We start from the raw sequence: 55,368 nt of genomic DNA, 5'->3' as shown, positions 1-55,368 counted from the left end.
GATCGACGGGCGGTTGGCGCCCCAGGTCGGCAGGCCGGCGCTGCGCAGGGCGGCGTCGGTCGCGACCGGGTCGAAGTCGACCTGCAGCGCCGGCGGTTGGCCGGCGTCGAAGCCGAATTGGCTGATGATCTGTTTAGGGTCTGCGCGCACGCCGGCCAGGCCCGCGCTGGCGAACGCCTTGGGGTCGCCGGTCAGGCGCAGCACCAGGGTTTCGAGGGCGCGCTGGGTGGCCTGGTCACGCTCTTCGGGGGCTTGGCTGGCGGCCGGCTCGCGCACCTGGTAGAGGTTGTTGACGGTCTCGGCGTGGGCGCCAAGGCTGGCCAGCGTGGCGCAGGTCGCAAGCAGGAGGGTGTGCAGACGCATGAAGGATTCCCGAGGGGCAAAAGCGGTTCGTGCAGTGTGACCACACTTTCCCGTAAAACACTCAGCGTGCCAATAAAAGAATTGTTCAAAATGCGCGGCCCGTCTCGCGAGGATGGTCCCTCCCGGCCAACCCTGCTAGAATCGCGCGCCTTCGCAGACCTAGCGTCAAAGGCTGCCTGGCGGTCGCGCGCCAGGGCGGCGCGCGCGGCGTCTTTTTTTCGAAAAGCCCCTATCTATAGGCCAAATCATGAGCAAGCAACCTTCCCTGAGCTACAAGGACGCCGGTGTAGACATCGACGCCGGCGAAGCACTGGTCGAACGCATCAAGGGCGTGGCCAAGCGCACCGCGCGCCCTGAAGTCATGGGCGGCCTGGGGGGCTTCGGCGCCCTGTGTGAAATCCCCGCCGGCTACAAGCAACCGGTACTGGTCAGCGGCACCGACGGCGTCGGCACCAAGCTGCGCCTGGCGCTGAACCTGAACAAACACGACAGCATCGGCCAGGACCTGGTCGCCATGTGCGTGAACGACCTCGTGGTCTGCGGCGCCGAGCCGCTGTTCTTCCTCGACTACTACGCCACCGGCAAGCTCAACGTCGACACCGCCGCCACCGTGGTCACCGGCATCGGCGCCGGCTGCGAACTGGCCGGCTGCTCGCTGGTGGGCGGCGAAACCGCTGAAATGCCCGGCATGTACGAAGGCGAAGACTACGACCTGGCCGGCTTCTGCGTGGGCGTGGTGGAAAAGGCCGAGATCATCGACGGCTCCAAGGTAGTGGCCGGCGACGCGCTGATCGCCCTGCCCTCCTCCGGCCCGCACTCCAATGGCTACTCGCTGATCCGCAAAATCATCGAAGTGTCTGGCGCGGTGATCGAAGACACCCAGCTCGGCGGCAAGCCCCTGGCCGACCTGCTGATGGCGCCCACGCGCATCTACGTCAAGCCGCTGCTGCAACTGATCAAGCAAACCGGCGCGGTCAAGGCCATGGCCCACATCACCGGCGGCGGCCTGCTCGACAACATCCCGCGCGTGCTGCCGGCCGGCGCCCAAGCGGTGATCGACGTGGCCAGCTGGGCGCGCCCGGCGGTGTTCGACTGGCTGCAACAGCAGGGCAACGTCGACGAGCACGAGATGCACCGCGTGCTCAACTGCGGTGTGGGCATGGTCATCTGCGTGGCACAGGCCGACGTCGAGCGTTCGCTCGAGGTGCTGCGCCAGGCCGGTGAACAACCTTGGGTGATCGGCCAGATCGCCACCGCCGCCGAAGGCGCCGCCCAGGTCGAGCTGAACAACCTCAAGGCACACTGATGCCGCGCACCTGCAATGTGGTGGTGTTGCTGTCGGGTACCGGCAGCAACCTGCAAGCCCTGCTCGACAGCAGCCAGGCCCCGGGCAACCCGGCGCAAATCAGCGCGGTGGTCTCCAACCGCGCCGACGCCTACGGCCTGCAACGCGCCGAGGCCGCCGGCGTACCCACCGCCGTGCTCAGCCACACCGACTACGATGGCCGCGACGCCTTCGACGCGGCGCTGATCAGCGCCATCGACGGCTACAGCCCCGACCTGGTGGTGCTGGCCGGCTTCATGCGCATCCTCACCCCCGGCTTCGTGCGCCACTACCAAGGCCGCCTGCTGAATATCCACCCCTCGTTGCTGCCCCAGTACAAGGGCTTGCACACCCACCGCCGGGTGCTCGAGGCGGGGGATGCCGAGCATGGCTGCACCGTGCACTTCGTCACCGAGGAACTCGATGGGGGACCACTGGTCGTACAGGCGGTCGTACCGGTAGACTCGGGCGACACGCCAGACACCCTGGCACACCGGGTTCACGCCCAGGAACACCAGATCTACCCGCTGGCGGTACGCTGGTTCGCCGAAGGCCGTTTGACGCTGGCCGGCAGCGGCCAGGTCCATCTGGACGGCCAACCCCTGCCCGCCACCGGCCATGTGATTCGCCATTAGGAGACACTATGCGTCGCGCCCTGCTTCTAGCCTTCGCCCTGCTTGCCCCGCTGGCCCAAGCCGCCGACCTCAAGCCGTTCAGCGCCAGCTACACCGCCGACTGGAAACAACTGCCCATGAGCGGCACCGCCGAGCGTAGCCTCAGCGCCAACGCCAATGGCCAGTGGTCGCTGAGCTTCAAGGCCTCGATGATGATCGCCAGCCTCAGCGAAAGCAGTGAGTTCAAGTACGACAAAGGCAGCTTCCTGCCCCAGAGCTACAGCTACGAGCGTGGCGGCCTGGGCAAAAGCAAAACGGTGAACCTCGACTTCGACTGGTCGGCCAAGAAAATCACCGGCAGCGACCGCGGCGACGCGGTCAACCTGCCGCTGAACAACGGCGTGCTCGACAAATCCACTTACCAACTGGCCCTGCAACACGACGTGGCCGCCGGCAAGAAGAGCATGAGCTACCAGGTGGTAGACGGCGACGACCTCGACACCTACGACTTCCGCGCACTGGGTGAAGAGAAGGTCAACACCAAGGCCGGCAGCATCGACGCGATCAAGGTCGAACGCGTGCGCGACCCCACCCAGAGCAAGCGCACCACCGTGCTGTGGTTCGCCAAAAACTGGGACTACCTGCTGGTGCAACTGCAGCAAACTGAAACCGACGGCAAGGAATACACCATCATGCTGCAAGACGGCACGGTGGACGGTAAGGCGGTAAAAGGTAACTAAACGGCTGCAAAGCCTTTGCCCGGCAGCGCCGGGCGAAGGCCTTCAACCCCCTCCCCCGGGTTCCATGAACGATTATTCACACAAGCGAACCGGGTGCGACAATTCGCCACAGCGCCCAGCCTCAGCGGTCTCCACGATTATTACCCTTTTTGCAAAACACCCTTGCAAAAATCGCCGGTTTACTTAGCTTCCTAACAAACCCTATAACGAAGGCCTGCACCACGTCTTGATGCAGGCCCGTTTTCGGAGGAGTTGCAGAATGACCGTACGAGTAACTGAACGTGACGATTCGCATAAATCCCATGAAGCCGTAGCCTCGGGCGTGCGCATCTGGGATGTGTACCAACAGGATTTGCTGGTAGGCATGTTCCATGATGAAAGCGCCGCTCAGACCTACAAGCTCGAGCTTGAGGTCTTGGAGCAGGCGCGCACAGCCAACGCTGAGCACGCCCAGGCCTGACGGCCTTTTCGCCAGCCATGAAAAAGCCCGCTCACGCGGGCTTTTTCATTATGGGTAGGGCTGGCAGGCCCTACCGCCTTACCACATCAGATCATCCGGGATCTTGTAGGCGGCGTACGGATCGTCTGCGTCGGTTTCTTCGACCATCTCGTTGAGCATCACGATGCGCTGCGGGTCACGCTGCTGGATCTTCAGCGCCGCCTCGCGCGGGACCACCTCGTAGCCGCCACCATGGTGCACGATGGCCAGCGCGCCATTGCTCAGCTTGCTGCGCATCAGGCTGTTGACCGACAGGCGCTTGACCTTCTTGTCGTCAACGAAGTTGTAGTAATCCTCGGTGGTCAGCTTGGGCAGGCGGGTGGCCTCGATCAACTGCTTGACCTGCGCGGCGCGGGCCTTGGCCTCGGCTTTTTCCTGCTGCTGGCGGTTCAGCTCGAGGTCGCGCTTGGCTTTTTCGGCCATGGCTTCCTGGGCAATCCGCTGCTGGGTGTCGTCTACGTCGACCTGGCCCTTGTGCTCCAGGCGCTTTTGTTTCTTCTGGTCCTTGGTGACCTGCTTGACCTGCTTCTGGTTGACCAGGCCGGCTTTCAGCAATTGATCTCGGAGGGAGAGGCTCATTTCGCGTTACCTTCGAATAAACGAACTGCGCCGCCAACGCGGCGCACCTAACTGATGCTTACCCGCCGCAGGCCGGCGGGTGTGTTTCCTGTTTCTTGGCTTCGCCCCACAACGCATCGAGCGCCTCGAGGCTGCAATCTTCAATGGGCCGGCCCTGGGCGCGCAAGGCCTGCTCGATAAACCGGAAGCGCCGCTCGAACTTGCCGTTGGCCGCGCGCAGGGCGTTTTCCGGGTCAACCTTGAGGTGCCGCGCCAGGTTGGCTACGCTGAACAGCAGGTCGCCCAGCTCCTCGGCCAGCGCGCCCTCGTAAGCCGGCGCGGCCATGGCGGCGAGCACTTCATCCAGTTCTTCGCGCACCTTGTCGACCACCGGCAACGCCTCGGGCCAGTCGAAGCCGACGGTGGCGGCGCGCTTTTGCAGCTTGGCGGCACGGGCCAGCGCCGGCAACGCGGCGGGCACGTCGTCGAGCAGCGACAATTGCTCCGGCGCCTGGGCGCGCTCGGCGCGCTCCTCGGCCTTGATCTCTTCCCAGCGCCGCTTCACCTGGGTGTCATCCAGCCGTGGCGTACCGAGCGGGGCGTAGAGGTCGCCGGTGGGGAACACGTGGGGGTGGCGGCGCACCAACTTGGCGGTGATCGCGTGCACCACCGTGTTGAAGTCGAAGCGGCCTTCTTCCTGGCCCAGTTGGGCGTAATACACCACCTGGAACAGCAAATCGCCCAGCTCGCCGGGCAGGTGCTCGAAGTCGCCCTGCTCGATGGCGTCGGCCACCTCGTAGGCTTCTTCGAGGGTGAACGGCACGATACTGGCCCAGGTTTGCTTCACATCCCACGGGCAGCCGTGTTGAGGGTCACGCAGGCGCGCCATCAGGTGCAGCAGGTCGTCGAGGCGGTACACGGCCTTCTCCAATCAGGACGCTCGCTGGCGCCGTGCTTCGATGATGTTCGGCAACTGCGAAATCCGCCCCAGCAAGCGCCCGAGGGCCTCCAGGCCAGGGATTTCGATGGTCAGCGACATCACCGCGGTGTTGTCTTCCTTGTTCGAGCGGGTGTTCACCGCCAGCACGTTGAGCTTCTCGTTCAGCAGCATTTGCGACACGTCACGCAGCAGGCCGGAGCGGTCGTAGGCGCGGATGAGGATGTCTACCGGGTAGGTAAGCACCGGCACCGGCCCCCAGCTGACCTGGATGATCCGCTCGGGCTCGCGCCCACCCAGTTGCAGCACCGAGGCGCAGTCCTGGCGGTGGATGCTCACGCCGCGGCCCTGGGTGATGTAGCCGACGATCGGGTCGCCCGGCAGCGGCTGGCAGCAGCCGGCGATCTGGGTCATCAGGTTGCCCACGCCCTGGATTTGAATGTCTCCGCGCTTGCCGTGGCGCGGCGCGTTGCTCGGCCGGCGCGGCAGCAGGTCGAGCTGGGCGTCGTCGCGGTCCGGCTCGGCCAGTTGCTGGGCGTGGCCGAGCACATGGGCCTGGCGCAGGTCACCGGCGCCCAAGGCGGCGAACATGTCTTCGGCGGTGCGCATGTTGACCCGCTCGGCCAGGCGCTCGTAGTCGACCTGCGGCAGGTCGAGCCGGCCCAGTTCGCGCTCAAGCAGCGAGCGCCCGGCGGCGACGTTCTGGTCGCGCGCCTGCAGCTTGAACCAGTGGACGATCTTGGCCCGGGCGCGCGAGGTGGTGACGTAGCCCAGGTTGGGGTTGAGCCAGTCGCGGCTGGGGTTGCCATGCTTGCTGGTGATGATCTCGACCTGCTCGCCGGTCTGCAGGCTGTAGTTCAGCGGCACGATGCGGCCGTTGATTTTCGCGCCGCGGCAGTTGTGGCCGATCTCGGTGTGCACCCGGTAGGCGAAATCCAGCGGGGTGGCGCCCTTGGGCAGGTCGATGGCGTGGCCATCGGGGGTGAACACGTACACCCGGTCGGGTTCGATGTCGACCCGCAACTGCTCGGCCAGGCCGCCGATGTCGCCCAATTCCTCGTGCCATTCGAGCACCTGGCGCAACCAGGAGATTTTCTCCTCGTAGTGGCTGGAGCCAGATTTGACGTCGGTGCCCTTGTAGCGCCAGTGCGCGCACACGCCCAGCTCGGCTTCCTCGTGCATGGCGTGGGTGCGGATCTGCACCTCGAGCACCTTGCCCTCCGGGCCGATCACCGCGGTGTGCAACGAGCGGTAGCCGTTTTCCTTGGGGTTGGCGATGTAGTCGTCGAACTCCCGCGGGATGTGCCGCCAGAGGGTGTGCACGATACCCAGCGCGGTGTAGCAATCGCGCACCTCGGGCACCAGCACGCGAACGGCGCGAACGTCGTAGATCTGGCTGAATTCCAGGCCTTTGCGCTGCATTTTGCGCCAGATCGAGTAAATGTGCTTGGCCCGGCCGCTGATGTCGGCCTGCACCCCGGTGGCTTGCAGCTCTTCGCGCAACTGGCCCATCACCTCGGTGATGAAGCGCTCGCGGTCAAGCCGCCGCTCGTGCAGCAGCTTGGCGATCTGTTTGTACTGGTCCGGCTCGAGGTAGCGGAACGACAGGTCTTCGAGTTCCCACTTGATGTGGCCGATGCCCAGGCGGTGCGCCAAGGGCGCGTAGATGTCGAACACCTCGCGGGCGACCCGCTGGCGTTTTTCCTCGGAGGCGCTTTTGACCGCGCGGATCGCGCAGGTGCGTTCGGCCAGCTTGATCAGCGCCACGCGCACGTCGTCGACCATCGCCACGAGCATTTTGCGCAGGTTCTCGACCTGCACCTGGGTGCCGAGCACCGCCGACACCCGCGGGCTGAGGCTGGCGCTGATGGCAGCCATACGCAGCACGCCGTCGACCAGCTTGGCGACCACCGCGCCGAAGCGCTCGCCGACCTGGGCCAGGGTGACTTTGTCTTCACGCACCGCGCGGTACAGCAGCGCGGCGAGCAGCGAATCCTGATCGAGCTTCAGGTCTGCGAGGATCTCGGCCATTTCCAGGCCGGCCTGGAAGCTCGAGGTGCCATCTGCCCAGGATTGCTTGGCGGTCGGGTCTTCCCGGTCGAGCGTGCGGCTGAACTCGCAGGCCTCCTTGAGGGCCTGGCGGTCCAGCGCCGGGTCGACGCTGAGAATATGATCGAGCCATGCATCGAGGTTGATGCTGCCGTCGGTATTGATCGGCTGCTGTGCTCTCACCTGTACCATGTTGCTTACCTTCCCTATGGCCTTGCCAATGGCGGGCCAATCACGCTGGCTTGGACCTTCGCGGGCCGCTAGGGTCGCCAGTCACATCGCACGTGCGTCCGTGCTCTTTTCGAATAACGCCATGGCCTCGACATGCGATGTTTGCGGAAACATGTCGAGCACCCCAGCACACTTTAAACGATAACCCTGTTGCAGTAATTCCACCGTGTCACGGGCGAGCGTGGCGGGGTTGCACGACACATACACTACTCGCCTGGCGCCCAACGATGATAGGCCTCGAACTGTTTCAAAAGCCCCATCGCGGGGCGGGTCGAGCAGCACCGCGTCGAAGCCGCCGGCGGCCCAGGGCGCGCCGTGCAACGGTTCGAACAGGTCGGCGCGGTGCACCTGAACGTTACCCAGGCCGTTCGTCTCGGCGTTGCCCTGGGCACGCTCGACCATCGCCTGCACGCCTTCGACCGCGACCACCTCACGGGCCAGCCGCGCCAGCGGCAGGCTGAAGTTGCCCAGCCCGCAGAAGAGGTCGAGCACCCGCTCGCCGGGTTGCGGCGCCAGCCATTCCAGGGCCTGGGCGACCATCGCGGTGTTCACCTGCTCGTTCACCTGAACGAAATCGCCGGGGCGATAATTCAGCGAAAGGTTCCACGGCGCCAGGGTAAAGCCCAGTTGGGCGCCCGCCTCATGGGGCTGCGCCGGGCCCTCGCCCTGCAACCACAGCTGCGCCGGCAGGGCCGCGCACCACTGCGCCAGGGCGGCGAGGTCGGCCTCGGGCAACGGCCCGACGTGCCGCACCAACACCGCGCTGGCGCTGCCATGGAACAGTTCGACGTGGCCGATGGCCTGGGGTTTGCTCATGCCCGACAACACTCTGGGTAACTCGAGCAAAATTGTTTGCAAGGGTTGTACCAGTACCGGGCATTGGCTCAGCGCCACGATCGCCTGGCTGCCGGCGGCCCGAAAGCCCACCTCCAGCCGCTGCTGGCGGGCGTCCCAGCGCACTGCCACGCGGGCGCGGCGGCGGTAGCCGAACTCCGGGCTGACCAGCGGCGCCGCCCAGCGCTCCGGCTCGGCCCCGGCGACCCGGCGCAATTGCTCGGCCAACTGGCCCTGCTTGAGCCCCAATTGCTCGCCATGGGGCAAGTGCTGCACGCTGCAGCCACCGCAAGTGCCGGCATGCGCGCAGGGCGCCGGGCGGCGCAGCGGGCTGGGCTGGGCGATGCGCTCGGCGCGGGCCTCGACCACCTTGCCATGGCTGCCCAGCACCCGCGCCTCGACCTGCTCGCCGGCCAGGGCGCCATGCACGAACCAGGTGCGCCCTTCGAAAAAGGCGATGCCGCGGCCGTCGCCGGCCAGCCGCTCGATGCTCAGGGCCTGCTTTTTGCCAACCGGCAAGGCGCTGGCGCGGCTACCGCCGCTGGGCTGGAAACGCAGCCCGGTGGTGCGCTTGGCCATCAGCGTGGCGCGTCGAACAGGCCGCTAGACAAGTAGCGGTCGCCGCGGTCGCAGATGATCGCGACGATCACCGCGTGCTCCACCTCCTGGCTCAGGCGCAGCATGCCGGCCACCGCACCACCGGAGGACACACCACAGAAAATGCCCTCTTCGCGGGCCAGCCGGCGGGTGGTGTCTTCGGCTTCGGCCTGGGCCATGTCGATGATGCGATCGACCCGCTCGGCCTGGTAGATGCGCGGCAGGTATTGCTCTGGCCAGCGGCGGATGCCCGGGATCGCCGCGCCTTCCTGGGGCTGCAGGCCGATGATCTGGATCGCCGGGTTTTGTTCCTTGAGGTAACGCGAGGTGCCCATAATGGTACCGGTGGTGCCCATGGAGCTGACGAAATGGCTGATCGCGCCGTGGGTTTGCCGCCAGATCTCAGGGCCCGTGCCGTGGTAGTGGGCATCGGGGTTGTCGCCGTTGGCGAACTGGTCGAGCACCTTGCCGCGGCCTTCGGCCTGCATGCGGTCGGCCAGGTCGCGGGCGCCTTCCATGCCCTCTTCCTTGCTGACCAGGATCAGCTCGGCGCCGTAGGCGGTCATCGCCGCCTTGCGCTCGGCGGTGGAGTTGTCGGGCATGATCAGCACCATCCGGTAGCCCTTGATCGCCGCCGCCATGGCCAAAGCGATGCCGGTGTTGCCGGAGGTGGCCTCGATCAGCGTGTCGCCAGGGGTGATCTGCCCACGCAGCTCGGCCTGGGTGATCATCGACAGCGCGGGGCGGTCTTTCACCGAGCCGGCCGGGTTGTTGCCCTCGAGCTTGAGCAGCAACGTGTTGCTGGTGGCCCCGCCCAAGCGCTGCAGGCGCACCAGCGGGGTATTGCCGATGCAATCGGCGATAGTGGGGTAGTGCACGGTCATGGCGAATTCGCGATCGGGATTTCGAAGGGCGCCTATCATACCGGCAAACGGCGCCCGGCCATATCACGCAATGTGCAAGGCTTATTCCCAGGAGGAATAAGCCTGGGTTTTCAGGCCCATTGCGCCAGCAACGCCAGGTGCGCGGCGCGGGCCCGTTCGGCCAGCACCGGGCGCAGGCGCAAGCGCTCGCCGGGCATCGCCTGGGCCAGCCGGGCGCTGGCGGCGGGGGTCAGCGCGCCGAGGCGTGGGTAGCCGCCGATGGTCTGGCGGTCGTTGCCGAGCACGATCGGCTGGCCGTCGGGCGGCACCTGAATGGCGCCCAGCGCGATGCCTTCGGAAATCATCGCCGGGCCCTGGTAGGCCAGCACCGGGCCACACAGCCGCACGCCCATGCGGTCGGCGCGGGCATCGACTACCCAGGGTTGGTTAAACGCATCGAACAGGCTTTGCCCACTGAAATACGCGGTTTGCGCGCCCAGCACCACCTCCAGCGGCTCGCCGAGGCTGATGTCGGGCGTGCGCGCCACGGCGATTTCCCGCGGCTCGCGGGCCGGGCCGAGGTAGCTCAAGCGCTCGCCGGCGGCCAGTGCGGCGCCCTGCCCGCCCAAGCCGCCGAGGCGGTCGCGGGCCACCGTGGCGCAACTGCCCAACACTGGCGTGGCCAGCCAGCCGCCGGGGGCCGCCAGGTAGGCACGGGTGCCGGCGCGCGGGCCCTTGAAGCGCAGGGTTTGCCCGGCGCGCAGGCGGAAGCTGCGCCACGGCAGCAGGTGGCTGCCGTCGATCGTGGCTTCGAGGTCTGCCCCGGCCAGGGCCAGGTGGCAGTCGGCCTCGGCGCGCAGGCTGAACTGCCCGAGGGTGACCTCCACCACCGCTGCCTGCAGGGGGTTGCCCAACAGCCAGTTGGCCCAGCCCATCGAGCGCCAATCCGCGGCGCCGCCCTGGGTGAAGCCGAGGTGGCGCACACCGAAGCGGCCGGCGTCTTGCAGGGTGCACAGCGGGGTGCTGTGCTCGATGATCAATGCCGTCATGGGCGGGCCTCCAGCGGGCGGCTATCGCCACCCAGGGCGATGAAACGTTCACGGCTCACGGCCTCGAAGCGCACTCGGTCGCCGGGGCTGAACAGGCATTCGCCGCCTTCGCCGAGCAGCGCCTGGGGGGTGCGGCCGAGGAGGTTCCAGCCACCGGGCGACACCGACGGGTAGATCGCCGTTTGTCGTTCGCCGATGCCCACGCTGCCGGCCGGCACACGCTGGCGTGGGGTGCTCAGGCGCGGCGCCGCCAGGGCTGGCTCGACCAGCCCCATAAAGGCAAAGCCGGGGGTAAAGCCCAGGGCGAACACGGTGTAGGCGCGCGCGCAGTGGGCGGCGATAAAACCCTCTAAGCCCAGCCCGCTGCGCTCGGCCAGCAGCGGCAGCTCCGGGCCGACGCTGGCGTGGTACCACACCGGCACCACGTGCTCGCGGCCGCTGGCGGCGCTGGCTGGCACAAGCTCGCGCAGCGCTTCGGCGAGCAAGGCGTGAGCCTGCTCGGCGCCCAATTGCAGCAGGTCATAGTGCACATAAAGGGTGGTGTAGGCCGGTACCAGGTCGACCAACGCGGCGCCGAACACCTCCCGTACCCGGTTGCAGGCGGCCATCAGCCAGGGCACGTTGTCTTCGTCGATCACCTCGAACAGGCGCAGCATCAGGCCGTCGAGCGCAACGACCTCAACCTCGGCCTGGCGCCCCGGGGCAAAGCGGATGGGCTTCATGCCAGGGCCTGCAAGGCAGTGCGGATGCGCTGCACGGCGGCCACCGAGGCGGCGTTGTCTCCGTGCACGCAAAGGGTGTCGGCCTGCAGCCGCAGGGCGCTGCCATCGCGGGCCTGCAGCGGTTCGCCCTGGGCCAGCTTCAGCGCCTGGGCGACCACCGCGTCGGCTTCGTGATGCACCGCGCCAGGCAGCCGCCGCGAAACCAACGCGCCGTCGGCCTCGTAGGCGCGGTCGGCGAAGGCTTCGAACCACAGCGGCACGCCGTATTCGGCGGCCAGCGCCTCGGCGCCGCTGTTGTCGCGCATGGCCAGCAGCACCAGCGGCAAGCCGGGCTGGTAGCGGGCCATGGCCTGCAGCACCGCACGCAGTTGCTCAGGCTTGGCCATCATGTCGTTGTACAGCGCGCCGTGGGGTTTGACGTATTCCACCTTGGCCCCCTGGGCAGTGCACAGGCCCTGCAGGGCACCGACTTGGTAATGCAGGAGGTCTTGCACTTCCTCGGCCGAGCAGGCCATCGAGCGGCGGCCGAAGCCGGCCAGGTCCGGGTAAGCCGGGTGCGCGCCGATGCGCACGCCGTGGCGCAGCGCCAGTGCCACGGTTTTACGCATGGTGCCGGGGTCGCCGGCGTGGAAGCCGCAGGCAATGTTGGCGCAGTCGATCAGCGGCATCACCGCGTCGTCCAGGCCCATGCTCCAGGCGCCGAAGCTTTCACCGATATCGCAGTTGAGGAGGATCATGCTGCCTGCCCGTTTCGTGTCAAAGGTTTACCGGGTTCAAGGTAGGGGGCGGGCGGTGGGCGGTCAATGGAGAAAAAACCGGGCGCGGTGATAAGCAAAAGTGTTCAGCGTTGGGGATTGCCAGGCCGTGGGGGGCTGCTGGCGGATCCAGTGCAGGCGCTTAAGGGCCTATCGCCCGGCATAGCCGGCCTCCCACGGGGGCTGTGTTGCCTAGTAAATCAAGCACTTACAAAAATCCAGGGGAGGCCGTGGGTGCCGGGCGATAGGCCCTAAAACCCTGAAGCGTCATTCAATCTCCCACCAACGGTTGAACCCCCGCGGCTCGAGCATATCCACGCGCTCGCCCATCACCGGCGTGGTCACCGGCACCTGGGCGGCCTGGGCCAGGGCACTGATGCGTTCGAAGGGTTCGTGCCAAGGGTGGCTGGACAGGTCGAAGGTGCCGTTGTGGATCGGCAGCAGCCAGCGCCCGCGCACGTCGAGGTGGGCCTGCAGGCTTTCTTCCGGCTGCATGTGCACCACCGGCCAGGCCACGTTGTAGGCGCCGGTTTCCATCAGCGTGAGGTCAAACGGGCCATAGCGCTCGCCAATCTGCTTGAAGCCGGCGAAGTACCCCGAGTCGCCGCTGAAGAACAGCTTCCAGTCGGGCTCGATCACCACCCACGAGGCCCACAGCGTGGCGTTGCTGTCGAACAGCCCTCGCCCGGAAAAATGCTGCGTGGGCGTGGCGGCAAAGCGCGTGCCGTCGATTTCGGTTTCCTGCCACCAGTCGAGCTGGCGCACCTTGGCCGCGGGGATGCCCCACTGCACCAGGGTGTCGCCCACGCCCAGCGGCGCGAGGAACCATTCGGCGCGTTCGGCCAGGCGCTTGACCGCGTCCTGGTCGAGGTGGTCGTAGTGGTTGTGGGAGATGATCACCGCCTTGATCGGCGGCAAGTCTTCAAGGGCGAGCGGCGGCTGGTGAAAGCGCAGCGGCCCGGCCCATTGCACCGGCGAGGCGCGCTGGCCAAACACCGGGTCGGTGATGAAGAACGCCCCACGGCTTTTGATCAGCACCGTGGAATGCCCCAGCCGCCAGAGGCTGTTGTCTGGCGCTGCCAGCAGCGCTTGGCGGGTGAGCGCCTGCACCGGGATCGGCGCCTGCGGGCGGGTGTACGCCGGCTTGCGCCGGAGCAGGTACTTGAAGCCGATCCTGAGCTTCTTGAGCACGCCGTCCTTGTTCGGCCGGACCACGATATTGCGGTAGCGGCCGTCCTCGAACGGCGCCGGGGCCGGTGCGTCGAGGGTGGGTTCAACAGCATGGGCGGGGGTTTGCAACATAAGCAGTACCACTCCAGCGAGCCAGGTCGTGTTCATCAGTGCCTCCCGGATGGGCAGCCTGTGCAGCGATCATGGGTGCCGCCCTGGGCCTTTTCAAGGGCAGGGCCGCTCTGGCAGGGGTTTTCCGGCCCGGCGGGCGGCTAGCACGCTGGTTTCGCGGACGGGCGGCGGTTGCCTTGGGGAACCTAATGGCTTACGCCCGCTCAAGATAGCCATCGGCGTTCTGTGCGCACATTCCACTTCATGCGAAGGATGACACCCCGGCCCAGGCAGTGAACCGGCTCATTCGGGCAGCACTGCACGCGCCGGGCCAGACAGGGAACCCGCACGCCTATGCAGACCATCGCTCGCTTCCCCGCGCCGCACTGGCAGCGTACGCGGCGTTTTCTCATTCTGATCGGCACGCTGTTCGGCGCCGCGTTCGTGATTGCCGGGCTGGCGGTGGTCGGCATCGCCCACGGGCTGGACCGCGACGAACTCGGGCAAAGCCGCTTCTACGCGCAAAAGGCGCTGGACATCCGCGCCGCCAGCGACCGCACCAGCACCCTCAGCTACGCCATCTGGGACAGCGCCTACGAGCACCTCGGCAGCGCCGGGGTCGACCGCGACTGGGCCTTGGAGCAACACAACCTGGGCGACACGCTGTTTACCCAGGAAGGCTTCGAAGCGGTGTTCGTGCTCAACGACCAAGGCCCGCAGTACGCCCTGTACAAGGGCCAGCCCACCACCGGCGCGCTCAGCACCATGCTCGACCTGCCGCTGGCCAGCCTGCTGCAACAGGCCCGCGCGCTGGCCGCGCGCAAAGAGGCGTTCAGCCACGTCGGGCTGCTGTACGGCTGGCCGGCGCTGATCAGCGCGGCGGTGATCCAGCCCGACGGCGACAGCGCCCCGCCGGCCAGCGCCAACAGCGCGGTGCTGGTGCTGGTCGACCAGCTCACCCCGGCCAAGCTGCTGCAGATGGGCCTGAGCTACAAGCTCGCCGACCTGCGCCTGGAGCCAGCCGGCAACAAGGCCGCCGCCACCCCGCACCTGACCCTCCCCGGCACCGAGTTCCGCCTGGCCTGGACCGCCCAGGCGCCGGGCGCGCGGCTGTTGTGGATCGTGCTGCCAAGCCTGTTGCTGGTGGCCGCGGTGCTGGCGCTGCTGCTGGGTTACTGCTTCCGCTTCGCCCTGCGCGCCTCGCGCCAGATCGACGCCAGCTTCGCCTCGTTGCGCCAAAGCACCGATGCCCTCGAAGCCAGCGAAGAGCGCTTTCGCGCAGTCGCCGAGGCCGCCTCGGACTGGATCTGGGAAACCGACGCCCGCGGGCGCATCACCTACCTCTCCAACCGCTTCGCCGCGGTCACCGGCTTTGCCAGCGAGGCCTGGCTTGGCCAGCCGATCGAGCAACTGCTCAGCTGCGACACCACCCCTATCGGCCCCTGGCTGGCCACCCTTCCCGAAGACCCGGCCAACGTCAGCAACCTGCGCTGCGCCTACCGCGACCAGGGCGGGCAATTGCGCTACTGCCGGGTGTCGGCGCGGCCGATCCACCAGCACGGCGGGGTGCAGGGGTTTCGTGGCACCGCCAGCGACATCACCGATGAAGTGGCCGCCCACGCGCGCATCCAGCACCTCTCACTGCACGACGCGCTCACCGGCCTGCCCAACCGCAACCTGCTGGCGCGCTACCTCGAAGACGCCCTGGCGGCCCGCGAAGACGGCCCAGCGCTGACCCTGCTGTTGGTCGACCTCGACCACTTCAAGCCGATCAACGACAGCCTTGGCCATGCCGCCGGCGACGCGGTGCTGGTGGAAATCGGCCAACGCCTGAAGGGCTGCACCCGCGACCTCGACCTGGTCGCGCGGCTCGGCGGCGATGAGTTCGTGGCGATCCTCTGCGGGCTGGAGCAACGCTATGAGGTCGACCGCTTCTGCCAGCGCCTGCTCGACAGCCTGCAGCAGCCGGTGGAGCACAACGGCCACGCGCTGCAGGTGGGCGCCAGCATCGGCATCGCCCAAAGCCGCCTGCAAGGCTACGACGGCGCCGAGTTGATTCGCTGCGCCGACATCGCCCTGTACCAGGTCAAGGCCGCTGGCCAGGGCGGCTGGCGCTATTACGCCGAGCAGATGAGCGAGCAGATCCAGCACCGCCGGCAACTTGAAAGCGAGCTGCGCCTGGCGGTGAAAAACCAGGAGTTCGTGCTGCACTACCAGCCGCGCTACCAGATCGACCACTTGCGCATCGTGTCGGTCGAGGCGCTGGTGCGCTGGGACCACCCGGTCGACGGGCTGATCGGCCCCGATGTGTTCATTCCGCTGGCCGAGCAAACCGACCTGATCGTGCCGCTGGGGCGCTGGGTGCTGCGCGAAGCCTGCGAAACCGCGCGGCACTGGCCCGAGGCGCTGCTGGTGTCGGTCAACCTGTCGCCGGCGCAGTTCGTGCGCAGCGACGTGGTCAGCGACATCCACGACATCCTCGTCGAAACCGGCTTCCCCGCGCACCGGCTGGAGCTGGAGATCACCGAGAACATGATGCTCGGCGACATCGACAACGCCCTCGGCACCCTGCAGTCACTCAAGGAACTGGGCGTGCGGCTGAACATGGACGACTTCGGCACCGGCTACTCCTCCCTTGGCTACCTGCGCACCTACCCCTTCGACAGCATCAAGATCGACAAGCGCTTCATCGCCGCCATGGACGGCAGCGCCGCCGGCGGCGACCGCGCGGTGGTGCAGGCGATCATCAACCTGGCCCGGGCGATGGGCCTGAAGGTGACCGCCGAAGGGGTGGAGACCGAGCAGCAACTGGCGGCGCTGACCAACGACCAGTGCCATGAAGTGCAAGGCTTTTACCTGAGCCGGCCGATCGACAAGGCCGCGCTGAGCATCCTCCTGGCCCAGCACGAAGTGGCCGCGGCCAACGACACCCTGAGCGGCCAACGCAAACGCCAACCGTTCTGACCGGCCGGTCAGCCTGTGCACGCTTTTACACCCCGCCGCCATGCCGCTATGCTGGGCCCATTGAGTGCCCGAAGGATGCGAGGCTAGATGGACCACCCACACGACACCGCCGCCGCGGAGATCGCCCTGATCGGGCGGATCGATGCCGTGCCGTCCATCCTTCAGGTGGTCGCCGAAAGCAGCGGCATGCGTTTCGTGGCCATCGCCCGGGTTACCGAGCAACGCTGGATGGCCTGCGCGGTGCTCGACCGCCTCGGCTTCGGCCTGAAGGTCGGCGGCGAGCTGCCGGTGGTGAGCACCCTCTGCCATGAGGTGCAAGGCAACCGCCACAGCATCGTGATCGACAAAGCCAGCACCGACGCCGCCTACTGCGAACACCCCTGCCCGCGGCTGTACCGCTTTGAAAGCTATATTTCCGTGCCGATCATCCGCGCCAACGGCGAGATGTTCGGCACCCTCTGCGCGCTCGACCCACTCCCCGCCCAGCTCAAGGGCAGCAGCGTGCAGGCAATGGTCGAGGGCTTCGCCCGGCTGATCGCCGTGCAGATCGACCGCGAGCAGCAAATGGAAGTCACCGAAGCCGCCCTGCGCCACGAACGCGAGCGCGCCGAGCAGCGCGAGCAGTTCATCGCCGTGCTCGGCCATGACCTGCGCAACCCGTTGTTCGCCATCGAGGCCGGCGCGCAGTTGCTGCTGCGCCGCGACGCCAGCGAGCGCAGCCGCACGGTGCTTGAGCACATCGTCAGTTGCAGCCACCGCGCCACCCGCCTGGTCGAAGACGTGCTCGACTTCGCCCGCGGCCAGCTCGGCGCCGGCCTGCAGGTGCAGGCGGTGCCCTGCCCGCAACTGGCCAGCACCCTGCGCCATGTGGTCGATGAGCTGCAACACGTGCACCCACAGCGGGAACTGCGCCTGCAGGTGGGCGAGCTGGCCGGCGTGCAGTGCGACAGCGAGCGGCTGGGGCAGATGTTTTCCAACCTGCTCAGCAACGCCATCGTCCACGGCGCGCCGAACGCCCCGGTGACCGTGCACGCCGGCTGCCATGCCGGGCAGTTCGTGCTCAGCGTGCACAACGAAGGCGAGCCGATTGCCCCGGAGCTGTTCGGCAAACTGTTCGAGCCGTTCTCGCGCCTGGCCAAGGCGCCGAGCCGCAACGGCCTGGGCCTGGGGCTGTACATCGCTCAACAGATCGCCCATGCCCACGGCGGCGCCATCGAGGTGGCGTCGTCGCGCGCCCACGGCACGCTGTTCACCTTCCGCCAGCCGTTGGCCCACGCCTGAAATTTATTTCAGGGCTGCGCTCAAGAGTGCCTACAGTGAGTCGATGAACTGTGTAATTCCCATGGCTCTTTTCAGGTGCCCGTCGATGTTCTTCAACCAGCGCTATAAAAATGAACTGGCCGCCCTGCGCGAGGAGTTGGCCAGCGTGCAGCAGATTCGCTCCGGGCTCGACGAGGAGATGATTCACATCCGCCTCGACGGCCAGGGCCGCTTCATGGGCGTGAACGAGAACTTCGTCAAGGAGATGGGCTACCGCAGCGACGAGCTCAACGGCCGCGCCCTGGACGACATCGTCCCGGCCTACGTGAAGAACTCCGACTTCCACCAGCGTATTCGCAATGCCCTGACCCGCGCCGAGCACTTTTGCGGCGCGCTGCGGCTGCTGCGCAAGAACGGCGAAGAGGCCTGGCTGCGGGTGATCATGCACCCGGTGCGCGACGGCCAAGGCAACGTGGTGAAGTTTTCCTGCTACGCCGCCGACCTGACCCGCACCATTGAAAAGTCCCGCGAGCACGAGAGTTTCATCAACGCCCTGCTGCGCTCCACCGCGGTGATCGAATTCGACCTCAAGGGCCATGTGCTGGTGGCCAACGACCGCTTCCTCGACGCCATGGGCTATCGCCTTGACCAAATCCGCGGCAAGCACCACAGCCAGTTTTGCACCCCGCAAGAGGCCTCATCGCCGCAATACCGGCAGTTCTGGGAGCGGCTGAACCGCGGTGAATTCGTCGCCGACCGCTTCAAGCGCATCGACAGCATGGGCCGCGTGGTCTGGCTGGAGGCCTCGTACAACCCGGTGATCGACGCCCACGACAAGCTCTACAAGGTGGTCAAGTTCGCCACCGTGATCACCGACCAGGTGGTGCGCGAAGAAGCCGTGGCCGAGGCCGCCAACATCGCCTACAGCACCTCGGTACACACCGACGGCAGCGCCCAGCGCGGCGCCGATGTGGTGCAGCAAACCGTGTCGGTGATGCGCGAGCTGGCCCGCCACATGCAAGAGGCCGCCGAAGGCATCGAGGCGCTCGACCAGCAGAGCCAGGTGATCAGCAACATCATCAAGACCATCAGCGGCATCGCCGAGCAAACCAACCTGCTGGCGCTCAACGCCGCGATCGAAGCGGCCCGCGCCGGCGAGCAGGGCCGTGGCTTCGCGGTGGTGGCCGACGAGGTGCGCCAGTTGGCCTCACGCACCACCCAGGCCACCGCGGAAATCGCCGGGGTGGTGCAGCAGAACCAGAAGCTCGCCTCTGACGCGGTGGCGATCATCGGCACCGGCAAGGAGCAGGCGGAATCCGGCCTGGGCCTGGCCAACCAGGCGGGCGAGGTGATCATCGAGATCCAGGACGGCGCGCAGAAGGTGGTCAGCGCGGTGCAGCAGTTCGCCACCCAGCTCAACCACTGACGGCGATGAATTCGCGGTAGCCGGAGAGGATCACGTACACCGCGAAGTAGCTGAAGATCGCCGCCGAGGCGAGGTAGCAGGCCCGCAACAAGCCGGCGCCGAGCAGCCGCCCGCCCTGGGCGGCGGCGAAGCACAGGCCGGCCGACCAGAGCAGCCCGGCGCTGAAGAACCCGCCGAGAAACAGCCCGGTGCTCAGCGCGCCGTGACCACCGGCGCGGGAGATCAACACCCCGCCCACCGCCGCGAACCAGAGGATCGCGCTCGGCGACGACACCGCCAGGAAGAACCCCCGCACGAACGCCGCGCGCCCCGACACCTGCTGCGCCTCGCCACTGGCCGCCAGGCTGGCGCCACCGCGCAGGGCATTGCGCAGCATGTTCACGGCGAACACCACCAGCAACGCCGAGCCGCCCAGCCACAGCGCCCAGCGCACCCCTTCGAAGCGCAGCAGCACGGCCATCCCGGCCAGCGCCAGCACCGCGTAGAACAGATCCCCGAAGCAGGTACCCAGCCCTAGCCAGAAGCCCTGCAGGGTGCCGCGTTGCATGGCCAGGGTGATCATCGCGATATTGGCCACGCCGATGTCCAGGCAGAGGGACAGGCTGAGCAGAAAGCCGCTGGAAAAATCCACTTGGAACAGCCCCTTGGGAGACGAGGGGGGGGATTGAACACTGCTGCCGGGGGAAGAGGCAAGCGGCAAGAGGGTTTGCGGTGCTCTTGCTTGCGGCTTGGGGCTTGCGGCTTGGCGGCGCTTGCCGATACGGCTGAAGAGCCTAGCTTCAAGCCGCAAGAAGGATCAAGGGCCGAGTGAGGGCCATTCCTGCCGAGCATATTTCCTATGCGGGGCAGCGCTCTACTGGCGGCGCTTCTACACCGCGATCATGAGCCTCGACACATCCACCAACGAGGAAATACTCATGCTCCTTCAAGCCAAACTGGATGCCTTCAAGGCCGACTTCGTTGCCGGCAAGCCGCCCTACAATGCCCCAGCCCCCGTCCATGCGGTCATGCACCGCGCCACCGCCGAGCTGATCGCCAGCGGCCAAGCCGAGCGAGCGCTGAAGGCCGGCGACCAGGCGCCGGTATTCAGCCTTCCAGACGCGGAAGGTCACTGGGTGTCGTCGGCCGAGTTGTTGTCACGCGGCCCACTGGTGATCAGCTTCTATCGCGGGGTGTGGTGCCCTTACTGCAACATGGAGTTGCAAGCCTTGGAAGAAGCACTGCCGGTCTTCAAAGCACGAGGTGCGAGCCTGGTGGCGATCTCGCCACAGAGCCAGGCCAACAGCCGCAAGTCGCAGCGCCAAAATGGCCTGGGTTTCCCCATCCTGAGTGACAGTGGTAATGAAGTGGCGGCTGCATTCGGCCTGCGTTTCAAACTGCCAGATTATTTGGCTGAACTCTATCTGAGCCTGGGCAATAACCTGCCGGTCATCAACGGCGACCAGAGTTGGACGCTGCCGATGCCAGGTCGTTTTGTCATCGGCCAAGACGGCATCATTCTGTACGCGGAGGTCAATCCCGACTACACGCCGCGCCCTGAGCCCACCGAGTTGCTGCCTGCATTGCGCGGTTGATTGTCCCGCTTTCAAGGCCGCCTTAGGGCTAATGCTGTTCACACAAGCCATTTCACGGCTTTAAGAAAGGGATCATTCGGTGAGCTCTGCTGATTTTGTGCATGAGCTTCAGGGCCCCTCGCCCGGCACAGCCGGAGTGCCGGACCACGGCCTCCCACCAGATTTGTGTAAGTACTTGATTTACGGGACAACACAGAACCCGTGGGAGGCCGGCTGTGCCGGGCGATAGGCCCTAAAGCTCATGCACAAAATCCGCAGAGCTCACAGATTGATCCCTCCATGAAGCCCTGAAATGCCTTAAGTGAACAGCATTACGCCTTGGGGCGGCCTTGCTTATTGCCGGCTCATCAAGCCTTCGATGAAGTCGACAAACGCCCGCGCCTTGGCGCTCGCCAGGCGCCCGGTAGGAAAGACCGCCCAGAGATCCAGCGGCGGCAGTTGCCAATCTTCCAGCAGTGGCACCACGTCGCCCTTGGCGAGTTCATCCGCGAACATCCACTGGGACGTCAACGCCACACCCAGATGCCCGAGTACTGCCGCGCGCACCCCCTCAGCGGCACTGACCCGCACCCGCCCGCTGACCGTCACCGACTGTACGGTACTGCCCTGCTTGAAGGCCCAATGCTCACCGCCGCCTGCCAGGGCGTAAATAACCGCCTGGTGCTGCGCCAGGTCAGTTGGCACTGAGGGCTCGCCATGGGCCTGCACGTAAGCAGGCGTGGCCAACACCAGCCGCTGACACTCCCCGATCTTGCGCGCGATCAGGTTGGAGTCCGCCAAAGCTCCCATGCGCAGGGCGACATCGATGCCTTCCTCTACGAGATTGACAGTGCGGTCGTCTAGAACGATATCGATGTTCAGTTCGGGGTGTACTTCGAGGAAAGCCCCCAGGTGCGGCAGCACATGCAAACGCGCGAAGGTCACTGCCGCACAGACCCGCAAGGTACCGTGCAGCCCACTGCCTGCGCCGCGCGCGGCGAGGTCGGCTTCGTGGGCTTCCTCGATGGCACGCTTGGCGCGGTCGTAGTAGGCGGTGCCGGCCTCAGTCGGCGTGAGCCCGCGCGTGGAGCGCAGCAGCAGGCGAACGCCAAGGCGCTCTTCCAGTTGTGCAATGGTTTTCGACACGGCGGGCTGGCCGAGGTTGAGACGCCGCGCGGCGGCAGAAAACGACCCGGCCTCGAGCACACTGACGAAGGTTTCCATTGCAGCCAATCGGTCCATCGTTGTTCCACCTGAAACGGTTAAAAAAGGCATGGCAAAAAACGAGCGAAGCTAAGCTTCGCCCGTAGCGGAAGGGTTATCTCAACGCAAAGGGTACAAAGCAAGCCTGGCTAGAACGCCGCCTTGCCGATTGAAGCACCGCCATCGACGAACAATGTCTGGCCCGTCATGAAATTACTGCTCTCGGCCAGCAGGCAGGTGATGACCGCTGCGATGTGATAGCCGGCAGTGGCGTTCAGACCGGCTTAGTCCACTCGTTACCTTTCATGAACGGATCGAGCTGAGTGTGCACCAGGTGGTTGGTGTAGTTGCTCATGACCTTGGTGGCGACGCCCAGCACCACCTCCAGCACGTTGCGGCGGGTGAAGCCAGCCGCGAGGAACGCCTCGATCCCTGCATCGCTGACAAAGCCGCGATCACGCACCACTGCGGTGGTGAATACATGCAAGGCTTCCAGGCGGGCATTTGGAATAACACTACCGGCACGCAGTGCGGCAATCGCCTCAGGCGCCATGTCGATCATCTTGGCCAGCGTGGTATGCCCGGCCATGCAGTAGTGGCAGTTGTTCTCGAAGTTGGCGGTGAGGTACACCACCCTTGCGGTTCTCGTCAGGGCTGCGGAACGCAGGGGGTGGGCATAGGACTCATGCTTCACAGGAATAAAACAGATCCGGAGCCACTGATGCATGCACGGCTCTCGTAGAAGAAATGACGACGGCAGGTTACGTGACGAGTGCTGAACGGCTACCGAGGCTCGACGCCTACCCGGCACACTGGGCTATGTGAGTTCGCTGGACGCTTACGCAAGGCTGCCTCTATCGGCAAGCTCAGCCAAGCCCCAAGCTGCAAGAAGGATCACCGCGAACCCACTTGCCGCTTACCGCTTGCCACTTCAGCCGCCAGGCTGCTTGTACGGCAACCCCGCCCGCGCCTCGGCAGCATAGGCCTTCACCCCCTCGCGTTCTTCCTGCAAAAACGCCCCCACCGCCTCGCGCAGCCCTGGGTGCAGCAGGTAGTGCCAAGACCGCGTGAGGGTAGGCTCGAAGCCGCGGATCAGCTTGTGCTCGCCCTGGGCGCCGGCGTCGAAGTGCCCCAGCCCTTCGGCAATGGCGTACTCCATGCCTTGGTAAAAGCAGGTTTCAAAGTGCAGCCGGTCGAACTCGGCCAGGCAGCCCCAGTAGCGGCCATACAGGCAATTATCGCCGACCAGGCTGAAGGCCATTGCCACCGGCCGGCCGTGCTGGTGGGCGAGCACCACGCGGATCGGCGCCGGCAGGCGCTCGGCCAGCAGGCTGAAGAACGCCCGCGTGAGGTAGGGCGCCTGGCCGCGCACCTCATAGGTGTTGGCGTAGCAGGCATAAACGAAGTCCCAGTGCGCCTCGCTCAATTCGGCGGCGCCGTACCAGGTAAAGGCAATGCCCTGCCCGGCCACCAGCTCGCGTTCCTTGCGCATCTGCTTGCGCTTGCGCGAGCTGAGGGTGTCGAGAAAATCCTGGAAGTCCCGGTAACCGCGGTTACGCCAGTGGTACTGGCAGCCCAGCCGCTCTTGCCAGCCGTCCAGCGTGGCCAGGTGCGCATCCAGCGCGGCGTCGGTGAAGTTCACGTGGGCGCCGGACAACCCCTCGGCCAGCAGGTGCTCCGGTAGCGCCCGCAGCAGCGCCAGGCCTTGCTCAGGCTCTGGCGCCAGCAGCCGTGGGCCGGTCACCGGGCTGAACGGCACCGCGCAGAGCAGCTTGGGGTAATAACTCAAGCCGGCGCGGCGGCAGGCATCGGCCCAGCCGTGATCGAACACGTACTCGCCATAACTGTGCCATTTGCGGTAGGCCGGCAGCGCCGCCTTGAGCTGGCCGCCTTCCCACAACAGCAGGTGCTCGGGCCGCCAGCCATTGGCTTTGCCGAGGCTGCCACTGGCCTCCAGGGCGCTTAAAAAGCCATGGCTGAGGAACGGTTGCGGTCGTGGCAGCAGGGCATCCCATTGCGCGGCGGGCAGTGCATCGAGGCGGTCGAGAACTTGGATGGGCATCGGGCCTCCACGGCGAAAGGGGCGTGTAACAAGGAGTATCCCAAAAACCTCGGGGCTTCGCGTGTTTTTCACAATGTCCGAATTTTCATCAACGGAATTTTCACACTTGAACCCGCGAAGGCTCTATTCCGCGACATTTTTGCGACAAATAGTCATCTGAATGACATATACAAGCCATTATTTTGTCATCACCCCTCGCAATACTTGCGCCAGTTTTTCGCCAGCCCCACACCCGCCAACTGCCATGGCGCCGGGGCGGCGGAGGCACTTTTTCGGGGTGGGCTGTCGCCTCCTCATTTTTCGATAGGGAGAACCTTATGCGTCTTGTTTCCACACTCACCGGCGCTAGCCTGACTGGCCTGATGTTGGCCATGAGCGTACCGGCCAGTGCCGCGGTCGACGCCAAGCTGCTGGACATGCTGCGCGCCAACGGCTCGATCAGCCCGGCTCAGTACACCGAGCTGAGCGCCGAGCTGGCCAAGGACACCCAAGCCAAGCAACAGGCCGACGCTGCTCAAGCGCAGGCACTGGCTGACGTGAAAGCGAAAAAAGACGAGCTGAGCTCCTTTGAACAGAAAGTGGCATGGGCGGCCAAGACCCAGGTCAAGGGCGACGTGCGTTTCCGCCAGGAAATGGTCAACGTCGATGATCCGGCCGCTTCCAACGTTGATGGCGACCGCACCGCTGACCGCCAGCGTATCCGTGCCCGCGTAGGCTTCTACAGCCAGATCAACCCGGAAGTCGACACCGGCATCCGCATCGCCACCGGCAGCAGCAACGACCGCCGCTCCACCAACGAAAACCTCGACACCGCCTTCGCCAAGAAGTCGCTGTGGCTCGACATGGGTTACATCGACTGGCACCCGGCTGCCCTGCCTAACCTGCACCTGATCGGCGGCAAGATGGCCCAGCCTTGGGTGTCGATGGGTGACGTGATCTGGGATAGCGACATCAACCCAGAAGGTGTTGCAGCCACCTACAAGCTGCCACTGGGCGGCGGTACCGAGCTGTTCGGTAGCACTGGCTACTACACCCTGAAAGACAACATCGACAGCGACGGCTACCAGTTCAAGCACGACCTCTCGATGTACACCGCCCAAGGCGGCGCCAAGTTCGCACTGGGTGACCAGGTTGGCGTGACCGTCGGTGCCAGCTACTACGGCTTCCGCAACGACGACAACGACGAAGCCAACGCCACCCGCATCCTGGCGGTCAACGGCAACACCGCGACTGAATTCAAACTGTACGAAGGCTTCGGCCAGGTCGACCTGAAGATGCTGCCGGTACCGCTGTCGCTGTACGGCCAGTACGTGAAGAACGCCGACGCCAGCACCGACGGCGACCAAGCCTGGTTGGCCGGTATCAAGTCGAAGCTCGGCGCGTTCTCGGTGGACTACAACTACCGCGACGTACAGCGTAACGCTGTGGTCGGTGCCTTCACCGACTCCGACTTCGCCAACGGTTACACCGCTTCGCGTGGCCACAAGATCAAACTGGGCTACGACATCAGCAAGAACTTCGGCCTGGGCGTGACCTACTTCCTGGCACAAACCGACGGCCTGCCGGCGGGTACCTCCACCAAGACCAACGACGTCGACGTGAAGACCCTGCAGCTGGACCTGGAAGCCAAGTTCTAAACCCCATCACCTGCCAGCAGGGCCAAGGACGGCCCGGTTGGCGAGTTGATCGCCCGGCTCGCCGGGCACCCCACGAGGCGCTGGCCCCCATCCAGCGCCTCGTGTTTTTTTTGGGGGTAGTGGTTTAGGGGCCCTTCGCCCGGCACAGCCGGCCTCCCACCAGATGTGTATTGTCCCGGAAATCAAGGACAACATAGACCTTGTGGGAGGCCGGCTGTGCCGGGCGAAGGGCCCGCAACCCCTTACGCACCCATCGGCTTGCGCCCAGCAAACGAATGCGCCAAGGTGCCGCCATCGACCAGCTCCAGCTCGCCACCCAACGGCACGCCGTGGGCAATGCGCGACACCAGCAAGCCTTTCTCCAGCAGCAACTGCGCGATGTAATGCGCGGTGGCCTCGCCTTCGACGGTGGGGTTGGTGGCCAGGATCACCTCGGTGAAGGTGCCCTGCTCGGCCACCCGCGCCATCAACAACGGAATACCGATCGCCTCGGGGCCCAGGCCATCGAGCGGCGACAGGTGGCCCTTCAGCACGAAGTAACGGCCGCGGTAGCCGGTCTGCTCTACCGCGTACACATCCATCGGCCCCTGCACCACGCACAGCAAAGTGTCATCACGGCGTGGGTCGGCGCATTGCGGGCATAGCGCTTCTTCGGTCAGGGTGCGGCACTGCTGGCAGTGGCCTACCCCTTCCATGGCCTTGGCCAGCGCCTGGCCGAGCCGCGCGCCACCGCTGCGGTCACGCTCAAGCAACTGCAGCGCCATGCGCTGGGCGCTCTTCTGGCCTACCCCGGGCAGCACCCGCAGGGCGTCGATCAACTGGCGAATCAGAGGGCTGAAACTCATCGCGAAAATACCTGGCAAAACAATCGGCGAAGCGGCGGTTTATATCACTTTCACCAGCATCTTTCCGAAGTTCTTCCCCTCCAGCAGGTCGATCAGGCCTTGCGGCGCCTGCTCGAAACCCTCCACCACGTGCTCGCGGAATTTCACCCGGCCCTCGCGCACCAGCGGCACCATGGCGGCAAGAAACTCCGCTTCGCGGTTGCCGAAATCATCGAACACGATAAACCCGCGCATGGTCACCCGGCGGGTGAGGATGGCGCGCATCAGCGCCGCGCTGCGGTCCGGGCCGGGCCCGTTGCCCGCCGCGTTGTACTGGGCGATCAGCCCGCACACCGGCACCCGCGCGCCAGGGTTGAGCAGTGGCAGCACCGCCTCGAGCACCTTGCCGCCGACGTTTTCGAAGTAGATGTCGATGCCCTGCCCGCAGGCTTTGGCCAGGTGCCCGGCGAAGCTCTCGGCCTTGTGGTCGATACAAGCGTCGAAGCCCAGCTCCTGGACCACATAGCGGCACTTGTCGGCGCCGCCGGCAATGCCCACCACCTTCAGCCCCTGCAGCTTGGCCAGTTGCCCGACCACCGAGCCGACCGGCCCGGAGGCGGCCGCCACCACCAGGGTTTCACCGGCCTGGGGCCGGCCGATGTGGGTCAGGCCCATGTAGGCGGTCATCCCCGGCATGCCCAGCACTCCCAGCGCCAGGCTCGGGCTGGGCAGGCCGGCGGGCAGCGGGATCAAGCCGTTGCCGTCGCTCAGGGCATGGGTTTGCCAGCCGGAGTAACTCACCACGTGGTCGCCGGCATGAAACTTCGGGTGGCGGCTTTGCAGCACCTCGCACACGGTGCCGCCGACCATTACCTGGTCGATCTCCACCGGCGCGGCATAGCTTGGCGCGTCGCTCATGCGCCCGCGCATGTAAGGGTCCAGCGAGAGGTAAAGGGTTTTCAGCAGCACCTGGCCTTCGGCGGGCTCGGGCGGGGTGAAGCGTTCTAGCCTGAAGTGTTCGGGTGTGGGCGCGCCTTCGGGGCGCGAGGCCAGTACGAAACGCTGGGCCAGGGGTTGTTCGGTGGGCATGGCGGCCTCCTGTGGCAAATGGGCGGGCACCTAAGGAAGACCGCCAGGCGGCGCCGGGCGTTCACTTGCTGTATCCCCCCAGGGGGGATAGGATAAGCCATGCCCAGCACCCCGGCACAGGCCACCCCCATGTACTGGATCCTCACCAAATACCTCGTCACCGCCGGCATCGTGGTGATGGTCTCGGAGCTGGCCAAGCGCAGCGACAAGCTCGGCGGGCTGGTGGCGGCGCTGCCGCTGGTGACCGTGCTCACGCTCATCTGGCTGCATGTAGAGCAGCAGGCCCCGGGCAAGATCGCCCGCCACGCCTGGTACACCTTCTGGTACGTGGTGCCCACTTTGCCGATGTTTTTGGCCTTCCCGCTGCTGCTGCCGCGCTGGGGCTTCTGGCCTACCCTGCTGGGCTGCGTGGCGCTCACCCTGGTGGTGTTCGCGCTGTTCGCGCTGGCGGTGCGGCGGCTGGGCGTCGAGCTGCTGTGAGTTCACAGGGCAACCCCGGCTGGGGGATACTGGCGCCTTTGCCGCCAAGGGTTTCACCGTGACCGAGCCAACCCACACGCACACCTCCCACGCGGCCATCAGCAAGCGCCTCAAGCGCGCCGAGGGGCACCTGCGCAGCATCATCGCGATGATGGCCGATGGCCGCGCCTGCGTGGACCTCGCCCAGCAACTGCACGCCGTGGAAAAGGCCATCTGCCAGGCCAAGCGCACGTTGATCCAGGATCACATCGACCACTGCCTGGAGCACAGCGCCGAGGCGATCGCCAAGGGCGAACGCGGGGCGCTGGAGGAATTCAAGCAAATCACCAAGTACCTGTAGGGCCTGTGCGCCCTTAAACCGTACTGCTGCCCAACGCCCCGGACAAATCCAGCACACTGCCGCGGTAACCCACCAAGGCGTTGCCCTCGAGCACCGCGCGCACCGTGAGCTGGCAGTCGTGCCAGTGCCCGCTGGCATCGCGCAGCCGGCACGGCACCTGGCGCCAGCGCCCGGGTGCGTCGGCCAGGGCGTTGCTGGCGAACAGCGGGTGGTTGTATTCCAGCAGGGTGACCAAGGGCCGCCCCAGCCATTGCTCGGCGGCAAAGCCGGTGGCCGGCTCGAAGCGCTCGCAGAGGTAGGTGAGCCAACCCTGGGCGTCGGTTTCCCAGATCCAGTCCGAGGCCGCTTCAGCCACCGCCCGATAGCGCGCCCGCGCCTGCAGGCCCTGCTCGCGCCACTGGTCGATCATTTCCGCGGTGCGCAGCGCTGAACGGTAGAAGTACACCGCCACCACCGTGCACAGCGCGAAAATCAGCGCCAGCAGCGGCAGCAAGGTGCGCAGGAACACATCCCCCGGTGCCTCGGCGTACCAGCGCAAGCGCAGGGTCGAGCCATAATCGGCCTTAGCCAACAGGCTGGCCTGGGTTTGCGCCGGCTCGTCGCCCAGCTCGGCGACCAAGCCGTCGAGTTCATAATCATCGGCCAGGCGCTGCAGGCGGGTGGGGTCCAGCACGTAGACGAACACCAGCACCGAAAGGCTTTGCGCGCTGCGGTCGGTGGGCATCAGTTGCGGGCGGATGGCCGCGGCATGGACGATCGCCGGCTGCCCAGCGACCAGAAAAAACCCCTGGGCCACGTCGCCCTGCGCCGCGCCCTCGCGCGCCGCCGCCAGCAACGGCGCCAGGTCGCCACTGACCAGGCGCCCCAGTGGCAGCGGCCGCGGCAGGCTGTGCACCAGCCCATACAGGGTGGCGCCCTGGTCGTTGACCACGAACACGCCGTCGAGCGAATAGGTGTTGGTCATCGCCGGGCCGAGGTTGTTGTCTTCCAGTGCCCAGTGCAGGTCGACGCTGGGGCCGCCCAGGTGGCGGTAGCCGTCGTCCCAGATGGCGTAGTCCTTGGCCGCGCGGCTGAGGGTTTCGACGCTGGCGTTGACCGCCCGGTTGGCGTCGGCCTCGCTGTGGCGAAGTTGGTGCTGGTCTTCGTGGCGGGCGATGAACACCAACGCCACGATCGCGCCGATGAACAACAACCCCACCAGCGCGTTCAGCCCGAGCATCGCGCGGCGCGTGGTGCGGCGGTAGGCATGCACATCGGCTGGGGCATTCATGCTGGCAACCCGTACGAGCGGCGTTTGAATCGATTATGTCTCAATATCGGCATCCTGCGCGGCAACTGGAGGGCTTCAGGCCCTTATCCTTTAGTCTGCCTGTGAACCTTGACGGTTGAGCGTAGCCTGCCGTTCGGCCTGCGTATGCTTATTCCAAAAGGCTATTTTGCCGCACCCCGGGCAGTGCCTACCCTGCCCTCACCGGACCACCGGGCCCTTACCCTCTCCACGCCTTGCGAGCGCCCGGTATGCCAGCGAACAAACAGATCCTGCTCAACGCCTTCAACATGAACTGCGTGGGCCACATCAACCACGGGCTATGGACCCACCCGCGCGACCGCTCGGCCGACTACCACCGCCTGAGCTACTGGACCAGCCTCGCCCAACTGCTGGAAAAAGGCCTGTTCGACGGGCTGTTCCTGGCCGACATCCTTGGCGTGTACGACGTCTACCGGGGCAACGTAGCGCTGCCCCTGCAAGAGAGCATCCAACTGCCGGTCAACGACCCGATGATGCTGGTCTCGGCCATGGCCGGCGCCACCACCCACCTGGGCTTCGGCCTGACCGGCAACCTCAGCTACGAACTGCCTTACCTGTTCGCCCGGCGGCTGTCGACACTGGACCACCTTACCGAGGGCCGGGTGGGCTGGAACATCGTCACCGGTTACCTCGACAGCGCCGCCCGCGCCATGGGCCGGCCAGCGCAGGTGGCCCACGACCGCCGCTATGACCAGGCCGACGAATACCTGCAGGTGCTCTACAAACTCTGGGAAGGCAGTTGGGAAGACGGCGCCGTGCTGGCCGACCGCGGCACGCGGGTGTACGCCCAGCCGGGCAAGGTGCACCGCATCGAGCACCGTGGCGAGTTCTACCAGGTCGATGGCTACCACCTCTGCGAGCCCTCGCCGCAGCGCACGCCGGTGCTGTTTCAGGCCGGTTCCTCGGGCCGTGGCGTGCGGTTTGCCGGGCAGCATGCCGAGTGTGTGTTCATCTCCAGCCAGGACCGCGCCGCCACCACCCGCCAGGTCGCGGCGATCCGCGAGGCGGCGCGCCAGGCCGGGCGCGACCCGCAGGCGGTGAAGGTGTTCATGGGCATCAGCGTGGTCACCGCCGCCAGCGAAGCCGAGGCCCGCGACAAGCACGGCGAGTACCTGCGCTACGCCAGCCCCGAGGCGGGCCTGGCGCACTACTCGGCCTCGACCGGCATCGACCTGGCCCGCTTCGGCCTGGATGAGCCGATCCGCTTCGAAAAAACCAACGCGATCGAGTCAGCGCAGAACACCCTCGCCGCCCACCCGGGCTGGACGGTGCGCCAGTTGCTCGAGCAGAACGCCCTCGGCGGCCGCTACCCGGCGCTGGTCGGCTCTGGCGCGCAGGTGGCCGAGCAACTGCTGGGCTGGGTCGACGACACCGGCATCGACGGCTTCAACCTCACGCGCATCGTCACCCCGGAAAGCTACGCCGACTTCATCGCGCACGTGACCCCCGAACTGCAAAGCCGCGGCCGCTTCAAAAGCGCTTACGCCGAAGGCACCCTGCGCCACAAGCTGCTAGGCGCTGGCCCACGGCTGCCGGCGAACCACCCCGGCAGCGGCTACCGCCAGCTCAACCCGCGCTGAGGCTGGCCAGCGGCACCGGCTTGAGCTTCGGCGTGAGCAGGTGGATCACCACGATCGCCACCAGGTAGGCACTGCCGGCGACGATGAAGATCGGCTGGTAGCTTTTGAACACTTCGAGGATGTAGCCGTTGTAGGTGGTCATCAGCATGCCACCGATGGCCCCGGCCATGCCGCCGATGCCGATCACCGAGGCCACCGCCTGCTTGGGGAAGAGGTCTGAGGGCAAGGTCATCAGGTTGGCCGACCAGGCCTGGTGGGCGGCGGCGGCCAGGCCGATGATCGCCACCACCAGCCACAGGCTGCTGACGAACTGTGCGGTGACGATCGGCACCACCGCCAGCGCGCACAGCAGCATGGTGGTTTTGCGCGCGGCGTTGGCACTGCGCCCGCCCTTCATTTGTTTCGACGAGCCCCAGCCGCCGAGCACCGAGCCCACGTCGGCAAGGATGTACACGGCAATCAGCGGTGGGCCGAACGACTTCAAGTCGAGCCCGTAGGTTTTACCGAGAAAATCCGGCAGCCAGAACAGGTACAGCCACCAGATCGGGTCGGTGAGGAACTTGCCTGCGGCGTAGGCCCAGGTTTCCCGGAAGGTCAGCAGCTTGAACCACGACAGCTTCACCGCTTCGCCCGGCCGGGTGGGGGTGTTGTCGCCGGCCTGGATGTACGCCAGCTCCTGGCTGTTGACCTGCGAGTGCTCGTGGGGGCGGCGGTACATCAGCACCCAGGCCAGCAGCCACAGCGCGGTGACCACGCCAATCGAGATAAACGCCGCGCGCCAGCCCCAGGCCAGAGTGATGGCCGGCACCAACAGCGGCGTGATGATCGGGCCCATCGCCGTGCCGGCGTTGAACAGGCCGGTGGCCTGGGCGCGTTCCTTTTGCGGGAACCACTCCGACACCGCCTTCAGGCTGGCCGGGAAGCTGCCCGACTCACCAAAGCCCAGGGCAAACCGTGCCAGGGCGAACTGCAGCACGCTGTTGACCAGGCCATGGCAGATGCTCGCGAGCGTCCACAGGCTGAAGGCCAGCGCGTAACCCACGCGCACCCCGACCTTGTCGATGATCCGGCCGAAGGTGAGAAAGCCAATGGCGTAGGCGCACTGGAACCAGAACACGATGCTGGCGTAGTCGGTTTCCGACCACTTCAGGTCGGCCTGCAGGGTGGGCTTGAGGATGCCGATCATCTGCCGGTCGATGTAGTTGATGCCGATGGCGATGAACAACAGCGCGCAGATCGTCCAGCGGTAGCGGCTGGCGCGGGTGGCACTGGCGGTGGCGGTTTTGAGCGGGGCATGGGGCTGGGGCATAACCGGTGTGGTCATGGTGCGCATTCCTTTTGTTCTTGTTATTGACCGTGAAACGGCCCCGCCGCTTACGCCTGCGAACGGGTTTGTACGACATCCTATGTGCGGCTTTTCGGGCTGTCAATGCACTCCCGGGCGGGCCGCGGGCTAGAGGGCCGCGCCGGGTTTTTACGGTTTTTTCCTACACCTTAAACATTAAAATCTGTTTCTCTTGCCAGAATGATCGGAACCCGCGCCGCCCATGGCACTCCTTTTTACAGTTCGCAATCGATCCTGGAGCTCCACATGCCTGTTCGCTTTTCCCACCTGCGCCCCCTGGCCCTGTGCACCGCCCTGCTGCTGCCGCTGGCCGGCCTGAACACCGCCCAGGCAGCCGAGGCCACCGCGCCCGCCAGCACCAAGGCGCAAACGGTCAGCACCCTGGGTGGCAAGTTCGCCTTCAGCCTGCCGGCCGGCTACGCGCAAACCGCCCTGCCCGCGGGCGATGCCAACAGCGGCACTGGCGGCGCCAAAGGCGTGATGTACATGAACCAGGCGCAGCGCCGGGTGGTGATGGTCACCGAGGTGCCGATCCCCAACGGCGTGACCACCGGTGACAACGACGACGAATTCCTCTCCGGCGCCACCGAAGGTTTCCTCAAGCAGCAGGCCCAGGCCCTGCCAGACTTCAAGAAAACCGGCGAGAAGCGCTTTACCCTCGGCAAGCTGGGCGTTGAGCAGGTCGACAGCACCGCCAGCATGGGCGGCGGCCCGACCCTGTCGTCGACCTTCCTGGCCGGCTCTGGCCCGACCATGTCGTTGGTGCAGGTGATCTCCCGCGCCAGCGACAAGGCCGGCCACGACACCCTGGTGAAAAGCATCAGCAAACAACCCTGACCGGGCAGGACATTTTCACACCCGGTTCACGGCGTTTTCACAGTGGGGTGCGTAGATTCAACACCAGCTCCTCATGACATCTTTAGCCCGCCGCGTGCGGGCTTTTCTTTGCCTTGAGTTTGAGGTTTTCGCTGGGGATCAGGGGTTTTTCACCGTCAGTTCACGCCGTTTTCACAGGCGCGGCGGCAATATGAAGCCTCGAAGCTCCTCATTATTGCTTTCATAGCCCGCGTTCCCCAGGCGGGCTTTTTTCTGCCTGGCGTTTGGGCCGGCACAGCCGGGATACCGCGAGAAGGGCCCTGAAGCCTGGCACAAAGCAGGCGAGCACAAAAAAGGGCGACCCTCGCGGATCGCCCTTTTTCAGCATCTGGTAGGCACAATTGGACTCGAACCAACGACCCCCACCATGTCAAGGTGGTGCTCTAACCAACTGAGCTATGTGCCTGCTGTGGCGCGGCATTTTACGGGTTTTTGCTTCCGTGTCAATACCTTCGCGCCATCAGTTGCTGTGCTTGGCGCTCAGCTGGCTGAACAACACCTGGCCTCCTTCGCTGCTGTAGCCGGTGTTGTCCTGGGTGTACACGCCGGCCTTGAAGTACAGGCTTTCGTTCTTCCAGGCCGAGCCGATGCTCGTCTGGTAGGCCTGGTCACGGGCGGCCACCGAAAGGTCCCCGGCCTTGCCAAGGTGGATCATGTACTTGAAGCGGGTGTTCAGCGGCACGTTGTCGGCCACGGTGATCACCTGCGCTTCAGACTGCTTCGGGTTGCGCCGCAGCTTGGCGACGATCTTGCCGGTCTGGCGGCTGTCGCTGTACTGGTACTCAAGCTTGAGCATCGGCTTGGTGCTCTCGTAGCAGTGGATCTGCCCGATCACCACCTTGCCCGAACTCGGCACCTTGCTCACCTGCACCGTGGCCCGCAGGATGTTGTTGGCCTCGGCGTACTTCCAGTTGCGCAGGGCGCCGTCCTTGAAGGTTTCCCGCAGTTCGGTGCGCGGGTAGATGGCGTTGGCGGTTTTCGCGCCGGTGACCGGTGCCCAGAAGAACAACTTGCCACCATCGGAGTTGAAGTACTTGTCGTTGTACCCCTTGACCAACTGCGGGGTTTCTACGGTTTTCGGTGGGCTGCCCACCGGGATACTGAGGTTCCAGACTGCGAGGTCAATCATGCGCGGTGCCTTGTACAAGGGCTGTATAGGGTCTTCCTTTGGGGGTTGAGGTGATCGTCCGGATCAAACAAGGCGCGCTTTATAAGAGCTATCTGAATGTTTGAACACCCTTATTTCTCAAGGAAATAAAGGCATTTGGCCAGCCTATCAAAAGGCTATTACGGCCCAGCCCGCGTGAAATAACGGGATCCGCAAAAATGCCGTTCGTCGGGCCATACGCGGTTTTTTTGAACGTTCGATGAAGAAACTGTGACAGCGATCACTCCGTGTCACAAAGCCATCATCTTGCGCTGGTACACACGTACAGGTTTTCACAACGTTCACAGGTTGCCTGTCGTGTCCGTACTGTCTCGTGTTACCCGCCGCACCAAAACCCCACGCCAGCCGTTGCTGCGCCGTTTGAGCATCGGCAAGCGGCTGTTCGCCGGGTTCGGCATCAGCGCCGTGCTGCTGGCCGGCCTGGGCGCCTTCTGCCTGTATGAAATGCAAGGCATCCGCCAGCAAGGCGAGCTGATCGAGCAAGGGCCGATGACCAGTATCGCCCAGGCCGACGCCATCGCCCTGGACCTGGCCAAGCTGCGCACCGAGGCGGTGCTGCTGCAAGCCCACGCCAACGACCCGGCGGAAACAGTCAACCGCAAGATCAACGTCGAGCAGCTATCGGGCTCGCTCAATCAGGGCTTCAGCGAATACGTGGCGCGGCTCAAGCCGGGCGCCGAGCTGGACTCGGTCAAACTGCTGCGCGACGCCTACCTGCCGTTCCTCGATTCGGTGAAAAAAGGCATCTCGCTGGTGGAGGCGAACCAGATCAACGACGCCATCAACCAAACCGGCATGGCCCTCGACATCCAGGGCGGGCTGATGGACATGCAAGTGCAGTTGCTGCGCGAGCTGAACAAGCAAACCTCCGCCGAAGCCCTGGCCGAGGCCGCCGCCAGCGCCCAGCAAACCCGCATCGTGGTGCCGGCGGTACTGGCCGCCACCCTGGTGCTGACCCTGCTGCTGGCCTGGCGCCTGACGGTGAGCATCACCCGCCCACTGCGCCAGGCGCTGCAAGTGGCGCGCACCGTGGCCGCCGGCAACCTGCACGAAGCGGTGCACGGCCATGGCACCGACGAAACCGCGCAACTGCTCGATGAACTGGGGCACATGCGCGACCAACTGCACCAGGTGATCAGCCAGATCGGCAGCACCGTGGGGCGCTTGAATTCGGCGACCCAGGAGATGGGCGCAATCATGCACGACAGTGCCGAAGGCATGCAGCAGCAGTACAGCGAAATCGAAATGGCCGCCACCGCGGTGACCGAGATGACCCAGGCCGTAGAAGAAGTCGCCGGCAACGCGGTGTCGACCTCCAGCGAGTCGCGCAACTCCAGCGATGCCGTGCAAAAAGGCCAGCAGCAACTGGACGACACCATGCACGACATCGGCCGCCTAGCCGATCAGGTCGAGCAGGCGGCCGACCACGCGCGCCGCCTGGCAGAGCAAACCCAAGGCATCAACAAGGTGCTCGACGTGATCCGCAACGTTGCCGACCAAACCAACCTGCTGGCGCTGAACGCCGCCATCGAAGCCGCCCGCGCCGGCGAAGTGGGCCGCGGTTTCGCGGTGGTTGCCGATGAGGTACGCGGCCTGGCGCACCGCACCGGGGTGTCGACCCGCGAGATCGAACAAATGATGGACGGCATCCACCAAGGCACCGGCCAGGCGGTCAACGCCCTGGCCGCCAGCGCCACCCAGGCCGGCCGCACCCGCGACCGCGCCCAGGCCGCGCGGGACGTGCTGGGGGATATTTCCCGCTCGGTGGCGGGCATCGACGAACGCAACCAGGTGATCGCCAGCGCCGCCGAACAGCAAGCCCAGGTGGCCCGCGAAGTGGACCGCAACCTGGTGCGCATCCGCGACCTGTCGCTGCAAAGCGCCACCGGCGCGCAACAGACCAGCCTGGCCAGCCAGGAACTGGGCCGGCTGGCGGTGGAGCTGGATGAGATGATGGCGAAGTTCAGGTTATAGGTGGGCCGCTAGCGGGGCTAGCGGCTAGGGGCAAGTTGGAAGCTGCAAGCGGTAAGTAAAGGCAAATGCAAGAGCAAAAGCTGACCAATCAGCTGTTGCTTTTACTTGCCGCTTGCAGCTTGCCCCTTCCCCCTGCTTTTCGGCTCAGCCGAAAAGCCAGTACCCCAACGCCACCAACACCACCACCGCCACCACCGGCCGGGCCACGCGGTAGGCTTTCGGGTGTTTGCGCTTGAACTGCTTCATGCCGCCGCTCATGCGGTCGCTGAAGCGCTTGCTCCAGGCGTAGGCCTGGTTGATCCCGCCCACGCGTTCGTCGTCGAGGTTCTGCGGCGCGGTGGCGCGGCCGAGGAAGGCGCTGACGCGGCGGTTGACCGCGGTCATCAGGCGGTTCGACAGTGGCCGCTCGATGTCGCAGAAGAGGATCACCCGGGTGTGCTCGGTTTCGTTCTTCACCCAGTGCACGAAGGTTTCATCGAACATCACGTCTTCGCCGTCGCGCCAGGCGTAGGCCTGGCCGTCTACGTAGATCCGGCAGGCGTCGGAGTTCGGCGTGGCCAGGCCCAGGTGGTAGCGCAGGGAGCCGGCGAAGGGGTCGCGGTGCGGGTTCAGGTGGCTGCCGCCGGGCAGCAGGGCAAACATCGCGCCCTTCACGTTGGGCAGCGCGTTGACCAGCGCCACGGTTTGCGGGCACAGCGCTTCGGCCGAGGGCAGGGCTTTGTCGTACCACTTCAGGTAAAAGCGCTTCCAGCCCTTCTTGAAGAACGAACCGAAGCCGGCGTCGTTGTTCTTTTCCGCGGCGCGGATGTAGCCCTCGTCGAACAGGTGCATGGCCTCTTCGCGGATCACCTGCCAGTTGTTCTTCAGCAGGTCCAGCTCGGGAAAGCGCGAACGGTCCAGGTAAGGCTTGGACGGCACCCCGGAAAACAAGTACATCAGGGCGTTATAAGGGGCGAACAGCGCCGAATGGTTAACGAACTGGCGCAGCACGGGCAGGCGCGCCTTACCGCGTAGGTGCACGTAGAGCGTGCTGCCGATGAACAGCAGCAGCACCAGCGCCTTGGCGCCGAACGAAACGGACATGCAGGGAACCTCCAATAGGCAGTGCGGCATCATAAACCTGAAACGCCCGCACCAAAACCCGCCTTTCAGCGCGGTACTTGCTCAGCGTCAAGGTTTTCATCCGCGCCACGCTGTAGCCCGGGCCCCTGCCGCCCGCCCAAGTACCAGCCCAGCGCCGCCCACACCGCCGCGCAGGCCGCGCCCACCAGCGCCGGCAACCAGGCACCGTGGCCGGCGGCGTCGAGCAGGCTTTTTGCCCAGCCGCTGGCGGCATCGCCGCCGCGGTACACCACGGTGTCGATGAACTGCTTGGCCTTGTACTTGGCCTGCGCCTCCAGCGGCGCGAAGAGCATCTCTCGCCCCGGGCGGATGAACGCGTACTCGCCCACCCGGCGCACGATCATCACCGCCGCCAGCAGGCCAAACCCCGGCAGCAGCGCCAGGCCCACCAAACCCAGGCACATCAGCACCGGCACCATCGCCAGCAGCACCCGCAGGCCCAGCCGCTCAGCCAGGCGGCCGGTAAGAAACAACTGCGACAGCAGCGCCCCAGCCTGCACGATCACATCGAGCAGGCCAAACACCCGCACCTGCTCGTCACGGCTGCTAAAGCGCTCGGCCACCACCCGCGCCTGCTCGAAATACAAAAAGGTGCTCACCGTGGCCAGCAACACCACAAACGCGCACATCGCCAGCAGGTACGGTGAGGCCAGCACGGTGGTGACCCCGCTGAACGGGTTGCCGGCCACCGGTTGCCGCGGGTTTTCCGCGGGCGGCGCGCCTGGGCGGCCGGCGCCGCCGGTTTCGCGCCAGTGCATCAGGTACTGCTTCAAGCCAATCGCCAGGCCCAGCAGCGCACTGGCCAACAGCGCCAGCCCGCTGGCGTCGAACACGCCCACCAGCGCCGCGCTGAACGCCGGCCCGAGCAGCCCGCCAACGCTAGCGCCGGCGGCGATAAAGGCAAACAGCCGGCGCGCCTGGGCGGCGTCGAACACATCGGCCATCAGGCTCCAGGCCACCGACACCACGAACAGGTTGTACACCGAGATCCACACATAAAACGCCCGTGCCAGGGCCACGCCATCGCCCTGCCAGTGGAAGGCCGCGGCAAAGCCCAGCAGGTTCAGGCAGAAGAAGCCGAAGGTCCAGTCGATGAAGCGCCGCCGCGGCACGACCGAGTTGAGCCAGGCCAGCAGCGGCACCGCCACCAAGGTGGCGATGAAGGTGGCGGTGAACAACCATTGCAGGTTCTGCACCCCGGCCTGGATGCCCATCGCTTCGCGGATCGGGCGCAGCATGAAGTACCCGCAGAACAGGCAAAAGAACAAACCAAAGCCGGCCAGCGCCGGGCGCAGTTCTTGGTCGGGGCAGCCCAGTGCGCGGGCCAGGCGGCTAGCCGCCGGGTGCATGGCGGGCTCCTTCAGGCAAAGGCCTGGGCGATGCGTTCACGCTGGCCAGCATCGGGCATCGGGCCCTGGCCGGCAAGCAGGTTGTCGAGCATGTAGCGCGGGTTGGAGGTGGCCGGTATCACCGTGGTCACCGCCGGGCTGGCGAGCACGAACTTCAGCAGCAACTGCGCCCAACTGCTGGCTTGCAGCTCGTTCTGCGCCCACTCCGGCACCGGCTTGCCCTTGACCTGGGCAAACAGCCGGCCGGCATCGAAGGCGCGGTTGACCAACACCGCGATGCCCTTGTCGGCGCAAAACGGCAACAGGCGCTTCTCGGCATTGCGCTCGCTCACCGAGTAGTTGAACTGCACGAAGTCCACCGGTTCCTGTTGCAACACCTGCAACAGGCGTTCGTGGGCGGATTCGAGGTAATGGGTCACACCGATGTAGCGCACCCGGCCCTGAGCCTTTAGCGCCCGCAGGATGCCGAGGTTGGTGGTGGTATCGGCCAGGTTGTGCACCTGGATCAGATCGATCCGCTCGGTTTGCAGGGCCTTGAAGCTCTGTTCGATCTGCTGCATGCCGCCAAGCTGGCCGCTGGCCGACACCTTGGTGGCCAAGAACACCCGGTCGCGCAGCCCGCCGCTGTGCACCAGCTCGCCACTGACCGCCTCGGCATCGCCATAGCTGGGGGCGGTGTCGATCAGCCGCGCGCCGCCTTGCACAAAGGCTTGCATCACCTCGCGCAGCGGCGCCATGGCCGCGCCATCGGCGGGGTTGACGTTGAAGGTTTGCGAGGTGCCGAGGCCGATGATCGGCAGGCGCTCACCGCTGCTGGGGATCGGCCGTTGCGCCAGCTCGGCGGCCAGCGCCAGTGATGGCCACAGCGCGTGGCAGGCGGCCAGGCCGGCCAGGGCGCCGGTGGCCTGAAGCAAATCGCGGCGGGTAGGCATAGTAACTTGCTCCCTTCAGGGGGTGAAGGGAGCAAGTATGGTACCGAATGTGTCTAGCGCAGGGTTCTGTAATATCTTGAAACCCTCAAGCCTGCAGTTCTTGCTCCGTAAACAGGTCGCTGAAGAGCATGCTCGACAAGTAACGCTCGCCGGAATCCGGCAGGATCACCACCAGGGTCTTGCCCTGCATCTCCGGTTTTTCCGCCAGGCGCACCGCCGCCACCATCGCCGCGCCGCAGGAGATACCACAGAGGATGCCTTCTTCGCGCATCAGCCGGATGGCCATGGCCTTGGCCTCTTCGTCGCCCACCTGCTCGACCCGGTCGACCAGCGACAGGTCAAGGTTTTTCGGCACAAAACCGGCGCCAATGCCCTGGATTTTATGCGGCGCCGGCTGCACCGGCTCGCCGGCCAGGGTTTGGCTGATCACCGGCGACCCCACCGGCTCTACTGCCACGCTCAGGATCGATTTGCCGCAGGTGTGCTTGATGTAGCGCGACACCCCGGTGATGGTGCCGCCGGTACCCACCCCAGCGACCAGCACATCGACCGCGCCGTCGGTGTCTTTCCAGATTTCCGGGCCGGTGGTTTTTTCATGGATGGCCGGGTTGGCCGGGTTGTCGAACTGCGCCGGCATGAAGTACTGGGCGGTGTCTTGCGCCAGTTCCTCGGCCTTGGCGATCGCGCCCTTCATGCCCTTGGCCGGTTCGGTGAGTACCAGCTCGGCGCCCAGGGCCTTTAGCACCTTGCGCCGCTCCAGGCTCATTGAGGCGGGCATGGTCAGCACCAGCTTGTAGCCGCGGGCGGCGGCCACGTAGGCCAGGCCAATGCCGGTGTTGCCGGAGGTGGGCTCGACGATGGTCATGCCCGGCTTCAGGCGGCCGCTGCTTTCGGCGTCCCAGATCATGTTGGCGCCAATCCGGCACTTGACCGAATAGCCGGGGTTGCGCCCCTCGATCTTGGCCAGGATGGTCACGCCGCGCGGCGCCAGGCGGTTGATCTGCACCAGCGGGGTGTTGCCGATGGAGTGGGCGTTGTCGGCGTAGATGCGGCTCATGAAAGGGTCCTTGTTGGGTAAACGGTTCTAGGCCAAAGGGTAAGCCTGGGCCAGCCCGGGCGTCTAGTCGAACGTCTGCCGCAGCGTGCAGTCCATCTATCCATCACCCTTGGAACACGCCCGATGAAACCTCGCTACCGTTGGCCGCTGGGCATCCTGGCGCTGCTCGTGGTGCTGCTGGTTGTGCTGCAGCTGGCACTGCCGCTGCTGGTGCGCAACTACCTCAATGGCAAACTGGCGAACATGGGCGAGTATTCCGGCCACATAGCCGATGTAGACCTGGCCCTGTGGCGTGGCGCCTACCGCATCAACGGCCTGAGCATCACCAAGCGCGACGGCAAGGTGCCGGTGCCGCTGCTCGACGCGCCGCTGATCGACCTGGCCATCAGTTGGCATTCGCTGTGGTATGACCACGCCGTGGTCGGCGAGGCGACCTTCACCCGCCCGGTGCTGAACTTCGTCGACGGCGGCAAGGACAACGACAGCGCCAGCCAAACCGGTGGCGGCACCGACTGGCGCGCCGAGCTGAACAAGATCGTGCCCTTTACCCTCAACCAGTTGCAGGTGATCGACGGCACCCTGGCGTTTCGCAACTTCACTTCCAAGCCGCCGGTGAACCTCAAGGCCACTTCGGTGCAGGCCAGCCTGTACAACCTGACCAACGTGCAGAACCCCGCCGGCAGCCGCGACGCGCGCTTCGAGGGCCACGCCCAGCTGTTCGGCGAAGCGCCGCTGAGCGCCGAGGCGACCTTCGACCCGATGAACAACTTCGAAGACTTCGAGCTGCGCCTGCGCGCCACCGGCGTGGAGCTGCGCCGGCTCAATGATTTCGCCAGCGCCTACGGCAAGTTCGACTTCAACAAGGGCTCGGGCGACCTGGTGATCGAAGCCCAGGCGCGCAAGGCTGAAGTGACCGGCTACATCAAGCCGCTGCTGCACGATGTCGAAGTGTTCAACTGGCAGCAGGATGTCGAGAACCGCGATAAAAGCGTATTCCGCTCGGTGTGGGAAGCGCTGGTGGGCGGCACCGAAAGCGTGCTGAAGAACCAGGCGAAAAACCAGTTCGCCACCCGCGTAGACCTCTCCGGCAACGTGCACCAGCAGAACGTCAGCGCCTTCCAGGCGTTTCTGGAAATTCTCCGCAATGGCTTTATCCGGGCATTCAATGCCCGATATGAACAGGGCCCACCCTCCAACTGAGGGCGCCGCGGCGTTATCATCGAAGGCCGACCGTCCCCGCCCACTCCGGCGCCCAGCAAGAGGCACGCGCAATGAAATTCGAAGGCACCCCGGCGTACGTCGCCACCGACGACCTCAAGCTGGCCGTGAACGCGGCGATCACGCTGCAGCGCCCGCTGCTGGTCAAGGGCGAGCCGGGCACCGGCAAAACCCTGCTGGCCGAGCAACTGGCCGAAGCCTTCGGCACGCGGCTGATCACCTGGCACATCAAGTCGACCACCAAGGCCCACCAGGGCCTTTACGAGTACGACGCGGTCAGCCGCCTGCGCGACTCGCAACTGGGCGTGGAGCGGGTGCACGAGGTGCGCAACTACATCAAGAAGGGCAAGCTGTGGGAGGCGTTCGAGGCCGACGAGCGGGTGGTGCTGTTGATCGACGAGATCGACAAGGCCGACATCGAGTTCCCCAATGACCTGCTGCAGGAACTCGACCGCATGGAGTTCTACGTCTATGAAACCGACGAGACCATCCGCGCGCGGCAGCGGCCGATCATCATCATTACCTCCAACAACGAAAAAGAACTGCCCGACGCCTTTCTGCGCCGCTGTTTCTTCCATTACATCGCCTTTCCCGACCGGCAGACCCTGCAAAAAATCGTCGACGTGCACTTCCCTGGCATCAAGGCCGCGCTGGTGAGCGAAGCGCTGGAGGTGTTCTTTGACGTGCGCAAGGTGCCGGGCTTGAAGAAAAAACCCTCCACCAGCGAGCTGGTCGACTGGCTCAAGCTGCTGATGGCCGATGACATCGGCGAAGCGGTGCTGCGCGAGCGCGACCCGACCAAGGCCATCCCGCCGATGGCCGGCGCGCTGGTCAAGAACGAGCACGACGTGCAGCTGCTCGAGCGCCTGGCGTTCATGAGCCGCCGCGGCAACCGCTGAGGGCGCCCCATGCTGCTGAACCTGTTCACCGAAATGCGCGCGGCCAAGGTGCCGGTGTCGCTGCGCGAGCTGCTCGACCTGATCGAAGCCCTGCAGCAGCGCGTGGCGTTCGCCGACATGGACGCCTTTTACTTTCTGGCGCGGGCGATCCTGGTCAAGGACGAGCGCCACTTCGACAAGTTCGACCGCGCCTTCGGCACTTACTTCAACGGCCTGCAGCAGCTCGACGAACACCTCGAGGCGCTGATCCCGGAAGACTGGCTGCGCAAGGAATTCGAACGCTCGCTGAGCCCCGAAGAGCGCGCGCAAATCCAGACCCTCGGCGGGCTGGATAAACTCATCGAAACCTTCAAGCAGCGCCTGGCCGAGCAAAAGGGCCGGCATGCTGGCGGCAACAAGTGGATCGGCACCGGCGGCACCAGCCCGTTCGGCTCGGGCGGCTTCAACCCCGAGGGGCTGCGCCTCGGCGATGCCGGCCAGCGCCAGGGCAAGGCGGCAAAGGTCTGGGAGCAGCGCCAGTACAAAAACCTCGATGACCAGGTCGAACTGGGCACGCGCAACGTGAAGATCGCCCTGCGCCGGCTGCGCAAGTTCGCCCGCGCCGGCGCCGCCGACGAGCTGGACATCGACAGCACCATCGACCACACCGCGCGCGACGCCGGGTTATTGAACATCCAGATGCGCCCGCAACGGCGCAACAGCGTCAAGCTGCTGCTGTTGCTCGACATCGGCGGCTCGATGGACGCCCACGTGAAGGTCTGTGAAGAGCTGTTCTCGGCGTGCAAAAGCGAGTTCAAGCACCTGGAGTACTTCTACTTTCACAACTTCATCTATGAAACCGTGTGGAAGAACAACCTGCGCCGCACCTCCGAGCGCACCGCCACCTTCGACCTGCTGCACAAGTACGGCGATGACTACAAGGTGGTGTTCGTCGGCGACGCGGCCATGGCGCCCTACGAGATCACCCACCCTGGCGGCAGCGTCGAGCACTGGAACGAAGAAGCCGGCTACCTGTGGATGCAGCGCTTCATGGCGAAGTTTCGCAAGCTGATCTGGATCAACCCCTACCCCAAGGACGTGTGGCACTACACCGCGTCGACTGGGGTGGTCAGGGAGTTGGTGAACGAGCAGATGTACCCGCTGACGCTGAGCGGGCTGGAAGAAGGGATGCGCTTTTTGGCCAAGGCTTGAGGGTGTGGGAAGAAACGCCGATAAGGCTGGGCGGTTAAAGGGCTGCCTACGTGGCAAGACTGCCTGGCCCATCGCCCGGCACAGCCGGAGTGCCGGGCGAAGGGCCGGTAAGGCCGGTCAATCCTCGCCCAGCTCGTCCCCTTCCCCGCCTTGGCGGCTCATGCCGTACTTGCGCATCTTCTCCACCAGGGTGGTACGGCGGATGCGCAGGCGTTCGGCGGCGCGGGCGACCACGCCGTTGGCGTCGTCCAGGGCCTGCTGGATAAGCCCCTGCTCCAGGCCACCGAGGTAGTCTTTCAGGTCCAGGCCTTCCGGCGGCAGCATCGCGCTGTTGGCGAAGTCCGGCGCGTGGCCGTTGATCGCCACGCGCTCTTCGAGGTCGCTGCGCAGGCCTTCGACCAATTGCTCGTCTTCGTCGTCGACGTAGCGGAATTTCTTCGGCAACTCCGACACGCCGATCACCCCGTACGGGTGCATGATCGCCATGCGCTCGACCAGGTTGGCCAGTTCACGCACGTTGCCCGGCCAGCCGTGGCGGCACAGCGACATGATCGCCGCGGAGTTGAAGCGGATCGAGCCGCGTTTTTCGTGCTCCATGCGCGAGATGAGTTCGTTCATCAGCAGCGGGATGTCTTCGACCCGCTCACGCAGCGGCGCCATCTCGATCGGGAACACGTTCAGGCGGTAGTAGAGGTCTTCGCGGAACGCCCCGCTCTCGATCATGCCTTCGAGGTTCTTGTGGGTCGCGGCGATGATGCGCACGTCGATGCTCTGGGTTTTGTTGCTGCCGACCCGCTCGAAGGTGCGCTCTTGCAGTACGCGCAGCAGCTTGACCTGCATCGGCAGCGGCATGTCGCCGATTTCGTCGAGGAACAGCGTACCGCCGTTGGCCAGTTCGAAACGCCCGGCGCGGCTGGTGATGGCACCGGTGAAGGCGCCCTTCTCGTGGCCGAACAGTTCGCTTTCGAGCAGCTCGGCCGGGATCGCGCCGCAGTTGACCGGCACGAACGGCGCTTCGCGGCGCTTGGAATGGTAATGCAGGTTGCGCGCGACCACTTCCTTGCCGGTACCGGACTCGCCGAGGATCAGCACGCTGGCGTCGGTGTCGGCCACTTGCTGCATCATCTGCCGCACGTGCTGGATGGCGCGGCTGGTGCCGACCAGGCTGCGGAACAGGTTGGGCTCGCGCTGGCGGCCGCGCTCGCGGGCCTGGTCGTACATTTCACGGTACACCTGGGCGCGGTGCAGCGAGTCGAGCAGCTTGCTGTAGCTCGGCGGCATCTCGAGGTTGGAGAGCACGCGCCGGCGCAGGTCGTCCGGCAGGTCGGGCAGGCTGGTATCGCCCAGCAGCAGCACCGGGAGGTACTCATCCCAGCCCGCGAGGGTTTTCAGCAAGCCCAAGGGGCCACCGGGTGTGTTCACCGTGCCGACGAGCACGCACAGCACCTCGCGGCTGGACGCCAGCGAGTCGACGACACCCTGCCAGTCTGCGCTCGCGCAGGGCAGGTTGTCTTCGCCGAGGAAATTCAGGATGACCGCCAGGTCACGGCGGCGCACGCTATCGTCATCGATCAGCAGAATCTTGGTTTCACGCCACATGCAATAGCAACTTCCCTAGTCAACCGGATGCCCTTCAGGCGCTCAGGATATGAGGTGGCATTGTATCGCCAACTCAGCGCCGAATGTGAACTTCGTCACTAGTAAAGTCAAAAAACCCGGCACAGTCAAATTTATGGCGCAACGGTGTCGCCGCACGCCGCTATTTGAACAGATGGTAGACCTTCGAAGCGTTACGAGCTTGTCGAAATTGCGACATTTCCTCGAACGCCGCCTGCCGTTCACCGCGGCTGGCGTCGACCAGTTCACGGTACAGTTCGAGCAGTTGCTCAAGGTTGCTGCGCAGGCGCTCGGCGTCCATTTCAGGATCGTTGAGCACCCCGTCGAGGCACTGGCGGCATTGCAGGTCGAGGCTGCCGATGGCAGCCCAGTCACGGGCTGCCAGGGCCTCGCCGAGGGCGTGGCGAGTGTGTTCGATTCGTTGCAGGGCGCTCATGGCGGGCTCCTGTACTTGCAGCGGCTCAGGCAGCATTGCCAATGGCATCCCAGCCGGTCTTGACCGTGATCATCAGCTTGGCGACTTCGTCGATGATCGCCGGGTCGTTCTGCCGGTTGGCCTGGATCAACTGCTTGGTCATGTAGGCGTACAGCTGGTCAACCTTGGCCAGGCCTTTGCGGTCGTCGGTTTTTTCCGGGTCGAGCCCTTCACGCAGGCCGCCGATGATTTCGATGGCCTTGCCGATCATCACGCCCTTCTGCGCCACCTGGCCGCGAGCCATGGCGCCCTTGGCCTGGGCCAGGCGGTCGAGCAGGCCTTCCATCAGCATTTGCACCAAACGGTGCGGGCTGGCTTCGGAGGCCTGAGCGTGGGAGTTGACTTTCTGATACTGGCGAAGCGCCTTCATCGGATGCATGTTTCAGCCTCTTCAAGGGGCAAGTTAAGCGGGAACCTTGTGTTCCCTTATGTACAGTTTATCGTCCGCGGCGCGCCAAACTTTAACAGTGCCAGAATGAAAAAACCCGGCAGGTTCGCACCCTGCCGGGCCAAAACAACGAGCACAATCAATCAACTACTGGATTTGGTGTTCAGCGAGTTGAGGGTGGTCAACACACTGCTGCTGGTCGAGTTCAACTGCGCCACCAGGGTGTCCATCGCCGTGTACTTGGCGGTGAGCGTCGCGGTCAGGGTGGTCTGGCGGCGGTCGAGCGCGTCCTGCTGGTCGCTCAGGTCACTGAGCTGGGCATTCAACGAGGTTTGCCGGGTGGCGAGGATGCCGCCGGTCTGGGTGTAGCTGTCGAGCACGCTGTTCATCCGCGTGATGATGCCGTCCTTACCGGTGAACAGGCTCGCCACGTTGCCGTATTGAGTGTTCATGGCGCTGGTCCACTTGGTGTCGTCCAGGCTCAGCAGGCCGGTGCTCGAGTCGGTGCCCACGCCCAGCTGCGAGAGCACGCTGAGGGTACCGCTGCTGGTGCTCTCTTTGCTCAACACGTCGTGGATCTGCGCCACCAGCTTGCGCACGGTGGCATCACCGGTCAACGCGCCGGCGGTGGTGGTCGCTGAGCTCGAGGTACTGCTGGTGGCGCCAGTGGCGGTGACCGCGGTTTGCGCGTTGATCACCTTCATCATCGTGTTGTAGGCGTCGACGAATGCCTGCACGGACGTCTTCAGCGTGTCGCTGTCGGCAGACACGGTGACGTCCGAGGTGCCCTTGCCGGTCAGCGTCAGGCTCAGGCCGCTGACCGCCGAGGTAATCGTGTTGCTGCTGCTGGTCATCGCCAGGCCGTCGATGGAGTACTGGGCATCGACCGGCTGCGCGGTGATGTAACCGGCGGCGGTGGTGTCGGTGGTGTCGAGCTTCTTGGTGCCGTCGATGGTCAGCGCATCGATGCCGCTGGTGGAAATATCCGAGCCGGCACCGGTGGTGGTCGAGGTCAGCACCAGGCGCGAACCGCTGGAGTCGGTCACGATGTTGGCGCTGATGCCGCTGGAGGTCAGCGAGGCGTTGATCGAGTCCCGCACGCTGCTCAGCGTGGCGCCCGAGCCCACGGTCACGTTATAGCTCTTGCTGCCTTGGGTGATCGTCAGCGTGCCGGCGTCGATGGCGCTCTTGGCACCGCTGGTAAACAGCTGGCTGGCCACTTTCGAAGCGGTCGCCACCTGGGTCACCGCCACGGTGTAGGTACCGGCCGAGGCAGTGTTGTCGGAAGTCGCCTTCACATAGGATTCGTTCGACGAGGTCGCCGAGAGGCCCATGAAGGTGGTGGTGTTGTTCAGCGCCGCCGAAGCAGTCTGGAACGCAGACAGGGCACTCTTGAGGCTGCCGATACCCGACAGGGTCGCGTTGACCGAGGTTTCCTGCTTGGTGATCTGGGTTTGCTTGGGCTCGATCGAGGCGTTGACCAAAGCGGTCACGATCGACGAGGTGTCGATGCCCGAACCCACGCCGCTGACGGTGATGGCACCGTTCGAGCTGACCGAAGTCGTGGATGATGTGGTGGTCATTGAACCTTCTCCTGTAAGCCCGCCGTCACCTGTTTGACGGCGGGCCTGGCCTGGCCGTTACCAATACAAGTTTCGTGCCGGCCACTTATACCTGTTCGTGGAACAGCATGTTCTTCGGATCTTGCATGCTCTGCGCCAGTTTCAGCGCGGCTTCCGAAGGCAACTGCCGGATCACTTCACCGCTTTGCGTCGCGATGACCTTCACCACCACATCACCGGTACTGTCATCAATGGAAAAATTCAGGTTGCGCTGATTCGAATCCACAAATTGCTGCATATCCTTCACGGCTTTCTCGACCTGGGTGCGGTCAGGTTTCGCACTGGAGCCAGAAGCCGATTGGGTTGTGCCATCCTGTGCGGGTACAGCTTTGGCCGCCTGCGCGCCCGTGGCCGACCTGGTCGTATCAAGCGCCGAATTCAAATTGACACTCATGTCCATAACCTTCACCTCGGTGCGGAAACAACGAAAGGGTACGCTTGGCGCACCCTCTCGTTTTCAGCCGCCTGCTGGATATTACTGCAGGAGTTTCAGAACTGCGGAAGGCAGTTGGTTGGCTTGCGACAGGATCGCGGTGGACGCCTGTTGCAGGGTTTGTTGTTTGGTCAGCTCAGCGGTTTCAGCCGCGAAGTCAGCGTCCTGGATGGTCGAACGAGAAGCGGTGGCGTTCTCGATGATGTTGCTCAGGTTGCTGATGGTGCTGTCCAGACGGTTTTGCTTGGCACCCAGGTCGGCACGGGTGCTGTTCACGGTTTGCAGGGCGGCGTCGATGGCGCTGATGGCCGAGTCGATGGCGGTGTGAGCGGCCGACACATCGGAACCGGTGATCGACGAACCAGTCAAGCCCAGGCCCGAGGCGCTGAAGTTGCCGGTGATCGAGATGTCGATGTGCTGGTCGTCACCGGTCATGGCGCCAACCTGGAACTGCATCGAGCTGGCCGAACCGTCGAGCAACTTCATACCGGTACCGAAGGTGGTCGAAGTCGAGATACGGGTCAGTTCGTCGCTCATCTGCGAGAACTCGGACTGCAGGGCGTTACGGTCAGAAGTGCTGTTGGAGTCGTTGCGCGACTGAACAGCCAGTTCACGCATACGCTGCAGGATGTTGGTGGTTTCTTGCAGCGCGCCTTCAGCGGTCTGGGCGATCGAGATACCGTCGTTGGCGTTCTTGGTCGCTACGGTCAGGCCCTTGATCTGGGTGGTCAGACGGGTAGCAATCTGCAGGCCGGCAGCGTCGTCTTTGGCGCTGTTGATTTTCAGGCCCGACGACAGGCGGGTCATCGACGTAGTCAGGGAGTTGGAAGCCTTGTTCAGGTTGTTCTGTACAGTCAGCGAAGCAATGTTGGTGTTTACAGTCAACGACATGACGAAATCCTCAGGGGTGTGTTTACTTTGGCTTCCGGCCCTGGCTGTGCCGGGTGTGGCCTAGAGAACCTACGTAATAGTTATCGTCGTGTTGGCTGGTTGCTTGAGGGCTTTTTTCGAATTTTTTTGCCGCTCTGTTGCCCTCTAGGTAATTCAAGGGCTTGCGCCGTGTTCCTGGCGCCAGAGTTTGGCTATTCGACGCACTGTGTGCACGGCCGCCGTTAAAGCGAGGTACACACAGGGCGGGCAAGGCCCGGGCGGTGGGGTGGAAACAACGCGCTAGGCGCCTTGCCGCAACAACTCCGCCAACTCGTACTGCAAGCTATCGGCCAGGCCTAGCCAATCCTGAGCTTGTTGGCGGGAAAAAATATCGCTGAGCTGTTCGGTGAGCGGCGGCAACAGCGCCGGCGCCTGGGCCTGCACCGTTGGCAGCAGTTGCTCGAACAGCGCGACCATGCGCAGCGCCCCTTCTACCTCGCGGCCGAGGCGGAACAACAGAGCGCATTGGCCGGCTTCGGCGATGCCGGAGGCTAGGTCAGTCACGGGCGAACCTCTCATCGAAGGTGGTGCCGGCGATCATCGCGCCGCTGCGGCTGGTATTGAAGAACTTCACCTCGGGGTGGGCGGCGATGTAGCGCTCCACCTCGATCAGGTAACTGCGGAAGTTGAGTTGGGTGCGCACCTGCCGGCCGTGGCCGTCGAGCACCCAGTGGCGCGCGTTGGCCACCGGCGCGCCGAGCTCGCCGTCGTTCCAGCCGGCGTGGGTCTTGCCGCCGGGGAAGGCGAAGTCAGCGCCGAACAGGGTCACGCGGGCGGCGCCCATGCGCACGGCAAGGTCCAGCGCCGGGTGGATCACGCTGCCGCCGGTGTGCAGCGCGGTGTGCGGCCAGCGCGCGGCGGCGCTCTGGTACACCGGGCTGGTGGAATACGCCGCCAGGCGCCGCCCATGCCAATGGGCAAGCACCTGTGGCGCCAGCAGCGGCATGTACACCAGGGTAGGCGCAGCGCAAGGCGCCTGCGGCAAGTGCTGCACGCCGATGCGCTGGTCGATGCTGACCACCACATCCGGCGCGATGCCCTGGGCGTGCAGCGGCCGGTAGGCGGTGTCCACGCAAATGAACAGCGGCCGCGGCACTTGCCGGGCGGCCTCGCGCAGCGCCTCGAAGTGCCGCTCCAGGCTCGGCCCGGTGGCGATCAGGTACACCTCGCGGCCAGCCAGGCTGCCGAACAGCGTGCTGACGTCGGCGTCGGCCGCCAGGTACGGGGCGTTGGCCTCGATGCGCTGCTGCAGGGCCGGGTCGCTCGGAGAGAAGTCCTGGTTGTTGAAGGCCAGGTGCATCTCGCTGATCAAGCGGTCGCGAATACGCGCGTTGTTCACATCGGCCAGTACCAGTTCCGATGGCATGGCGAAGAACGGCAGGCGGATTTCGCCTTCGCTGTCGGCGTAGGCCAGCTCTACCCGCGGGTCAGCCAGCCAGTCGCTGTGGTCCATCGCCTCTAGCAGCATCGCGAACAACGCGCCATTGAGGATATACACCCGCAGCCGCCGCAGCGGCTCACGGCCCAGCAGCACCCGGGGCAAATCGCCCAGGGCCGGGCCGTACACATGCAGCTCAGCGGCCTCGGGCGGGAAGGTATCAGCCTGCTGGCGCGCTTCGGCTTCGCGGTCGTGGCGGCTGGTGAGCTGGATGCCACGGATGCTCAGGGTGACCTGGCTGCCCTCGACGAATTCGCCGTCCAGGGCCTCCAGGGGTTCGGCGTCGAGCCGCGCGGCCACCGCAGGCCAGCGCTGGGTCAAAACCGCCAGGTTCTGTTCGAGTACGTCATTCATGCCTGCAAAGGTTCACCGCTTGGGGTGAGCCGGCGGCTCACTCGCGGTACAGGATAGCCGAAGCCCACGACAGGCCGACACCGAAACCGCTGATCGCCACCCGCTGCCAGGTCGAATCGAACAGGTGTTTTTCCAACAGCAAGGCCACGCTGGAAGACACCGTGTTGCCGGTCTCGACCATGTCCTTGACGAATTTTTCCGGGGCGCCCTCATCGAAGCGCCGCGCCACCGCGTCGACGATCGCCGCGCTGCCCTGGTGAATGCAAAAGGCGTCGACGTCGGCCGGCGCCAGGCCGGTTTCACCGAGCAGCTCGTGCAGGTGCTGGGGCACCTTGACCAAGGCGAAGTTGAACACCTGGCGGCCGTTCATGAAGAACTTGCCGTCGGTCACCTTCAGGTGCGCGGCGCCCGAGCCGTCGGTGCCGAACTTGGCCTTGCCGAGTTGCCAGGTGGCGCCCTCGCCCATCCAGGTGGCGGTGGCGGCGTCGCCGAACAGCATGGTGGTGTTGCGGTCTTCGGGGTCGACGATCTTCGAGTAAGGGTCGGCGGTGACCAGCAGGCCGTTCTTCAGCCCGGCGGCCTCCATGAAGCCCTTGAGCGCGTACAGCCCGTATACATAACCCGAGCAACCCAGCGACACGTCGAAGGCGGCGATGTGGGTGGGCAGGCCGAGTTTGTCTTGCACGATCGCGGCGGTGTGCGGCAAGCCTTCTTCGTCGCCGTTCTGGGTGACCACGATCAGGGCATCGATGCTGGCGGGGTCCAGTGCCGGGTTCTGCGCAAACAGTTGCTGCACCGCGTGCACGCAGAGGTCGGAGGTTTCCTGCTCGGCGGCCTTGCGCGGCAGGAACGCCGAGCCGATCTTGCCGATGATGAAGTCTTCATCCTTGCCGAATTTCGCACCCTGCGCGTAGTTGTCCAGCCCCTGCGCCGGTACGTAACTCGCAATGCTTTTGATGCCGATCATCCTGGCTTCCCGAAATTGAATCGCTGGAATGCGCGCCGCCGCGGCAACGCGCTTGCAAAGAGTGGCCATGCGCCTGACACGGCACGGCCCTACATAAGGTTACATTAGAGTGAAGATGCGCAAAATGACCGGCAGGTCACTCACCCGGCTGGATGAAATTTCGCAAAGGTGGCCGGGTTAGTCCAGCAGCGGCCAATCCAGCGGCGTGCCACGGCGGATCGCGCCGCGCGCGCGGCGCTGCAATACCGCGTCGATGTGCCGGGGCGCCAGGCCCAGGCCGGGGCGGATGGCGCGTACGTTGGCGCGGCTGAACGGCTCGCCGGCGGCCATGTCTTGCACCACGTACAGCGAGCGGCGAAACACCAGCGACTTGCGCTCGGCCTCGGTCGGCCCGTAATGCACCTGGCCCAGGGCCTGCCAGGCCCGCTCGGTTTCCACCACCAGGCTGGCCAGCTCCGCTGGCTCCAGGGAAAAACTCGCGTCTACCCCGCCCTCGGCGCGGCTCAGGGTGAAGTGTTTTTCCACCACGCTGGCGCCCAGCGCCACCGCCGCCACCGCCGCGCCCAGGCCCATGGTGTGGTCGCTCAGGCCCACTTCGCAGCCGAACATCGCCTGCAGGTGGGGGATGGTGCGCAGGTGGGTGTTCTGCGCGGTGGCCGGGTAGGTGCTGGTGCACTTGAGCAGCACCAACTCACGGCAGCCGGCCTCGCGGGCGGCGCGCACGCTCAGTTCCAGCTCGCCGAGGCTGGCCATGCCGGTGGAAATGATCAACGGCTTGCCGGTGGCGGCGGCGCGGCGGATCAACGGCAGGTCGGTGTTCTCGAAGCTGGCGATCTTGTAGGCCGGCACCTCGAGGGTTTCGAGAAAATCGATGGCGGTTTCATCGAACGGCGAGGAAAACGCCAGCAGGCCGCGGGCCCGCGCCCGCTCGAAGATCGGCGCGTGCCACTCCCAGGGCGTGTAGGCCTGCTGGTAAAGCTGGTACAGCGAGGTGTCGGCCCACAGGCTGGTCGGGTCTTCGATGCGAAACTCGCCCTGGTCGAGGTCCAGGGTCATGGTGTCGGCGGTGTAGGTTTGCAGCTTGAGCGCATGGGCGCCAGCGGCGGCGGCGGCGTCGACGATGGCCAGGGCGCGCTCAAGCGATTGGTTATGGTTGCCGCTCATTTCCGCGATGATCAGCGGGGCGGTGCCAGGGCCGATGGCCCGGTGGCCGATTCGGATCATGCTCAAGGCTCCCGATCGAATTGAAAGTGTTGAGGCAAGGCGCGATAGCCCGCCTGGCGAAACAGCCGCTGCGAGGCGCCATTGCCCGGCAGTACCTGGGCGTTGAGGCGCAGCACATCCGGCCACTGCGCCGCCAGCCAGGCATGGGCGGCGGCCAGCAGCGCGCCGCCCCAGCCTTGGCCCAGGCGCGCTTCGAACAGGTACAGGGAAATCTCCGCCTCGCCCGGCGCCTGGCGGTCGAGGCGCACGCTGCCGACCGGGCCGTCGCCGGCCTCGGCCACCAGCAGCGCACGGTGAGGGTCTTGCAGGGTGGCGGCCAGCCAAGCCTGGTGCATCGGCCAGCTCAGCGGCGCCGGGTTCAGCGAGGCGGCGCGCACCGCCGCGGCGTTGCGCCCGTCGAACAGCAACTGGGCGTCGTCGCCAACGGCCGGGCGCAGGCGCAGGGTGCTGGCGAACAGCCAACGGGCCACCCGCGCCGTGCCCTGGCCATCGACCAGTTCCAGGCCGCGGGCGGCCAGGCTGCGGCGCAGCGGCGCGTTGGCCAGCAACAGGCCGAGCGCGCCTTCCAGTTGCCCGGGCTGCAAGTGGGCGGCCTCGCCCAAGTACAGGTGCGCGCCGGCCTCGGCCAGGCGGGTGGCCCCCGCCACTTGGTTATCGGCCACCGCCACGCACAGGCTGGGCACCCCCAGCGCGGCGCGCTCCAGGCTGGAGCCACCGCCGGCGCCGACAATCAGGTCCGCCCGGGCCATGCGCTCGCCCAGCTCTTGGCACACCTCTACGCATTCGCTGCCGGGCCGCCCGCGCAGCAGCGCTTGCAGGGTGGCCAGCGCCGGGTTGCCGCGCCCGGCGACCACCTCCACCGCCAGGTCCGGCCAGGCCTGCAGCGCCTGCACCGCGCGCAAGGCCATGCCGGCGGCATCGAAACCGCCAAAATTCACCAGCACCCGCCCTACCCGTTCGGCCAGCGGCCGCGGGCCCTGGCTGAAAATCGGCCGCAGCAAGGCGTAACGGGGGCCGAACAGCCCCTCGGCGCTGGCCGGCAGCCAGGGCGCGTAACGCTCGGCGCTGGCGCTCAGGTTGTGGTCGAGCAGGCCATCGCAGGCGTGCGCGCGGTCAGCCAGGTCGTCGATCGCCAGCACCCGCCCGGCATAGGCGCGGGCCTGGGCTTCCCATTCGGCGCCCAGGCCGTAATGGTCGACCACCGCCCAGTGGTAGGGCTGCGCTGGCGCCGGCGGGTGCTCGGCGGCGCCTTCGAGCAGGTGCAGGGCAAAGCCCTGGCCAGTGACCATCGCCGGCGCGAAGCCAGGCAGCGGCCGGCAGGCAAAGCTCACCTCGGCACCGCGGGCGCGCAGGGCCTGGGCCAGGGCCAGGCAGCGCATCAGGTGGCCGGCGCCCAGCTCAGCGCCGGCATCGGCGCGCACCAGCACCCTCATGGCAAGCCCTGGCCGCTGGCGAGCAGCGCCCGGTGCAGCCATTCGGCGCGCAGCCAGTCTTCGTCGGTGTCGATGTCTTGCACCAGGTGGCGCGGCAGCACCACCGGCCGGCTGGCCGCGGAGAAAATCACTTCGCCGCCCAGCCAGGCCTCGCGCCGGCCCCAGTAGAACTGCCCGGCGTCCTGGTAGGCGGTGGGGAGGTCTTGCGAGCGG

General features: G+C 65.6%; 52 protein-coding genes, 1 tRNA gene and 2 pseudogenes (2 of these 55 only partly in view). 18 read left to right on the top strand and 37 right to left on the bottom strand.

Annotated elements, in window-relative coordinates; all coding sequences use genetic code 11:
- Window positions 1-363: the 5' portion of a DUF2066 domain-containing protein gene (locus ACFZCE_RS15050; RefSeq protein ID WP_390940290.1), read on the bottom strand. Its footprint begins 693 nt before the window's first position; 363 of the gene's 1,056 nt are visible here — the first part of the coding sequence; the start codon lies at window positions 361-363; the stop codon falls past the left edge of the window.
- Between the two features lie 247 nt (window positions 364-610).
- Here ACFZCE_RS15050 and purM point away from each other — a divergent pair, with 247 nt between their 5' ends.
- The 4 genes from purM to ACFZCE_RS15030 all read left to right on the top strand — a co-directional run bounded on the left by purM (window position 611) and on the right by ACFZCE_RS15030 (window position 3,501).
- Window positions 611-1,669 (top strand): phosphoribosylformylglycinamidine cyclo-ligase, encoded by a 1,059-nt coding sequence (gene purM / locus ACFZCE_RS15045; protein ID WP_390940288.1) that lies wholly within the window; start codon window positions 611-613, stop codon window positions 1,667-1,669.
- Window positions 1,669-2,322, top strand: coding sequence for a phosphoribosylglycinamide formyltransferase (gene purN, locus ACFZCE_RS15040; RefSeq protein ID WP_390940286.1), 654 nt, complete (start codon window positions 1,669-1,671; stop codon window positions 2,320-2,322). The genes purM and purN overlap by 1 nt, the downstream gene beginning before the upstream one ends.
- Before the next feature lie 8 nt (window positions 2,323-2,330).
- A complete protein-coding gene (locus ACFZCE_RS15035; protein ID WP_390940284.1) occupies window positions 2,331-3,041 on the top strand; it encodes a DUF3108 domain-containing protein in 711 nt (236 codons plus the stop codon).
- Between the two features lie 259 nt (window positions 3,042-3,300).
- Window positions 3,301-3,501, top strand: a complete 201-nt coding sequence (locus ACFZCE_RS15030; RefSeq protein ID WP_390940282.1) for a hypothetical protein — start codon at window positions 3,301-3,303, stop codon at window positions 3,499-3,501.
- 78 nt (window positions 3,502-3,579) lie between these two features.
- On the opposite strand, the gene ACFZCE_RS15025 is transcribed toward ACFZCE_RS15030, so the two are convergent.
- The 9 genes from ACFZCE_RS15025 to ACFZCE_RS14985 form a co-directional block, all read right to left on the bottom strand.
- Window positions 3,580-4,119 (bottom strand): DUF2058 family protein, encoded by a 540-nt coding sequence (locus tag ACFZCE_RS15025; protein WP_390940281.1) that lies wholly within the window; start codon window positions 4,117-4,119, stop codon window positions 3,580-3,582.
- A 58-nt stretch (window positions 4,120-4,177) separates the two neighbouring features.
- A complete protein-coding gene (gene mazG / locus ACFZCE_RS15020; protein ID WP_390940279.1) occupies window positions 4,178-5,017 on the bottom strand; it encodes a nucleoside triphosphate pyrophosphohydrolase in 840 nt (279 codons plus the stop codon).
- Window positions 5,018-5,029: 12 nt separating this feature from the next.
- On the bottom strand, window positions 5,030-7,276 hold the full coding sequence (gene relA, locus ACFZCE_RS15015) for a GTP diphosphokinase (protein ID WP_390940278.1): 2,247 nt from the start codon (window positions 7,274-7,276) through the stop codon (window positions 5,030-5,032).
- Window positions 7,277-7,357: 81 nt separating this feature from the next.
- Window positions 7,358-8,728, bottom strand: coding sequence for a 23S rRNA (uracil(1939)-C(5))-methyltransferase RlmD (gene rlmD / locus ACFZCE_RS15010; RefSeq protein WP_390940276.1), 1,371 nt, complete (start codon window positions 8,726-8,728; stop codon window positions 7,358-7,360).
- The gene (cysM, locus tag ACFZCE_RS15005; protein ID WP_390940274.1) at window positions 8,728-9,630 is read right to left on the bottom strand and encodes a cysteine synthase CysM; all 903 of its coding nucleotides are present in this window, start codon (window positions 9,628-9,630) and stop codon (window positions 8,728-8,730) included. The genes rlmD and cysM overlap by 1 nt, the downstream gene beginning before the upstream one ends.
- A gap of 110 nt (window positions 9,631-9,740) precedes the next feature.
- Window positions 9,741-10,658, bottom strand: coding sequence for a 5-oxoprolinase/urea amidolyase family protein (locus ACFZCE_RS15000; protein WP_390940272.1), 918 nt, complete (start codon window positions 10,656-10,658; stop codon window positions 9,741-9,743).
- Window positions 10,655-11,380 carry a carboxyltransferase domain-containing protein gene (locus ACFZCE_RS14995; RefSeq protein WP_390940270.1) on the bottom strand — a complete coding sequence of 242 codons (726 nt, stop codon included), beginning with the start codon at window positions 11,378-11,380 and terminating at the stop codon, window positions 10,655-10,657. Before ACFZCE_RS14995 ends, ACFZCE_RS15000 begins: the two co-directional genes overlap by 4 nt.
- Window positions 11,377-12,117 (bottom strand): 5-oxoprolinase subunit PxpA, encoded by a 741-nt coding sequence (locus tag ACFZCE_RS14990; protein WP_390940268.1) that lies wholly within the window; start codon window positions 12,115-12,117, stop codon window positions 11,377-11,379. Before ACFZCE_RS14990 ends, ACFZCE_RS14995 begins: the two co-directional genes overlap by 4 nt.
- A gap of 285 nt (window positions 12,118-12,402) precedes the next feature.
- Complete coding sequence (locus ACFZCE_RS14985; protein ID WP_390940266.1) at window positions 12,403-13,473, bottom strand: MBL fold metallo-hydrolase; 1,071 nt, start codon at window positions 13,471-13,473, stop codon at window positions 12,403-12,405.
- A gap of 297 nt (window positions 13,474-13,770) precedes the next feature.
- Between ACFZCE_RS14985 and ACFZCE_RS14980 the strand changes: the two genes are divergently transcribed.
- From ACFZCE_RS14980 to ACFZCE_RS14965, 4 genes and pseudogenes are all read left to right on the top strand, one after another.
- Window positions 13,771-16,380, top strand: a complete 2,610-nt coding sequence (locus ACFZCE_RS14980) for an EAL domain-containing protein (protein WP_390940264.1) — start codon at window positions 13,771-13,773, stop codon at window positions 16,378-16,380.
- An 87-nt stretch (window positions 16,381-16,467) separates the two neighbouring features.
- Window positions 16,468-17,661 carry an ATP-binding protein gene (locus ACFZCE_RS14975; protein WP_390940262.1) on the top strand — a complete coding sequence of 398 codons (1,194 nt, stop codon included), beginning with the start codon at window positions 16,468-16,470 and terminating at the stop codon, window positions 17,659-17,661.
- Window positions 17,576-18,526 (top strand): annotated as a pseudogene (locus tag ACFZCE_RS14970) (PAS domain-containing protein); the annotation flags it as partial. The gene ACFZCE_RS14975 and the pseudogene ACFZCE_RS14970, both read left to right, overlap by 86 nt.
- A 108-nt stretch (window positions 18,527-18,634) precedes the next feature.
- Window positions 18,635-19,066, top strand: a complete 432-nt coding sequence (locus ACFZCE_RS14965; RefSeq protein ID WP_390940631.1) for a methyl-accepting chemotaxis protein — start codon at window positions 18,635-18,637, stop codon at window positions 19,064-19,066.
- Here ACFZCE_RS14965 and ACFZCE_RS14960 read toward each other — a convergent pair.
- The gene (locus ACFZCE_RS14960) at window positions 19,056-19,697 is read right to left on the bottom strand and encodes a LysE family transporter (protein ID WP_390940260.1); all 642 of its coding nucleotides are present in this window, start codon (window positions 19,695-19,697) and stop codon (window positions 19,056-19,058) included. The genes ACFZCE_RS14965 and ACFZCE_RS14960 overlap by 11 nt on opposite strands.
- 286 nt (window positions 19,698-19,983) lie before the next feature.
- Between ACFZCE_RS14960 and ACFZCE_RS14955 the strand changes: the two genes are divergently transcribed.
- Window positions 19,984-20,640 carry a redoxin domain-containing protein gene (locus tag ACFZCE_RS14955; protein ID WP_390940258.1) on the top strand — a complete coding sequence of 219 codons (657 nt, stop codon included), beginning with the start codon at window positions 19,984-19,986 and terminating at the stop codon, window positions 20,638-20,640.
- A 333-nt stretch (window positions 20,641-20,973) separates the two neighbouring features.
- On the opposite strand, the gene ACFZCE_RS14950 is transcribed toward ACFZCE_RS14955, so the two are convergent.
- The 4 genes and pseudogenes from ACFZCE_RS14950 to ACFZCE_RS14935 all read right to left on the bottom strand — a co-directional run bounded on the left by ACFZCE_RS14950 (window position 20,974) and on the right by ACFZCE_RS14935 (window position 23,884).
- Window positions 20,974-21,861 carry a LysR substrate-binding domain-containing protein gene (locus ACFZCE_RS14950; protein WP_390940256.1) on the bottom strand — a complete coding sequence of 296 codons (888 nt, stop codon included), beginning with the start codon at window positions 21,859-21,861 and terminating at the stop codon, window positions 20,974-20,976.
- 110 nt (window positions 21,862-21,971) lie between these two features.
- Window positions 21,972-22,076 (bottom strand): annotated as a pseudogene (locus ACFZCE_RS14945) (short-chain dehydrogenase); the annotation flags it as partial.
- A 20-nt stretch (window positions 22,077-22,096) separates the two neighbouring features.
- Entirely contained in the window at window positions 22,097-22,549 is a 453-nt protein-coding gene (locus ACFZCE_RS14940) for a carboxymuconolactone decarboxylase family protein (protein ID WP_390940254.1), read from the bottom strand.
- A 204-nt stretch (window positions 22,550-22,753) separates the two neighbouring features.
- Window positions 22,754-23,884 (bottom strand): GNAT family N-acetyltransferase, encoded by a 1,131-nt coding sequence (locus tag ACFZCE_RS14935; RefSeq protein ID WP_390940252.1) that lies wholly within the window; start codon window positions 23,882-23,884, stop codon window positions 22,754-22,756.
- 317 nt (window positions 23,885-24,201) lie between these two features.
- Between ACFZCE_RS14935 and ACFZCE_RS14930 the strand changes: the two genes are divergently transcribed.
- Window positions 24,202-25,521 carry a putative porin gene (locus ACFZCE_RS14930; protein ID WP_390940250.1) on the top strand — a complete coding sequence of 440 codons (1,320 nt, stop codon included), beginning with the start codon at window positions 24,202-24,204 and terminating at the stop codon, window positions 25,519-25,521.
- 242 nt (window positions 25,522-25,763) lie between these two features.
- On the opposite strand, the gene recR is transcribed toward ACFZCE_RS14930, so the two are convergent.
- A complete protein-coding gene (recR, locus tag ACFZCE_RS14925) occupies window positions 25,764-26,366 on the bottom strand; it encodes a recombination mediator RecR (RefSeq protein WP_390940248.1) in 603 nt (200 codons plus the stop codon).
- A gap of 39 nt (window positions 26,367-26,405) precedes the next feature.
- A complete protein-coding gene (locus tag ACFZCE_RS14920; RefSeq protein WP_390940246.1) occupies window positions 26,406-27,434 on the bottom strand; it encodes a zinc-binding dehydrogenase in 1,029 nt (342 codons plus the stop codon).
- A 129-nt stretch (window positions 27,435-27,563) separates the two neighbouring features.
- On the opposite strand from ACFZCE_RS14920, the gene ACFZCE_RS14915 reads away from it, so the two are divergent.
- Both ACFZCE_RS14915 and ACFZCE_RS14910 read left to right on the top strand, forming a co-directional pair.
- The gene (locus ACFZCE_RS14915) at window positions 27,564-27,914 is read left to right on the top strand and encodes a DUF3147 family protein (RefSeq protein WP_390940630.1); all 351 of its coding nucleotides are present in this window, start codon (window positions 27,564-27,566) and stop codon (window positions 27,912-27,914) included.
- 58 nt (window positions 27,915-27,972) lie between these two features.
- The gene (locus ACFZCE_RS14910) at window positions 27,973-28,254 is read left to right on the top strand and encodes a metal-sensing transcriptional repressor (RefSeq protein ID WP_390940244.1); all 282 of its coding nucleotides are present in this window, start codon (window positions 27,973-27,975) and stop codon (window positions 28,252-28,254) included.
- A 13-nt stretch (window positions 28,255-28,267) separates the two neighbouring features.
- Here ACFZCE_RS14910 and ACFZCE_RS14905 read toward each other — a convergent pair whose 3' ends face one another.
- Window positions 28,268-29,524 carry a CHASE4 domain-containing protein gene (locus ACFZCE_RS14905; protein ID WP_390940242.1) on the bottom strand — a complete coding sequence of 419 codons (1,257 nt, stop codon included), beginning with the start codon at window positions 29,522-29,524 and terminating at the stop codon, window positions 28,268-28,270.
- Between the two features lie 248 nt (window positions 29,525-29,772).
- Between ACFZCE_RS14905 and ACFZCE_RS14900 the strand changes: the two genes are divergently transcribed.
- Window positions 29,773-31,143 carry an NtaA/DmoA family FMN-dependent monooxygenase gene (locus ACFZCE_RS14900; protein WP_390940240.1) on the top strand — a complete coding sequence of 457 codons (1,371 nt, stop codon included), beginning with the start codon at window positions 29,773-29,775 and terminating at the stop codon, window positions 31,141-31,143.
- Here ACFZCE_RS14900 and ACFZCE_RS14895 read toward each other — a convergent pair.
- Window positions 31,130-32,467: an MFS transporter gene (locus tag ACFZCE_RS14895; protein ID WP_390940238.1), complete on the bottom strand. Its 1,338-nt coding sequence runs from the start codon at window positions 32,465-32,467 to the stop codon at window positions 31,130-31,132. The two genes, ACFZCE_RS14900 and ACFZCE_RS14895, sit on opposite strands and share 14 nt — an antisense overlap.
- A 267-nt stretch (window positions 32,468-32,734) precedes the next feature.
- Between ACFZCE_RS14895 and ACFZCE_RS14890 the strand changes: the two genes are divergently transcribed.
- The gene (locus ACFZCE_RS14890; protein WP_390940235.1) at window positions 32,735-33,325 is read left to right on the top strand and encodes a hypothetical protein; all 591 of its coding nucleotides are present in this window, start codon (window positions 32,735-32,737) and stop codon (window positions 33,323-33,325) included.
- 368 nt (window positions 33,326-33,693) lie between these two features.
- On the opposite strand, the gene ACFZCE_RS14885 is transcribed toward ACFZCE_RS14890, so the two are convergent.
- Both ACFZCE_RS14885 and ACFZCE_RS14880 read right to left on the bottom strand, forming a co-directional pair.
- A tRNA-Val gene (locus ACFZCE_RS14885) sits at window positions 33,694-33,770 on the bottom strand.
- Between the two features lie 54 nt (window positions 33,771-33,824).
- Entirely contained in the window at window positions 33,825-34,493 is a 669-nt protein-coding gene (locus ACFZCE_RS14880) for a polysaccharide lyase family 7 protein (protein ID WP_390940233.1), read from the bottom strand.
- Window positions 34,494-34,880: 387 nt separating this feature from the next.
- Between ACFZCE_RS14880 and ACFZCE_RS14875 the strand changes: the two genes are divergently transcribed.
- Window positions 34,881-36,506 carry a methyl-accepting chemotaxis protein gene (locus ACFZCE_RS14875; protein WP_390940628.1) on the top strand — a complete coding sequence of 542 codons (1,626 nt, stop codon included), beginning with the start codon at window positions 34,881-34,883 and terminating at the stop codon, window positions 36,504-36,506.
- Between the two features lie 144 nt (window positions 36,507-36,650).
- On the opposite strand, the gene ACFZCE_RS14870 is transcribed toward ACFZCE_RS14875, so the two are convergent.
- From ACFZCE_RS14870 to cysK, 4 genes are all read right to left on the bottom strand, one after another.
- Window positions 36,651-37,589 carry an aspartyl/asparaginyl beta-hydroxylase domain-containing protein gene (locus ACFZCE_RS14870; protein ID WP_390940231.1) on the bottom strand — a complete coding sequence of 313 codons (939 nt, stop codon included), beginning with the start codon at window positions 37,587-37,589 and terminating at the stop codon, window positions 36,651-36,653.
- 65 nt (window positions 37,590-37,654) lie between these two features.
- Window positions 37,655-38,977 (bottom strand): MFS transporter, encoded by a 1,323-nt coding sequence (locus ACFZCE_RS14865; RefSeq protein WP_390940229.1) that lies wholly within the window; start codon window positions 38,975-38,977, stop codon window positions 37,655-37,657.
- 11 nt (window positions 38,978-38,988) lie between these two features.
- Window positions 38,989-39,909, bottom strand: a complete 921-nt coding sequence (locus ACFZCE_RS14860) for an aldo/keto reductase (RefSeq protein ID WP_390940227.1) — start codon at window positions 39,907-39,909, stop codon at window positions 38,989-38,991.
- An 85-nt stretch (window positions 39,910-39,994) separates the two neighbouring features.
- Complete coding sequence (gene cysK / locus ACFZCE_RS14855) at window positions 39,995-40,966, bottom strand: cysteine synthase A (protein ID WP_390940225.1); 972 nt, start codon at window positions 40,964-40,966, stop codon at window positions 39,995-39,997.
- A 123-nt stretch (window positions 40,967-41,089) separates the two neighbouring features.
- Between cysK and ACFZCE_RS14850 the strand changes: the two genes are divergently transcribed.
- From ACFZCE_RS14850 to ACFZCE_RS14840, 3 genes are all read left to right on the top strand, one after another.
- Window positions 41,090-42,166, top strand: a complete 1,077-nt coding sequence (locus ACFZCE_RS14850) for a DUF748 domain-containing protein (RefSeq protein WP_390940223.1) — start codon at window positions 41,090-41,092, stop codon at window positions 42,164-42,166.
- 71 nt (window positions 42,167-42,237) lie between these two features.
- A complete protein-coding gene (locus ACFZCE_RS14845) occupies window positions 42,238-43,083 on the top strand; it encodes an AAA family ATPase (protein WP_390940221.1) in 846 nt (281 codons plus the stop codon).
- Window positions 43,084-43,092: 9 nt separating this feature from the next.
- Window positions 43,093-44,274 carry a VWA domain-containing protein gene (locus ACFZCE_RS14840; RefSeq protein WP_390940219.1) on the top strand — a complete coding sequence of 394 codons (1,182 nt, stop codon included), beginning with the start codon at window positions 43,093-43,095 and terminating at the stop codon, window positions 44,272-44,274.
- Between the two features lie 117 nt (window positions 44,275-44,391).
- On the opposite strand, the gene ACFZCE_RS14835 is transcribed toward ACFZCE_RS14840, so the two are convergent.
- The 12 genes from ACFZCE_RS14835 to pseF all read right to left on the bottom strand — a co-directional run.
- The gene (locus ACFZCE_RS14835; RefSeq protein ID WP_390940217.1) at window positions 44,392-45,873 is read right to left on the bottom strand and encodes a sigma 54-interacting transcriptional regulator; all 1,482 of its coding nucleotides are present in this window, start codon (window positions 45,871-45,873) and stop codon (window positions 44,392-44,394) included.
- A gap of 160 nt (window positions 45,874-46,033) precedes the next feature.
- A complete protein-coding gene (gene fliT, locus ACFZCE_RS14830; protein ID WP_390940215.1) occupies window positions 46,034-46,327 on the bottom strand; it encodes a flagellar protein FliT in 294 nt (97 codons plus the stop codon).
- Between the two features lie 25 nt (window positions 46,328-46,352).
- Window positions 46,353-46,745, bottom strand: a complete 393-nt coding sequence (gene fliS / locus ACFZCE_RS14825; RefSeq protein WP_390940213.1) for a flagellar export chaperone FliS — start codon at window positions 46,743-46,745, stop codon at window positions 46,353-46,355.
- A gap of 152 nt (window positions 46,746-46,897) precedes the next feature.
- The gene (gene fliD, locus ACFZCE_RS14820; RefSeq protein ID WP_390940211.1) at window positions 46,898-48,337 is read right to left on the bottom strand and encodes a flagellar filament capping protein FliD; all 1,440 of its coding nucleotides are present in this window, start codon (window positions 48,335-48,337) and stop codon (window positions 46,898-46,900) included.
- A gap of 85 nt (window positions 48,338-48,422) precedes the next feature.
- Window positions 48,423-48,776, bottom strand: coding sequence for a flagellar protein FlaG (locus ACFZCE_RS14815; protein WP_390940209.1), 354 nt, complete (start codon window positions 48,774-48,776; stop codon window positions 48,423-48,425).
- A gap of 75 nt (window positions 48,777-48,851) precedes the next feature.
- A complete protein-coding gene (locus ACFZCE_RS14810) occupies window positions 48,852-49,700 on the bottom strand; it encodes a flagellin domain-containing protein (RefSeq protein ID WP_390940207.1) in 849 nt (282 codons plus the stop codon).
- A 279-nt stretch (window positions 49,701-49,979) separates the two neighbouring features.
- Window positions 49,980-50,243: a hypothetical protein gene (locus ACFZCE_RS14805; protein ID WP_390940205.1), complete on the bottom strand. Its 264-nt coding sequence runs from the start codon at window positions 50,241-50,243 to the stop codon at window positions 49,980-49,982.
- The gene (locus ACFZCE_RS14800; protein ID WP_390940203.1) at window positions 50,236-51,531 is read right to left on the bottom strand and encodes a 6-hydroxymethylpterin diphosphokinase MptE-like protein; all 1,296 of its coding nucleotides are present in this window, start codon (window positions 51,529-51,531) and stop codon (window positions 50,236-50,238) included. Before ACFZCE_RS14800 ends, ACFZCE_RS14805 begins: the two co-directional genes overlap by 8 nt.
- Before the next feature lie 37 nt (window positions 51,532-51,568).
- Window positions 51,569-52,498, bottom strand: coding sequence for a 3-oxoacyl-[acyl-carrier-protein] synthase III C-terminal domain-containing protein (locus ACFZCE_RS14795; RefSeq protein ID WP_390940201.1), 930 nt, complete (start codon window positions 52,496-52,498; stop codon window positions 51,569-51,571).
- Window positions 52,499-52,675: 177 nt separating this feature from the next.
- Window positions 52,676-53,722 (bottom strand): pseudaminic acid synthase, encoded by a 1,047-nt coding sequence (gene pseI / locus ACFZCE_RS14790; protein ID WP_390940199.1) that lies wholly within the window; start codon window positions 53,720-53,722, stop codon window positions 52,676-52,678.
- Window positions 53,723-53,724: 2 nt separating this feature from the next.
- Window positions 53,725-55,155, bottom strand: coding sequence for a UDP-2,4-diacetamido-2,4,6-trideoxy-beta-L-altropyranose hydrolase (gene pseG / locus ACFZCE_RS14785; RefSeq protein ID WP_390940196.1), 1,431 nt, complete (start codon window positions 55,153-55,155; stop codon window positions 53,725-53,727).
- Window positions 55,152-55,368: the end of a pseudaminic acid cytidylyltransferase gene (gene pseF / locus ACFZCE_RS14780; protein ID WP_390940194.1), read on the bottom strand. It continues 482 nt past the right edge of the window; 217 of the gene's 699 nt are visible here — the last part of the coding sequence; its start codon lies off the right edge, out of view; the stop codon is at window positions 55,152-55,154. Before pseF ends, pseG begins: the two co-directional genes overlap by 4 nt.

This window comes from Pseudomonas sp. NPDC007930 (assembly GCF_042958985.1).
Lineage (GTDB): Bacteria > Pseudomonadota > Gammaproteobacteria > Pseudomonadales > Pseudomonadaceae > Aquipseudomonas.
This window is presented reverse-complemented; position numbering and strand designations above follow the sequence as displayed.

Coding starts and splice junctions, on each gene's coding strand:
- ACFZCE_RS15030 (WP_390940282.1), top strand. CDS start 3,301: ATGACCGTACGAGTAACTGAACGTGACGATTCGCATAAATCCCATGAA.
- ACFZCE_RS14835 (WP_390940217.1), bottom strand. CDS start 45,873: ATGTGGCGTGAAACCAAGATTCTGCTGATCGATGACGATAGCGTGCGC.
- ACFZCE_RS14900 (WP_390940240.1), top strand. CDS start 29,773: ATGCCAGCGAACAAACAGATCCTGCTCAACGCCTTCAACATGAACTGC.
- ACFZCE_RS14860 (WP_390940227.1), bottom strand. CDS start 39,909: ATGCCTACCCGCCGCGATTTGCTTCAGGCCACCGGCGCCCTGGCCGGC.
- ACFZCE_RS14895 (WP_390940238.1), bottom strand. CDS start 32,467: ATGACCACACCGGTTATGCCCCAGCCCCATGCCCCGCTCAAAACCGCC.
- recR (WP_390940248.1), bottom strand. CDS start 26,366: ATGAGTTTCAGCCCTCTGATTCGCCAGTTGATCGACGCCCTGCGGGTG.
- purN (WP_390940286.1), top strand. CDS start 1,669: ATGCCGCGCACCTGCAATGTGGTGGTGTTGCTGTCGGGTACCGGCAGC.
- fliT (WP_390940215.1), bottom strand. CDS start 46,327: ATGAGCGCCCTGCAACGAATCGAACACACTCGCCACGCCCTCGGCGAG.
- ACFZCE_RS14980 (WP_390940264.1), top strand. CDS start 13,771: ATGCAGACCATCGCTCGCTTCCCCGCGCCGCACTGGCAGCGTACGCGG.
- ACFZCE_RS14930 (WP_390940250.1), top strand. CDS start 24,202: ATGCGTCTTGTTTCCACACTCACCGGCGCTAGCCTGACTGGCCTGATG.
- ACFZCE_RS14995 (WP_390940270.1), bottom strand. CDS start 11,380: ATGAAGCCCATCCGCTTTGCCCCGGGGCGCCAGGCCGAGGTTGAGGTC.
- ACFZCE_RS14965 (WP_390940631.1), top strand. CDS start 18,635: ATGCGCGAGCTGGCCCGCCACATGCAAGAGGCCGCCGAAGGCATCGAG.
- pseG (WP_390940196.1), bottom strand. CDS start 55,155: ATGAGGGTGCTGGTGCGCGCCGATGCCGGCGCTGAGCTGGGCGCCGGC.
- rlmD (WP_390940276.1), bottom strand. CDS start 8,728: ATGGCCAAGCGCACCACCGGGCTGCGTTTCCAGCCCAGCGGCGGTAGC.
- ACFZCE_RS14890 (WP_390940235.1), top strand. CDS start 32,735: ATGCCTGTTCGCTTTTCCCACCTGCGCCCCCTGGCCCTGTGCACCGCC.
- fliS (WP_390940213.1), bottom strand. CDS start 46,745: ATGCATCCGATGAAGGCGCTTCGCCAGTATCAGAAAGTCAACTCCCAC.
- relA (WP_390940278.1), bottom strand. CDS start 7,276: ATGGTACAGGTGAGAGCACAGCAGCCGATCAATACCGACGGCAGCATC.
- ACFZCE_RS15025 (WP_390940281.1), bottom strand. CDS start 4,119: ATGAGCCTCTCCCTCCGAGATCAATTGCTGAAAGCCGGCCTGGTCAAC.
- ACFZCE_RS14950 (WP_390940256.1), bottom strand. CDS start 21,861: ATGGACCGATTGGCTGCAATGGAAACCTTCGTCAGTGTGCTCGAGGCC.
- ACFZCE_RS14865 (WP_390940229.1), bottom strand. CDS start 38,977: ATGCACCCGGCGGCTAGCCGCCTGGCCCGCGCACTGGGCTGCCCCGAC.
- ACFZCE_RS14840 (WP_390940219.1), top strand. CDS start 43,093: ATGCTGCTGAACCTGTTCACCGAAATGCGCGCGGCCAAGGTGCCGGTG.
- ACFZCE_RS14915 (WP_390940630.1), top strand. CDS start 27,564: ATGTACTGGATCCTCACCAAATACCTCGTCACCGCCGGCATCGTGGTG.
- ACFZCE_RS15000 (WP_390940272.1), bottom strand. CDS start 10,658: ATGACGGCATTGATCATCGAGCACAGCACCCCGCTGTGCACCCTGCAA.
- ACFZCE_RS14935 (WP_390940252.1), bottom strand. CDS start 23,884: ATGCCCATCCAAGTTCTCGACCGCCTCGATGCACTGCCCGCCGCGCAA.
- ACFZCE_RS14920 (WP_390940246.1), bottom strand. CDS start 27,434: ATGCCCACCGAACAACCCCTGGCCCAGCGTTTCGTACTGGCCTCGCGC.
- ACFZCE_RS14795 (WP_390940201.1), bottom strand. CDS start 52,498: ATGATCGGCATCAAAAGCATTGCGAGTTACGTACCGGCGCAGGGGCTG.
- ACFZCE_RS14985 (WP_390940266.1), bottom strand. CDS start 13,473: ATGAACACGACCTGGCTCGCTGGAGTGGTACTGCTTATGTTGCAAACC.
- ACFZCE_RS15035 (WP_390940284.1), top strand. CDS start 2,331: ATGCGTCGCGCCCTGCTTCTAGCCTTCGCCCTGCTTGCCCCGCTGGCC.
- ACFZCE_RS14975 (WP_390940262.1), top strand. CDS start 16,468: ATGGACCACCCACACGACACCGCCGCCGCGGAGATCGCCCTGATCGGG.
- ACFZCE_RS14990 (WP_390940268.1), bottom strand. CDS start 12,117: ATGATCCTCCTCAACTGCGATATCGGTGAAAGCTTCGGCGCCTGGAGC.
- ACFZCE_RS14850 (WP_390940223.1), top strand. CDS start 41,090: ATGAAACCTCGCTACCGTTGGCCGCTGGGCATCCTGGCGCTGCTCGTG.
- cysK (WP_390940225.1), bottom strand. CDS start 40,966: ATGAGCCGCATCTACGCCGACAACGCCCACTCCATCGGCAACACCCCG.
- ACFZCE_RS14845 (WP_390940221.1), top strand. CDS start 42,238: ATGAAATTCGAAGGCACCCCGGCGTACGTCGCCACCGACGACCTCAAG.
- ACFZCE_RS14870 (WP_390940231.1), bottom strand. CDS start 37,589: ATGTCCGTTTCGTTCGGCGCCAAGGCGCTGGTGCTGCTGCTGTTCATC.
- ACFZCE_RS14955 (WP_390940258.1), top strand. CDS start 19,984: ATGCTCCTTCAAGCCAAACTGGATGCCTTCAAGGCCGACTTCGTTGCC.
- ACFZCE_RS14810 (WP_390940207.1), bottom strand. CDS start 49,700: ATGTCGTTGACTGTAAACACCAACATTGCTTCGCTGACTGTACAGAAC.
- cysM (WP_390940274.1), bottom strand. CDS start 9,630: ATGACCGTGCACTACCCCACTATCGCCGATTGCATCGGCAATACCCCG.
- fliD (WP_390940211.1), bottom strand. CDS start 48,337: ATGACCACCACATCATCCACGACTTCGGTCAGCTCGAACGGTGCCATC.
- purM (WP_390940288.1), top strand. CDS start 611: ATGAGCAAGCAACCTTCCCTGAGCTACAAGGACGCCGGTGTAGACATC.
- ACFZCE_RS14905 (WP_390940242.1), bottom strand. CDS start 29,524: ATGAATGCCCCAGCCGATGTGCATGCCTACCGCCGCACCACGCGCCGC.
- ACFZCE_RS14880 (WP_390940233.1), bottom strand. CDS start 34,493: ATGATTGACCTCGCAGTCTGGAACCTCAGTATCCCGGTGGGCAGCCCA.
- ACFZCE_RS14800 (WP_390940203.1), bottom strand. CDS start 51,531: ATGAATGACGTACTCGAACAGAACCTGGCGGTTTTGACCCAGCGCTGG.
- pseI (WP_390940199.1), bottom strand. CDS start 53,722: ATGATCCGAATCGGCCACCGGGCCATCGGCCCTGGCACCGCCCCGCTG.
- ACFZCE_RS14815 (WP_390940209.1), bottom strand. CDS start 48,776: ATGGACATGAGTGTCAATTTGAATTCGGCGCTTGATACGACCAGGTCG.
- ACFZCE_RS14940 (WP_390940254.1), bottom strand. CDS start 22,549: ATGCATCAGTGGCTCCGGATCTGTTTTATTCCTGTGAAGCATGAGTCC.